The 57,671-nt window shown below is 65.9% G+C and carries 46 protein-coding genes, 2 tRNA genes and 1 pseudogene (1 of these 49 running past the window's edge); 33 read left to right on the forward strand and 16 right to left on the reverse strand.

The genetic code is table 11. The features are described 5' to 3' along the window. The 7 genes from scpB to FB460_RS12585 form a co-directional block, all read left to right on the forward strand. Nucleotides 1-396: SMC-Scp complex subunit ScpB (gene scpB / locus FB460_RS12555; protein ID WP_142094555.1), on the forward strand; the 396-nt coding region annotated here is incomplete at its 5' end. After that, complete coding sequence (locus FB460_RS12560) at nucleotides 389-1,138, forward strand: pseudouridine synthase (protein WP_246044309.1); 750 nt, start codon at nucleotides 389-391, stop codon at nucleotides 1,136-1,138. The genes scpB and FB460_RS12560, both read left to right, overlap by 8 nt. Then, nucleotides 1,135-2,571, forward strand: coding sequence for a Pup--protein ligase (gene pafA / locus FB460_RS12565; RefSeq protein ID WP_246044308.1), 1,437 nt, complete (start codon nucleotides 1,135-1,137; stop codon nucleotides 2,569-2,571). The genes FB460_RS12560 and pafA overlap by 4 nt, the downstream gene beginning before the upstream one ends. A gap of 93 nt (nucleotides 2,572-2,664) precedes the next feature. Beyond that, nucleotides 2,665-3,690, forward strand: a complete 1,026-nt coding sequence (locus FB460_RS12570) for an FKBP-type peptidyl-prolyl cis-trans isomerase (protein ID WP_246044307.1) — start codon at nucleotides 2,665-2,667, stop codon at nucleotides 3,688-3,690. 183 nt (nucleotides 3,691-3,873) lie between these two features. After that, nucleotides 3,874-5,505, forward strand: coding sequence for an NAD(P)-binding protein (locus FB460_RS12575; protein WP_142094556.1), 1,632 nt, complete (start codon nucleotides 3,874-3,876; stop codon nucleotides 5,503-5,505). A 10-nt stretch (nucleotides 5,506-5,515) separates the two neighbouring features. Next, the gene (nifJ, locus tag FB460_RS12580; RefSeq protein ID WP_142094557.1) at nucleotides 5,516-9,136 is read left to right on the forward strand and encodes a pyruvate:ferredoxin (flavodoxin) oxidoreductase; all 3,621 of its coding nucleotides are present in this window, start codon (nucleotides 5,516-5,518) and stop codon (nucleotides 9,134-9,136) included. Next, the gene (locus FB460_RS12585; protein ID WP_211346006.1) at nucleotides 9,136-10,149 is read left to right on the forward strand and encodes a dihydroorotate dehydrogenase-like protein; all 1,014 of its coding nucleotides are present in this window, start codon (nucleotides 9,136-9,138) and stop codon (nucleotides 10,147-10,149) included. Before nifJ ends, FB460_RS12585 begins: the two co-directional genes overlap by 1 nt. Here FB460_RS12585 and gluQRS read toward each other — a convergent pair. Further along, nucleotides 10,134-11,036, reverse strand: a complete 903-nt coding sequence (gluQRS, locus tag FB460_RS12590; protein ID WP_142094559.1) for a tRNA glutamyl-Q(34) synthetase GluQRS — start codon at nucleotides 11,034-11,036, stop codon at nucleotides 10,134-10,136. The two genes, FB460_RS12585 and gluQRS, sit on opposite strands and share 16 nt — an antisense overlap. Nucleotides 11,037-11,209: 173 nt before the next feature. On the opposite strand from gluQRS, the gene FB460_RS12595 reads away from it, so the two are divergent. The 5 genes from FB460_RS12595 (at nucleotide 11,210) to FB460_RS12615 (ending at nucleotide 15,280) form a co-directional block, all read left to right on the forward strand. Next, nucleotides 11,210-12,163, forward strand: a complete 954-nt coding sequence (locus FB460_RS12595; RefSeq protein WP_142094560.1) for a helix-turn-helix transcriptional regulator — start codon at nucleotides 11,210-11,212, stop codon at nucleotides 12,161-12,163. Continuing rightward, on the forward strand, nucleotides 12,160-13,122 hold the full coding sequence (locus FB460_RS12600; protein WP_142094561.1) for a helix-turn-helix transcriptional regulator: 963 nt from the start codon (nucleotides 12,160-12,162) through the stop codon (nucleotides 13,120-13,122). Before FB460_RS12595 ends, FB460_RS12600 begins: the two co-directional genes overlap by 4 nt. A gap of 80 nt (nucleotides 13,123-13,202) precedes the next feature. After that, on the forward strand, nucleotides 13,203-13,526 hold the full coding sequence (tatA, locus tag FB460_RS12605) for a twin-arginine translocase TatA/TatE family subunit (protein WP_246044416.1): 324 nt from the start codon (nucleotides 13,203-13,205) through the stop codon (nucleotides 13,524-13,526). Between the two features lie 24 nt (nucleotides 13,527-13,550). Next, entirely contained in the window at nucleotides 13,551-14,360 is an 810-nt protein-coding gene (tatC, locus tag FB460_RS12610; protein WP_211346003.1) for a twin-arginine translocase subunit TatC, read from the forward strand. After that, complete coding sequence (locus tag FB460_RS12615; RefSeq protein WP_142094563.1) at nucleotides 14,357-15,280, forward strand: diacylglycerol/lipid kinase family protein; 924 nt, start codon at nucleotides 14,357-14,359, stop codon at nucleotides 15,278-15,280. Before tatC ends, FB460_RS12615 begins: the two co-directional genes overlap by 4 nt. An 88-nt stretch (nucleotides 15,281-15,368) precedes the next feature. On the opposite strand, the gene FB460_RS12620 is transcribed toward FB460_RS12615, so the two are convergent. Then, nucleotides 15,369-17,804 carry an ATP-dependent RNA helicase gene (locus tag FB460_RS12620; protein ID WP_142094564.1) on the reverse strand — a complete coding sequence of 812 codons (2,436 nt, stop codon included), beginning with the start codon at nucleotides 17,802-17,804 and terminating at the stop codon, nucleotides 15,369-15,371. A 105-nt stretch (nucleotides 17,805-17,909) separates the two neighbouring features. Here FB460_RS12620 and dcuC point away from each other — a divergent pair, with 105 nt between their 5' ends. Further along, the gene (dcuC, locus tag FB460_RS12625) at nucleotides 17,910-19,304 is read left to right on the forward strand and encodes an anaerobic C4-dicarboxylate transporter DcuC (RefSeq protein WP_142094565.1); all 1,395 of its coding nucleotides are present in this window, start codon (nucleotides 17,910-17,912) and stop codon (nucleotides 19,302-19,304) included. A 212-nt stretch (nucleotides 19,305-19,516) separates the two neighbouring features. Here the strand turns inward: dcuC and FB460_RS12630 are convergent, their stop codons facing one another. Next, a complete protein-coding gene (locus tag FB460_RS12630) occupies nucleotides 19,517-22,354 on the reverse strand; it encodes a DEAD/DEAH box helicase (protein WP_142094615.1) in 2,838 nt (945 codons plus the stop codon). 274 nt (nucleotides 22,355-22,628) lie between these two features. On the opposite strand from FB460_RS12630, the gene FB460_RS12635 reads away from it, so the two are divergent. The 5 genes from FB460_RS12635 (at nucleotide 22,629) to ilvD (ending at nucleotide 31,075) form a co-directional block, all read left to right on the forward strand. Then, entirely contained in the window at nucleotides 22,629-26,315 is a 3,687-nt protein-coding gene (locus FB460_RS12635) for a phosphodiester glycosidase family protein (protein ID WP_170210103.1), read from the forward strand. 53 nt (nucleotides 26,316-26,368) lie between these two features. Next, the gene (gene hisF, locus FB460_RS12640; RefSeq protein ID WP_142094567.1) at nucleotides 26,369-27,148 is read left to right on the forward strand and encodes an imidazole glycerol phosphate synthase subunit HisF; all 780 of its coding nucleotides are present in this window, start codon (nucleotides 26,369-26,371) and stop codon (nucleotides 27,146-27,148) included. Further along, nucleotides 27,145-28,080: an NAD(P)-dependent oxidoreductase gene (locus FB460_RS12645; RefSeq protein ID WP_142094568.1), complete on the forward strand. Its 936-nt coding sequence runs from the start codon at nucleotides 27,145-27,147 to the stop codon at nucleotides 28,078-28,080. Before hisF ends, FB460_RS12645 begins: the two co-directional genes overlap by 4 nt. Next, entirely contained in the window at nucleotides 28,077-29,315 is a 1,239-nt protein-coding gene (locus tag FB460_RS12650) for a glycosyltransferase 87 family protein (RefSeq protein ID WP_142094569.1), read from the forward strand. The genes FB460_RS12645 and FB460_RS12650 overlap by 4 nt, the downstream gene beginning before the upstream one ends. 71 nt (nucleotides 29,316-29,386) lie before the next feature. Further along, nucleotides 29,387-31,075 (forward strand): dihydroxy-acid dehydratase, encoded by a 1,689-nt coding sequence (gene ilvD / locus FB460_RS12655; RefSeq protein ID WP_142094570.1) that lies wholly within the window; start codon nucleotides 29,387-29,389, stop codon nucleotides 31,073-31,075. Nucleotides 31,076-31,261: 186 nt separating this feature from the next. On the opposite strand, the gene FB460_RS12660 is transcribed toward ilvD, so the two are convergent. Continuing rightward, a complete protein-coding gene (locus FB460_RS12660) occupies nucleotides 31,262-31,372 on the reverse strand; it encodes a methionine/alanine import family NSS transporter small subunit (RefSeq protein WP_142094571.1) in 111 nt (36 codons plus the stop codon). After that, entirely contained in the window at nucleotides 31,369-32,955 is a 1,587-nt protein-coding gene (locus tag FB460_RS12665; RefSeq protein ID WP_142094572.1) for a sodium-dependent transporter, read from the reverse strand. Before FB460_RS12665 ends, FB460_RS12660 begins: the two co-directional genes overlap by 4 nt. A gap of 369 nt (nucleotides 32,956-33,324) precedes the next feature. Between FB460_RS12665 and FB460_RS12670 the strand changes: the two genes are divergently transcribed. The 3 genes from FB460_RS12670 (at nucleotide 33,325) to ilvC (ending at nucleotide 36,806) form a co-directional block, all read left to right on the forward strand. Next, on the forward strand, nucleotides 33,325-35,043 hold the full coding sequence (locus FB460_RS12670) for an acetolactate synthase large subunit (protein ID WP_142094616.1): 1,719 nt from the start codon (nucleotides 33,325-33,327) through the stop codon (nucleotides 35,041-35,043). Next, the gene (gene ilvN, locus FB460_RS12675) at nucleotides 35,040-35,567 is read left to right on the forward strand and encodes an acetolactate synthase small subunit (RefSeq protein WP_281281854.1); all 528 of its coding nucleotides are present in this window, start codon (nucleotides 35,040-35,042) and stop codon (nucleotides 35,565-35,567) included. Before FB460_RS12670 ends, ilvN begins: the two co-directional genes overlap by 4 nt. Nucleotides 35,568-35,786: 219 nt before the next feature. After that, the gene (ilvC, locus tag FB460_RS12680) at nucleotides 35,787-36,806 is read left to right on the forward strand and encodes a ketol-acid reductoisomerase (protein ID WP_142094574.1); all 1,020 of its coding nucleotides are present in this window, start codon (nucleotides 35,787-35,789) and stop codon (nucleotides 36,804-36,806) included. A 90-nt stretch (nucleotides 36,807-36,896) separates the two neighbouring features. Here the strand turns inward: ilvC and FB460_RS12685 are convergent, their stop codons facing one another. From FB460_RS12685 to FB460_RS12695, 3 genes are all read right to left on the reverse strand, one after another. Then, nucleotides 36,897-37,454, reverse strand: a complete 558-nt coding sequence (locus FB460_RS12685; RefSeq protein ID WP_142094575.1) for a hypothetical protein — start codon at nucleotides 37,452-37,454, stop codon at nucleotides 36,897-36,899. Between the two features lie 61 nt (nucleotides 37,455-37,515). Continuing rightward, nucleotides 37,516-38,076, reverse strand: coding sequence for an O-methyltransferase (locus tag FB460_RS12690; protein ID WP_142094576.1), 561 nt, complete (start codon nucleotides 38,074-38,076; stop codon nucleotides 37,516-37,518). A gap of 4 nt (nucleotides 38,077-38,080) precedes the next feature. Continuing rightward, complete coding sequence (locus FB460_RS12695; protein ID WP_142094617.1) at nucleotides 38,081-39,121, reverse strand: 3-isopropylmalate dehydrogenase; 1,041 nt, start codon at nucleotides 39,119-39,121, stop codon at nucleotides 38,081-38,083. A gap of 263 nt (nucleotides 39,122-39,384) precedes the next feature. On the opposite strand from FB460_RS12695, the gene FB460_RS12700 reads away from it, so the two are divergent. The 6 genes from FB460_RS12700 to FB460_RS12725 all read left to right on the forward strand — a co-directional run bounded on the left by FB460_RS12700 (nucleotide 39,385) and on the right by FB460_RS12725 (nucleotide 45,394). Next, on the forward strand, nucleotides 39,385-40,470 hold the full coding sequence (locus FB460_RS12700) for a branched-chain amino acid aminotransferase (protein ID WP_142094577.1): 1,086 nt from the start codon (nucleotides 39,385-39,387) through the stop codon (nucleotides 40,468-40,470). Between the two features lie 93 nt (nucleotides 40,471-40,563). After that, complete coding sequence (locus FB460_RS12705) at nucleotides 40,564-41,286, forward strand: DUF1707 SHOCT-like domain-containing protein (protein ID WP_142094578.1); 723 nt, start codon at nucleotides 40,564-40,566, stop codon at nucleotides 41,284-41,286. 16 nt (nucleotides 41,287-41,302) lie between these two features. Beyond that, nucleotides 41,303-42,139 (forward strand): enoyl-CoA hydratase, encoded by an 837-nt coding sequence (locus tag FB460_RS12710; protein WP_142094579.1) that lies wholly within the window; start codon nucleotides 41,303-41,305, stop codon nucleotides 42,137-42,139. A 9-nt stretch (nucleotides 42,140-42,148) separates the two neighbouring features. Then, entirely contained in the window at nucleotides 42,149-42,982 is an 834-nt protein-coding gene (locus tag FB460_RS12715; protein WP_142094580.1) for a fumarylacetoacetate hydrolase family protein, read from the forward strand. Then, a complete protein-coding gene (gene gltX / locus FB460_RS12720; protein WP_142094581.1) occupies nucleotides 42,979-44,475 on the forward strand; it encodes a glutamate--tRNA ligase in 1,497 nt (498 codons plus the stop codon). Before FB460_RS12715 ends, gltX begins: the two co-directional genes overlap by 4 nt. 1 nt (nucleotide 44,476) lies before the next feature. Beyond that, complete coding sequence (locus FB460_RS12725; protein WP_142094582.1) at nucleotides 44,477-45,394, forward strand: CPBP family intramembrane glutamic endopeptidase; 918 nt, start codon at nucleotides 44,477-44,479, stop codon at nucleotides 45,392-45,394. On the opposite strand, the pseudogene FB460_RS12730 reads toward FB460_RS12725, so the two are convergent. The 5 genes and pseudogenes from FB460_RS12730 to FB460_RS12750 form a co-directional block, all read right to left on the reverse strand. Continuing rightward, a pseudogene (locus tag FB460_RS12730) lies at nucleotides 45,369-46,757 on the reverse strand (fatty acyl-CoA synthetase); the annotation flags it as partial. The gene FB460_RS12725 and the pseudogene FB460_RS12730 sit on opposite strands and share 26 nt — an antisense overlap. A 135-nt stretch (nucleotides 46,758-46,892) precedes the next feature. Then, nucleotides 46,893-46,968: transfer RNA gene (locus FB460_RS12735), tRNA-Glu, on the reverse strand. Between the two features lie 48 nt (nucleotides 46,969-47,016). Next, nucleotides 47,017-47,088 (reverse strand) — tRNA-Gln (locus tag FB460_RS12740). Nucleotides 47,089-47,116: 28 nt separating this feature from the next. Further along, the gene (gene mptB, locus FB460_RS12745; protein ID WP_170210104.1) at nucleotides 47,117-48,589 is read right to left on the reverse strand and encodes a polyprenol phosphomannose-dependent alpha 1,6 mannosyltransferase MptB; all 1,473 of its coding nucleotides are present in this window, start codon (nucleotides 48,587-48,589) and stop codon (nucleotides 47,117-47,119) included. 44 nt (nucleotides 48,590-48,633) lie between these two features. After that, nucleotides 48,634-49,359, reverse strand: a complete 726-nt coding sequence (locus FB460_RS12750; protein ID WP_142094585.1) for an IclR family transcriptional regulator — start codon at nucleotides 49,357-49,359, stop codon at nucleotides 48,634-48,636. 235 nt (nucleotides 49,360-49,594) lie between these two features. Here FB460_RS12750 and leuC point away from each other — a divergent pair, with 235 nt between their 5' ends. Then, entirely contained in the window at nucleotides 49,595-51,001 is a 1,407-nt protein-coding gene (gene leuC / locus FB460_RS12755) for a 3-isopropylmalate dehydratase large subunit (protein ID WP_142094586.1), read from the forward strand. A 70-nt stretch (nucleotides 51,002-51,071) separates the two neighbouring features. After that, on the forward strand, nucleotides 51,072-51,683 hold the full coding sequence (gene leuD, locus FB460_RS12760; RefSeq protein ID WP_142094587.1) for a 3-isopropylmalate dehydratase small subunit: 612 nt from the start codon (nucleotides 51,072-51,074) through the stop codon (nucleotides 51,681-51,683). Here leuD and cofC read toward each other — a convergent pair. Continuing rightward, nucleotides 51,649-52,476 carry a 2-phospho-L-lactate guanylyltransferase gene (gene cofC, locus FB460_RS12765; protein WP_170210105.1) on the reverse strand — a complete coding sequence of 276 codons (828 nt, stop codon included), beginning with the start codon at nucleotides 52,474-52,476 and terminating at the stop codon, nucleotides 51,649-51,651. The two genes, leuD and cofC, sit on opposite strands and share 35 nt — an antisense overlap. A gap of 79 nt (nucleotides 52,477-52,555) precedes the next feature. Here cofC and FB460_RS12770 point away from each other — a divergent pair, with 79 nt between their 5' ends. From FB460_RS12770 to FB460_RS12785, 4 genes are all read left to right on the forward strand, one after another. Beyond that, nucleotides 52,556-53,305 (forward strand): lysophospholipid acyltransferase family protein, encoded by a 750-nt coding sequence (locus FB460_RS12770; protein WP_142094589.1) that lies wholly within the window; start codon nucleotides 52,556-52,558, stop codon nucleotides 53,303-53,305. Nucleotides 53,306-53,308: 3 nt separating this feature from the next. After that, complete coding sequence (locus FB460_RS12775; protein WP_246044418.1) at nucleotides 53,309-54,310, forward strand: NAD(P)H-dependent glycerol-3-phosphate dehydrogenase; 1,002 nt, start codon at nucleotides 53,309-53,311, stop codon at nucleotides 54,308-54,310. Nucleotides 54,311-54,532: 222 nt separating this feature from the next. Then, nucleotides 54,533-55,765 (forward strand): Na+/H+ antiporter NhaA, encoded by a 1,233-nt coding sequence (gene nhaA, locus FB460_RS12780; RefSeq protein WP_246044419.1) that lies wholly within the window; start codon nucleotides 54,533-54,535, stop codon nucleotides 55,763-55,765. 55 nt (nucleotides 55,766-55,820) lie between these two features. Then, on the forward strand, nucleotides 55,821-56,978 hold the full coding sequence (locus FB460_RS12785; protein ID WP_142094591.1) for a D-alanine--D-alanine ligase family protein: 1,158 nt from the start codon (nucleotides 55,821-55,823) through the stop codon (nucleotides 56,976-56,978). A 30-nt stretch (nucleotides 56,979-57,008) separates the two neighbouring features. On the opposite strand, the gene FB460_RS12790 is transcribed toward FB460_RS12785, so the two are convergent. Both FB460_RS12790 and FB460_RS12795 read right to left on the reverse strand, forming a co-directional pair. Beyond that, nucleotides 57,009-57,422, reverse strand: a complete 414-nt coding sequence (locus tag FB460_RS12790) for a DUF3515 domain-containing protein (RefSeq protein WP_211346004.1) — start codon at nucleotides 57,420-57,422, stop codon at nucleotides 57,009-57,011. A gap of 42 nt (nucleotides 57,423-57,464) precedes the next feature. Next, nucleotides 57,465-57,671: the 3' portion of an Lrp/AsnC ligand binding domain-containing protein gene (locus FB460_RS12795; protein WP_246044420.1), read on the reverse strand. It continues 156 nt past the right edge of the window; only the last 207 of its 363 coding nucleotides appear in the window; the start codon falls outside the window, past its right edge — the gene reads right to left on this strand; the stop codon is at nucleotides 57,465-57,467.

The raw sequence follows: 57,671 nt of genomic DNA on the forward strand, positions 1-57,671 counted from the left end.
CGCGCGGCGATGGAGACCCTGGCCGTGGTGGCGTACCTGCAGCCGGTCACGCGGACGCGGGTGTCGGCGGTTCGCGGGGTCAAGGTGGATGCGGTGATGCGGACACTCGAATCGCGCGGGCTCGTCGAGCCCGTCGAGTCCGATCAACCCGGCCAGGCCTACGGGACGACCTCCCTTTTCTTGGAGCGCTTGGGGATCGACTCCCTGGACGAGTTGCCCGACCTGGCGCCGCACCTGCCCGACGCCCTGGACCTCGAGGCCGAGCTGGCCCGGCTGGATCCGGTGCACGAGAATGGCCCGGACGGCCCGGACGCGGAGACGACCGACGTCGTGGACACAGCCGAAGCTCTTGACGGAGCCGAAGCTTTTGAAGGGGAAGGGGCTGACGGTGAGTGATGCGAAGGAGGCGACCGAAGGGATTCGGTTGCAGAAGGTCTTGTCGCAGGCGGGTATCGCTTCACGGCGCGCTGCCGAGCAGATGATCGTCGATGGGCGTATCGAGGTGAACGGGCGGTTGGTGACCGAGTTGGGCACCCGCGTCTTCCCGGACCGGGACCAGATCCGCGTCGATGGATCACGGATCCCGCCACCGCGTCGCCACGTGTACCTGGTGGTCAACAAGCCCCGCGGTGTCGTCTCGACGATGGATGACCCACAGGGTCGGGCCACCTTGGAGGAGTTCCAGCCGCGCAACACCCGGTTGTTCCACGTCGGTCGACTCGACACCGAAACCGATGGGCTCATCCTCATGACCAATGACGGCGAGTTCGCAAACCGCATGTCGCATCCCGCGCACGAGGTGCCCAAGACATATCTGGCTGAGGTGGAGGGCATCGTCACCGAGAAGGAAGTTCAGCGGCTCCTGAAGGGGCTCACGCTGGAGGACGGGTTCATCCGCGCCGACGCGGCCAAGGTGGTCAATCGTGTGGACGGGCCGCCCCGCTCGCTGCTGCGGATCACGATCCATTCGGGCCGCAACCGCATCGTGCGCCGGATGTGTGACGCGATCGCGCACCCTGTGCGTGAGCTGTCGCGGATCTCGATCGGCCCCGTCCGCCTGGGCCGTCTGCCGGTGGGGGAGAGCCGGGAGCTGACGCGCGAGGAGCTAGGTGAGCTGTTCGACATGGTGGGGCTGTGATCATTCGACGCATCCGTGGGCTCGAGACCGAGTTCGGCGTCCTGTGCGTGCAGCGCGGCGAGGGTCAGCGACGACGCCTCGGCGCCGATGAGGTCGCCCGGCAGCTGTTCCGCAGCGTCGTGGCATGGGGGAAGTCCAGCAATGTGTTCCTCGACAACGGCGGTCGGCTCTACCTCGATGTCGGATCACATCCCGAGTACGCCACGGCCGAATGTGACACCTTCACCGACCTCATCGCGCAGGATCGCGTGGGCGAGATCCTGGTGCAGGAGCTCGCCGAGCAGGCGCGTGAACGGCTGGCCGACGAGGGTACCGAGGCAGACATCTTCGTCTTCAAGAACAACGTCGATTCCCACGGGAACTCGTATGGCTGCCACGAGAACTACCTGGTCTCCCGGGATCTCGATCTGGCCGATCAGGCCGAGCTGCTCATCCCGTTCCTCGTGACCCGGCAGCTCTACGCCGGGGCAGGGCATCTGGGGCCCGATGGTGGATTCCAGCTCTCGCAGCGGGCCGAGCACATGTGGGATCCGGTGTCGTCGGCCACGACGCGCACCCGCCCCATGATCAACACCCGCGACGAACCCCACGCCGATCCGGCGCGGTTCCGGCGTCTGCACGTGATCGTGGGGGACTCCAACATGTCCGAGACAGTCACGTGGCTCAAGGTGACCACAGCTGATCTGGTGCTCCGGCTCATCGAATCCGGCGCCCTGCTCGGCGACCTCACCCTGGACGTCCCCGGCCGGGCCATCCGTGAGGTGAGCCATGACCTCACCGGACGCGCGGTGCTCACCCTGGCGTCCGGCCGAACGATTTCCGCCCTCGACGTGCAACGCCGGTTCCATGCCGCATGCCAGGCCTTTTTCGAGACCGGCGACGCCGAGGAGATCTCCGCCGCGGACCGGCCCGATCTGGAAGCAGCGCTCGAATTGTGGGGCGATGTCCTCGACGCCTTCGAAAGCGATGACCTGGAGTCGTTCGCCGACCGTCTCGACTGGGTCGCCAAACGTCGCCTGTTGACGCAGTTCGCCGAACGGCATGATCTGCCGTGGACCGACGCCCGGCTGGCCGAACTCGCCCTGCGGTACCACGACATCCACCCCGAACGGGGCATCGTCCCCACGATGGTGCGGCGCGGCGCGATGCGACGTCTCGTCACCGACGCTCAGGTGGAACAGGCCCGCGCCGAGCCACCGGCGACCACGCGCGCCCATCTGCGGTCCCGTTTCCTGGCCGCCGCCCGTGCTGCGGGGGTCGAGCACAGTGTCGACTGGGTGAATCTCCGTATCCTCGAACAACCTGCCCGGCGCTGGGCGGACGCCCCATCGATGTCGCCCCGGCAGGTGCTGCTGACCGACCCGTTCACGACCGAGGATCGACGCGTCGATGACCTCATCGATTCCCTCCAGCAATTCGAGCAGGACCGCTGACCACGCGATCATGTGAGTTGAAGGCGTGCTGCCGTGCGCGCCTCGGGTACATTGGCCCGGCAGAGAAATCACCCACCGACAGAAGGTCCACCTGTGCGCGTGAAATCGCAGATCGCCGCCGCCGCGGCCGCCCTGGTCGCCGTGTTGACATTGGCCGCCTGCGGGTCCGGGGGAGTCGGCGAGGAGCCGACGCCTACGCCGGAGCCGAATGAGTCGTCCTCCGCGACGCCGACTCCGGGGGCGGAGAAGCCTGATGAGAACACCTCCGACAACCTCGATGGCATCAAGGTGAGCAAGGGCAAGGAACCGAAGATCGACTTCGAGGCCCCGTTCGCGATCGACGAGACACGCACCAAGGTGCTCAAGGAGGGCAAGGGATCCAAGCTCTCGGAGAGCTCGACCGCGGTGGTCCATTACAAGGGAGTCAATGGTCGCACCGGCAAGCCTTTCGACGAGTCCTACAGCCGTGGCGAACCAGTGAGCTTCCCGCTGGACCAGGTGGTTCCCGGCTTCAAGAAGGGCCTCACCGACCAGAAGGTCGGCTCACGCGTCCTCATCGCCATGCCCGGTGCCGACGGCTACGACAGCTCTGGTGGTAACCCCCAGGCCGGGATCGAAGTGGGCGACACCCTTGTGTTCGTGGTCGACATCACCGACGGGACGCGCGATCGTGCCTCGGGCAAGGCCGAGGATGCGCCCAAGGGATTGCCGAAGGTCTCGGGCCCAGGGGACGCCGAACCGAAGGTGGAGATCCCCGAGGGCGCCCCGCCGAAGAAACTGGAATCGGCGACGCTGATCAGTGGTGACGGCAAGAAGGTCGCCGAGGGCGACACCGTGACCGCCAACTTCGTCATGTACACGTGGGAGGGCGGTGAGATGGTCGAGACCACCTACCCGCCGAAGCAGCCGGCCACCGGGCCGCTGGGTAACCTCATCGCCGGATGGCAGGAAGGGCTCGTCGGCCAGAAGGTCGGCTCCCGCGTCCTACTGGTGATCCCGCCGGACAAGGCCTACCCGCAGGGCAACAATGTGCCGTCGATCGAACCCCAGCAGACGCTGGTGTACGTGGTCGACATCCTGTGGACCGAACAGACCCAGCAGCAGATGCCCGGAGGCTGAGTCGCCCCCACATCAAGTCCGGCCCCTTGGGTCATGCCACGCCCCGAACTCCGGTTCGGGGCGTGGTGCTGTTCGAGGGGAACGTGATCGGTTGCACGCGCTCGGGGAGCGGGAACGGTCGGCAACTCCTACTACGGGGAGTAGTGTGGTGGGCAGAGTGTTGCCGCCCCGGGAGGTTTGACCATGGATCAGCCGTCACAGCGAAACCTCACGCATCTGCCCGATCTCAGCACCTCGGCCGGACGTGTGGGGCCGGTGCGGACGCGGATGCCCATCTACGTGGATCTGCTGCCGCCGTGCAATCATGCCTGCCCCGCCGGCGAGAACATCCAGGAATGGCTCCGTCTGGTGAAGGCCGGGGATGATCATGCGGCATTCATCGAGCTGACGCGGAACAACCCGTTTCCGGCCATCCATGGCCGGGTCTGCTATCACCCCTGTGAGAGCGCCTGCAACCGCATCGAGCTTGATGGCGCGGTGTCGATCCACTCCGTCGAGCGATACCTCGGCGACCTCGCCATCGAATCGGGCTGGCGGTTCGAGGCTCCGCCGCACCGGTCGGGACGCCGTGTTCTCATCGTCGGCTCCGGGCCCTCGGGATTGTCGGCCGCGTATCACCTGGCGATGCTCGGGCATGAGGTCGAGGTGCACGACTCATCCGAACAGCCCGGCGGAATGATGCGTTACGGCATTCCCGAGTATCGACTTCCGCGCGCCGTGCTCGATGCCGAGATCGACCGTCTGCGTGATCTCGGGGTCCGCTTCGTGCAGAACCACAAGGTGGAGGACCTCCTGACCGAACAGCAGGAAGGTGAGTTCGATGCGGTCTTCGTGGCCATCGGTGCTCACCTCTCCAAGCGCGTCGACATCCCGACCCGCGATGCCGGACGCATCGTCGACGCCGTCTCGTTCCTGCGTGGCGTCGCATCGGGGGAGCGCCCGGTCATCGGCCGCCGCGTCGCGGTCTACGGCGGTGGCAACACCGCCATGGACGCCGCCCGCACGGCTCGGCGGCTCGGAGCCGAGGAATCCATCGTGGTCTACCGACGTACCGAGGAGCACATGCCGGCCCACGCCATCGAGCGTGAGGAAGCGGTGCGCGAGGGCGTCCAGATGAACTGGTTGCGCACGATCAACGAGGTCGACGAGGGGCAGATGCGCGTCGAGATCATGGAGATCGGAGACGACGGGAAACCTCACGGCACCGGACGCTTCGAGACGCTCGAGGCCGACACCGTGATCCTCGCACTCGGGCAGGAGGCCGACACCGGTTTTCTGACGTCGATTCCGGGTATGCGATTCGACCGCGATGTGGTCAAGGTCGACCCCACAACGCTCATGACCGATGTTCCCGGGATCTTCGCCGGAGGTGACGCCGTCCCGTCCGAACGCACCGTGACCGTCGGCGTCGGCCACGGCAAGAAAGCAGCCCGCATGATCGACCTGTGGTTGGCGAATGTCGCCCACGAACCCGCTGAGAAGCACCCGCTGGCGACATTCGACAAGCTGCATCCGTGGTACTGGGGCGACAACAGGCGCACGACACAGCCCGAGCTCGCCGTGGAACACCGCAGCAATTTCGATGAGATCGTCGGAGGGCTGGAACCAGACCAGGCCTGGACGGAGGCTGCCCGGTGCCTGAGCTGCGGGAACTGCTTCGAATGCGATGGGTGCCTGGGCAGCTGTCCCGAGGATGCGGTGATCAAGCTCGGAAAGGGGCAGCGTTACCGCTTCGATTACACCAAATGCACCGGATGCGGCACCTGCTACGAACAGTGCCCGGTGCATGCCATCGAGATGATCCCGGAACGGTGAGGTGAACCCGATGTCCAGAACTCCCGAGCAGCGCATCATCGACGGTAACGAAGCAGCGGCCTCGGTCGCCTACCGACTCAACGAACTGTGCTCGATCTATCCGATCACACCGAGTTCGACGATGGCCGAACTTGCCGACGACTGGTCGGCGAAAGGGCACGCGAACGTGTTCGGCGCCGTGCCCCATGTGATCGAGATGCAGTCCGAAGGTGGTGCGGCCGGCACCTTGCACGGCGCGTTGCAGGGCGGGGCGATGTCGACGACGTTCACCGCCTCCCAGGGACTGCTGTTGATGGTCCCCAACATGTACAAGATCGCCGGTGAGCTGACCTCCACTGTGATGCACGTGGCGGCACGGTCCCTGGCGGCCCAGGGCCTGTCGATCTTCGGCGACCACCAGGATGTCATGGCGGTGCGGCAGACCGGATTCGCGTTGCTCGGGTCGGCGTCGGTGCAGGAGGCTCATGATCTTGCGGCTGTCGCACAGCTCGTGACCCTGCGTTCACGCGTACCCTTCGTCCACTTCTTCGACGGGTTCCGCACCTCGCACGAGCTCAACACCGTGGAGATGCTCAGCGACGACGACCTCCGTTCCTATGTTCCCGAGGAACTGGTGATCGCACACCGCAACCGGGCGCTCTCGCCCGAACACCCCTACATCCGCGGCACTGCGCAGAATCCGGACACCTACTTCCAGTCACGGGAGACTGTGAACCGCTTCTACGACGCCGTTCCGGGCCTCGTGCAGCAGGCGATGGACGAGTTCGCCGACCTCACCGGACGCTCGTACCGACTCGTCGACTACCACGGTGCCGCCGATGCCGATCGCGTGATCGTGATCATGGGATCGGGCGTCGAGACAGCCATCGAGGCCGTCGATCACTTGAATGCGCAGGGGGCCCGCGTCGGTGTGGTACACATCCGGCTCTACCGGCCCTTCCCGGTGCAGGAACTCCTGGCGGCGCTTCCGGAATCGGCGACACGCATCGCCGTGCTGGATCGCACCAAAGAACCCGGAGCCGGCGGCGAACCCTTGTTCCTCGATGTGAGCAGCGCGCTCGCCGAGGCCGTCGGTGATGGGCGTCGCGGTGAACTCCCGCGACTGATCGGTGGACGCTACGGACTCTCCAGCAAGGAGTTCACCCCCGCGATGGCGGTGGGCGTCTTCGACGAACTCGCAGCCGGTGAACCGCGTCCACGGTTCACCGTGGGCATCCACGATGACGTGACCGGGCTCAGCCTCGATTATCCCGAGGACCTCGACGTCGAATCACCCGAGACGCTGCGCGCGGTGTTCTACGGCATCGGTTCGGACGGAACAGTGGGGGCCAACAAGAACACCGTCAAGATCCTCGGCGATCAGGACGGAACCTTCGCTCAGGCGTACTTCGTGTACGACTCGAAGAAATCGGGGTCCCGCACGGTCTCGCATCTGCGTTTCGGCCCCAAGCCCATCGCAGCGCCGTACCTGGTGCGGGAGTCCGGGTTCATCGGCGTCCACCACTGGTCGATCCTGGAACGCGTCGACGTGCTGCGCACCGCACGCCGCGGCACGGTGGTGCTGGTCAATTCCCCGCATGATCCGACCGAGGTGTTCGCCCGACTTCCACGGCAGATGCAGGAACGACTCATCGAGCTCGAATGCGATCTGTGGACGATCGACGCCTCCGCGGTGGCGCGGCGCGCGGGGATGGGCAACCGCACCAACACCGTGCTCCAGACCTGTTTCTTCGCGATCAGCGATGTGATGCCCCGCGAGGAGGCCATCGCTGCGGTCAAGGAATCGATCGAGAAGACCTACGGGCGGCGCGGCCCCGATGTGGTTCGCAAGAACAAGGACGCGGTCGATGCCGCGGTGCAGTATCTGCACCGGGCGGAGGTCCCTCGGGCCCCGGTCTCGGATGTGGAACGGATCGCTGCGGTGCCCGCGACGGCACCGACGTTCGTGCGCGAGGTCACCGCGGCCATGCTCCGTGACGAGGGCGATGGTCTGCCGGTCTCGGCCCTGCCGATCGACGGCACCTATCCCTCGGGGACCACCCAGTACGAGAAGCGGAACATCTCCGAGATCGTGGCGGTCTGGGACGCCGAGAACTGCATCCAGTGCGGAAACTGCTCGTTCGTGTGTCCGCATTCGGTTCTCCGGGCCAAGTACTACCCGGAGAAGGCCTTGGAGGGCGCCCCCGAATCCTTCGAGAGCGCCGAGCTCAACGCGGCCGGGCTGCCCGGCGGACGCTACACCCTGCAGGTGTATGCCGAGGACTGCACCGGTTGTGGGCTGTGCGTGGAGGCCTGCCCGATCGATGTCATCGGGATCCAGCGCGATGGATCGGTGGGGACGGGCGTGGGCACCGGCGTCGGAACCCGCAAGGCCATCAACCTCGAGCCCGTCGACGACCGTGAACCTGTACGGCGCAACATCGAGTTCTTCGAGGAGCTCCCGGTGAATCGGCGCAACCGTGTCGACTTCGCGACCGTTCGTGGTGTGCAGTTCCTCGAGCCGCTGTTCGAGTTCTCGGGAGCCTGCAGTGGCTGCGGCGAGACGCCCTATCTGAAGTTGCTGTCGCAGCTGTTCGGCGGACGTGCCTCCATCGCGAATGCCACTGGCTGTTCTTCGATCTACGGCGGCAACCTGCCGACGACACCGTGGGCCCGCAACGAGGACGGGCGTGGCCCGGCATGGTCGAATTCCCTGTTCGAGGACAATGCGGAGTTCGGTCTGGGGCTGCGGCTGGCCGCCGACCTGCAGACCGGGCTGGCCCGGACCCGGCTCGAGCAGCTGCGTGACGAGATCGGCGACGATGAGCTCGTCGATGCGATCCTCACCGCTGAGCAGCAGTACGAATCCGATCTGAGCGACCAACGGCTGCGGGTGGAGCGCCTCAAGGAGATCCTCGAGGGCCTGGACGGTCCACGTGCGAAGGATCTGCGCTCGGTGGCCGATCATCTGCTGCGTCGTTCGGTGTGGATCGTCGGCGGCGACGGCTGGGCGTACGACATCGGTTCGGGCGGGCTGGACCATGTGCTGGCCTCCGGACGCGACGTCAACGTCCTGGTGCTCGATACGGAGGTGTACTCCAACACCGGCGGGCAGGCATCGAAGGCGACCCCGCTGGGGGCGGTGGCCAAGTTCGCCTCCGGCGGCAAGGACAACAACGGCAAGGACCTCGCACTGCAGGCCATCTCCTACGGCAACGTCTACGTGGCCCGCGTCGCCATGGGCGCCGACCCCGAACAGACGCTTCGCGCGTTCCGTGAGGCCGAGGCCTACCCGGGCCCTTCGCTGATCCTGGCCTACAGCCATTGCATCGCCCACGGCATCGACATGACCAAGGGCCTCGACCAGCAGTATCTCGCTGTCAATTCGGGGCACTGGCCGCTCATGCGTTACAACCCGGTGCTGCGGGCCCAGGGCAAGTCCCCCTTTCTGCTCGATGCCGCCCGGCCCCGCTTCCCACTGGCGAAATACCGTGAAGGTGAGCTGCGATTCCGCATGCTGCGGGCGGCTGACCCGGAGATGGCCGAGACCGTGCTCGAGCTCGGCCAACAGCAGGTGGATCGACGCTGGCATGAGTACGAGATGATGTCGGCCCGGACGGCGGCGGAGTTCGCCGAGGACGCCAAGGAGTGATCATGGACCTCAGCACCACCTATCTCGGACTGCAGTTGGCGCACCCTGTGGTGTCATCGGCAGGCCCGTTGACCGCCACGGTTGACGGGGTGCGGGCACTGGCCGACGGGGGAGCGTCGGCGGTCGTGCTGCACTCTCTGTTCGAGGAGGAACTGCGCACCCGTGCAGCCCGTGATGCGGCAATCATGGACCGCAACTCCGATGCGTTCGCCGAGTCCCTGGACTACTTCCCCGACGTGCAGGTCTCGACGCAGGCCGAGGCCCGCTCTTACCTGTCACTGGTGGAACGCGCATCGGCCGCGGTGGACGTGCCTGTCATCGCCTCACTCAACGGCTCCGACATCGGTGGCTGGACCGGTTTCGCCCGACAGCTCCAGGATGCCGGTGCTGCGGCAGTGGAACTCAACATCTATCTGGTGCCCGGTGATGTTTTCACCGATGGCTCGGAGGTGGTCCTGCGGCATCGGGAGATCGTCCGTGCGGTGTGCGATGCGGTTGACATCCCAGTGTCGGTGAAACTGTCCCCGCACTTCACCTCCCCGGGCCACATGGCATTGACATTGCTTGCTGACGGCGCCGCCGGATTGGTGCTGTTCAACCGTTTCCTACAGCCGGACGTGAACGTGGATGACCTCTCCACCGACGTGGGGTTCGATCTGTCCGCGCCGCACGAGGGGCGTCTGCCACGCACCTGGATCGCTGCTCTGCGGGAGCACACACGTGCGTCTCTCGCGGGCTCGACGGGTGTGGAGACCGCCGACGATGTGGTGCGCTACGTGCTAGCGGGGGCTGACGTGGTCATGACGACCAGTTCCCTCGTGCGGAACGGGCCCGCCCATGCGGGCACCCTGGTCGCCGGCCTGGAGGAATGGCTCGTCCGCAAGGGCTTCGACTCGCTGGGCGCGGCGCGGGGCATGCTTGCGGTGCCGGGGAACGTGGATGCCGATGCCCATGAACGGGGCGGCTACGTGCAGGCGATCCAGCGGGCCAAGGAGCGCTACGGGGCGCTGTGATCGCTGCGGGCCCCGGGCCACACCCAGGGCTCGGTCGGGATCGTGGTGGGGTCGAACCGTTCGAGCAGGTCATCCATCGACACCTCGGCGTCAGCGTCGCACAGCCCGAGTGAGGCGCCGAGGCGAGCACGCACCCGGCCAGCGTCCTCCCCGCCGGCTGCCAGGTCGGGGAGGGTGACCGCGCCGTGACGCTTGGCCAGACGCGTCCCCTCGTCATCGACCACCAGCCCCACGTGCACGTACGTGGGGGGCTCGGCACCGAGGCGTTCGGTCAGCCACGCCTGACGCGGCGCCGACCCCAACAGATCGTCACCGCGCACCACCTCGTCGACCCCCTGTGCGATGTCGTCCACCACCACTGCCAGGTTGTAGGCCCAGGCGCCATCGGCGCGGCGGAGCACGAAGTCATCGACGACTCCGGTCACCTCACCGTGCAGCCGGTCGTACACGGTGCAGGTGGTGCCGTCAGCGCGCACACGCAGTGAAGCGGGCCGCTCCCGAGCGCGTTCGGCACGTTCTGCATCGGTGAGATCGCGGCACGTCCCCGGATATCGGCGAACGCCGTCATGCGGTGCCGATGAGGCCTCGGCGATCTCTCTACGGGTGCAGAAGCAGGGGTAGGTCTGAAGACTTGCGAGTGCTTCGTGGTAGGCGTCGGCGCGTTCGGACTGGATCATGGCCGGTCCGTCGAACGTGATTCCCAGAGCGTCAAGATCAGCCAGTTGCCGTTCGGCGATACCGGGCCGGACACGACCGGTGTCGAGATCTTCGATACGCAGCCGCAACGGTTCACCGGCTGCTCGGGCGCACAACCACGCGACCATGGCGGTGCGGAGGTTCCCCACATGAAGATCGGAGGTGGGGCTCGGGGCGTAGCGTCCGGTCATCACCTCGAGAGTAGTCCCGACACGGGGAACCCAACATTTCGGCCCTCTCACAGGAACGTTGAGGGAGTATTTCCCTTTGCGTCTCCTCACAGGTGAGGTTGTGCATGGATCCACACCTCGAAGAACCTGTGGCGCTCCTGTGCAGATGACGAATCGTCGCTAACCTGAGTCCCGTGGCACCGAGGGCAAGTGAACGCATCCTGAATCTGGCGATGTATCTGCTGTCCGCGCCCGGCCCGCGTCTGCACAGCGACATCCGCGAGAACCTCGAGGCCTACCAACAGATGAACGATGGCGCCTACTTGCGCGCGTTCGAACGTGACAAGCGCCTGCTGCGTGAACTCGGCGTGCCCCTGCGCACGGTCGAGGTGCCGGAGACCGATGCAGGTGTCGGGTACGTCATCGATGCCGGGGATTTCGAACTTCCCCCGGTGGAGTTCGACGCCGAGGAAGCCATGCTCATCGAGTTGGCCGCCCGTATGTGGCGGGCTGAAAGCGTCGGCGCAGAGGCGGTCGGCGGGTTGATGAAACTTCAGGCCGCCGGAGCCAGACCGACCGACCGGCCTGACGCCTTCGTGCCGCGTCTCACCCTGCCCGAGCCGGGGTTCGACATCGTGTGGGATGCACTGCTGGAGAGCCGACGTCTGGGGTTCACCTATCGCGGAATCGACCGGGTCGTGCAGCCGTGGCGTCTGGTCACCCGGCACGGCAGCAGTTATCTGGTTGGTTTCGACGAGGTACGGGAGGCTCCGCGGGTATTCAAACTGGCACGCATCACGCAGGGGCCGGAGCCGGTGGGGGAACCGGGAGATGCCCCGGCACCCGACCCGGACGATGTCGATGCGGCCGTCGCTCGGCTCATGGATCCGGATCCGGCCCGGCGTCACGCGATCGTGGCCGTGCGCCGCGACCGGCAGGGCATGCTCACCCGCAGAGGGGAACGGATCGAGGAAGCACCCCCATGGAACGGGGCGGTGCCGGAGAGCTTCGACCTGTGGCGGGTGCCGTTCGGATCGACGCAGCGGTTCGCCGCCGACCTCGCCGCAGCCGCCGATGACGTGATCGTGATGGATCCATCCGATCTGCGGGACGCGGTCATCGACCATCTCCAAGGGGTGCTGCGATGAGCACGACCGCGAAGCAGGTGGTCCGCATCCTGCGGCTGGCACCGTATCTGCAGGCACATCCCGATGTGACGGTGGCCGAGGTGGCCCGCTCCCTGGGGGTACGTCCCGCGCAGGTCGTCAAGGATCTGCAGGTGCTGATGATGTGTGGCACCGGGCCCTACGGGGGACAGATGATCGACGTCGATCTGGATGCCTTGGAGGACGACGGACGTATCCGGATCTCGAACGCCGAGGTTCTCGCACATCCGATGCGCTTCACTCCGGCCGAGGTGGTGCCGTTGATGGTGGGGCTGCGACTCCTTGCCGATGTGACCGGCCCCGGGCAGCATGTGGTCATCGAGCGCACCTTGGAGAAGTTGCGGTCGATCGCCGGCCCGGACGCCGAGGCCGCCGGTCGCGTCGAGGTGCGGACGGTGTCGGCGTCACAGGAGATCCGGGACGCGATCGACACCGCGAAGGAACGGGCCGTGCGGCTGCGCATCACCTACGCCGGGCATGCGACGACGCAGCGGCTGGTGGATGTGGACCAGATCATCCTGCGAGATGGGCTGACCTATCTGCAGGCGTGGAGCGACGCCGTCGCCGAGGGGGACGCGCCCGGTTGGCGCACCTTTCGGCTGGACCGCATCCTCGACGCCGAGGTGACAGACGAACCATCGCTGCGACGCCCCGATCCGCCGCACACCGACACCTGGACGTCCACGCTCGCCCGTGCGGATACGGTCGTGCTGGATGTCGATCCGCGTGGGGAGTGGGTCGCTGAGGCCCATCCGGTCCAGGGACGCGAACCGCGGCCCGACGGAAAGGCCGGCTCACGTCTGCACCTTCGCGTGGCCGATCGCCAGTGGTTCATCTCACTGATGCTGCGACTGGGCGACAGCGCCACGGTGATCTCGCCGGATGACGCGGCGCAGGCCGCGCAAGAAGCGGCAGCGGCAGCACTGCGGGCGTACTCCTGAGGCGTACCGCTGAAGGATGCTGCAACAGGCGGCACCCTGTAGGCTGAGCCGCGGCCGCAGACCAAGCGCAGGAGTATCCCATGGAATCCACGTTCGTCCCCCTCGTCCTCGGGCTCGGGATGCAGGAACTAGTCATCATCTTGCTGATCGCTTTGCTGTTGTTCGGCGGCAGCCGGTTGGCCGGCATCGGCAAGAGCAGTGGACGAGCCATCCGTGAGTTCAAGGAAGAGACACGCGGGTTGCGAGAGGATGAGCGCAGGGCCAACTCCGAATCGAGCTCGGACAAGCGTGACGCCACCGCTGGGGATGTGAACCGGGGGATCGAAGCCAAGTCCACCGATGGATCGGTCGACGCCGAGGTCGTGGAGTCCGAGACCGAGAAGAACTCCGACGAACTGCGCTGATCCATGGCCGTGATCCCTTCTTGGATGCGGCCTCCCACGATGCCGGCCGACGGCAACATGTCGCTGGCCGATCATCTGCGGGAGCTGCGATATCGCGTCGTTGTGGCGCTGATCGCGGTGACCGTGATGACGATCGTCGCCGCCTTCTTCTACCAGGACCTGCTCTCATTACTGATGCTTCCCTGGCATCAGGCGCAGGAGGCGCTGCTCGCTGAACGCCCGGGCCAAGAACTGCAGGTGGCCAATATCGGGGTCACCGCGCCCCTGACGCTGGCGATCAAGATCTGCGCCGTCGCTGGTGTTGTGGTCTCGTCCCCGCTGTGGATCTACCAGCTGTGGGCGTTCATCGCTCCGGGACTGTTGGCCAAGGAGAAGAAGTGGGCGCTGGCGTTCGTCGGGTCGGCGACGCCGTTGTTCCTGGCCGGTGTGGCCGCCGGCTACTTCGTGCTTCCCAAGGGCATCCAGGTGATGTTGGGGTTCACCCCAGAATCCCAACAGATCACCAACCTGTTGGACCTTTCCACGTTCCTGAACTTCATGCTGCGCCTGATGCTGGTGTTCGGCATCGGCTTCCTGCTGCCCGTCGCGGTGGTCGCGTTGAATCTCATGGGTGTGGTCACGTGGGAGCAGCTTGCCAAGGCCCGGGTGTACGTGGTGTTCGGCACGTTCGTGTTCGGCGCGGTGGCCACCCCATCGACCGACCCGTTCTCGATGCTGGTGTTGGCCATTCCGATGGCGGTTCTCTACCTGATCGCCGAGTTCCTGTGCTGGATCAATGATCGGCGCAAGCGCAAACGTGGTGCCCAGACTTCCGACCTCGAGGTGACCACGTGAGCGGGCTCGAGCGTCTCACCCTCGTCTCCAATCCATATGCGGGCAAGGGGAAGGGTGGACGCGTGCTGCCCGAGGTGGTGCGACGACTCACCCGACAACTGCCCGGCACCCAACTCGACATCCATGAGACCCGCACCTTCGCCGAGGCCCGACGGCAGATCCGGTATGCCGTCGAGCGAGCGGCCGATGCTCCTGAACTCGAAGCGCTCATGGTGATGGGCGGAGACGGCATGATGACGCTCGGCGTCGACGCCTGCGCCGGAACCGATGTTCCCCTGGGCATGATTCCGGCCGGTACGGGCAACGACATGAGCCGGGGCTTCGGCCTCCACGGGGTCGACCCCCTGTTCGCACTCCGCCGGGTCATCGCCGGTCATACTCGGCATGTCGACGCCCTGCGCGTTCGTGGGGATCTCAGCGACGGTGAGAGCGAGCGTCATGTGGGCACGATCGTCGCCACCGGGTTCGACGCCGATGTGAACCGCCGGGCCAACGAAATGACGCTGCCCATCGGCAACCTGCGGTATCTGGCGTCGGTGGGAACCGAGATTCGCCACTTCCGGCCCATGGAGTACCGGCTGACGATCGATGGTCAGGTCCGTGAGCTGGAAGCCATCCTCGTCTCGGTGGGGAACACCAAGTACTTCGGTGGCGGGATCAAGATCTGCCCTGACGCCGATCCGACCGATGGGCTCCTCGACGTCACGATCGTCCACCCCGTGCCACGTGCGGTGCTGGTGGCGATGTTTCCGTCGATCCTGCCGGGCTGGTTCATCCACCTGCCGGTGGTGGAGACGTTCCGGGCGCGGTCCGTCCGCGTCGAGGGCCCTGAGGTGATCGCGATGGGTGACGGGGAGCTGCTCGGCCACGGGCCGATCGACATCGACGTGCGCCCCCGCGCGCTGCGTATCTTCGGTTGAGACTGTGACCGGTGGTGTCTTGGCCGTCGGGCTGTGGTGGTATGCACCGTCTGTGGTGCGGTTCGCCACAGGTGGCGTGAGTGTGGGGTCAGCGTCCTGACTTCTTCGTGCCCCGTTGGGGTGGCGCGGTGAGGGGATCTTCCGGCCATGGGTGCTTGCTGTAACGGCCACGATTCTCTGCGCGCACGTGAACATAGGCGCCCGCCCAGAACGACGCCAGATCATCGGTCACGGCCAGGGGACGCTGAGCCGGTGAGAGCAGATGGAACACCACCGGTGCCCGGCCGTCGGCGAGTCGGGGCGTCTCGGTGAGGCCGAAACACTCCTGGAGTTTCACAGCCACCACCGGTGCCTGCTCCGGATCGTCGGGGTAGTCGACCCGGATACGCGAACCGCTGGGGACCTCGAGACGCTCGGGGGCCAACTCGTCCAGGCGTCCGGCCTCGGGCCAGGGGAGGGCACGCCGCAGGGCAGCGGTGGCGTCGAGGTCCCGCGCGGGGGTTCCGGCGGCCAACTGTTGCAGTTCGGGGGCGAGCCAGTGGTCCGCGGTGGCGATGAGATGGTCGGTGTCCATCACGGGCCAAGGATCACCGAGATGATGGTGCAGGAAGGCCAGCCGGGTCCGTAGGGCTTCGGCGCGGTCATCCCATCCGACCACCTGCAGACCGTCGCGGCGCAGGGCCTCATGCACCGCGGCCGCTGCGGTGGCGGGGTCAGGGGAGGTCGGCGTCGAGGTGAGTTCGATGGCCCCCAACCGTTCGACACGACGCCCCTGGACGCGTCGCTGCCGCGGATGGAAGGTGGCCTCGGTCCGGCTGTTGTGCAGTGCTGCCGCGGCGTGAAGCGCCAGGTCCTCCTCGATGGGCAGCGCACTGCGGATACGTGCGCCCCGTGGGCCGCGGTCGATGTCGGCCACGGCGACCCACTCGGGTGGGTCTCCCCAAGCACGCGGTGCCTCCGCGCCGGTCCCACCGGTGAGCAGGTACTCACGGGAGTCTGGTTCACGCAGGCGTCCGATGCGATCGGGGAAGGCATGGGCCACGATGTGGGCCAGGGCCCGTCGGTCCAGTCCGGTGCGTCCCAGATCATCGGGGAGACGCCGGGCATCGGTGAGTTCGTCCACGACGCGACGTGCCCGGGCCGCGTCGATCCCGTCCTCGACCGCGCGGATCTGGGCATGCGCCAGCCGTGGATCGGCCGGGATCGCGGCCAGACGACGACCATGAGCGGTGGCGTGACCGTCGGCGTCGATGGCATCGAGGGCCTGCAACGTGTGTTCGGCACGCTCGAATGCGGCATCGGGAAACGGGTCAGGTAGGGCGAGACCGCGGCCACGCGGAGCGCCCCACACCGCCAGGTCGAGGGCCGCCTGCGTCAGATCAGCGGTGCGGACCTCGGGGGTCGGTTCGGCGGGGAGCCGTGCCCAGTCGTGTTCGGCCAAGCAGCGGATCACGATGCCGGGCCCGAGCCGTGCGGCTCGGCCTGCCCGCTGGGTGGCCGCAGCGCGTGACGCCGTCACCGTGACAAGTCCGGTGATTCCGCGGATCGAATCGAACCGAGGCTCGCGTGCAAGCCCCGAATCGACCACGAGCCGGACGCCGGCGACGGTCACCGAGGATTCGGCCACCGCGGTGGAGACCACGATGCGCGGCTCGGGCCCCTGGATTGCGGCGTCCTGCTCGGACGCGTCGAGCTGTCCGTGGAGGGGAAGCACCGGGCGGGTGGTCCGGCCGCGCAGTCGTGAGCACACCTGATCGACTTCCCATGCGCCGGGCAGGAATACCAGCGCCGAGGCGTCCGGGGCGATGCCGGATGCGGCGTCTGCGGTGCAGTCGGCCACATGGTCCAGGAATGCGTGGTCGACGCCCCGAGTGGTGATCGGCGTCGACGCAGGAGGCTGCCAGCGCACCTCCAACGGATGCAAGGTCGAGGGAACCCTGACGACCTGGGCATCGCCGAGCAATCGCGCGAACCGATCGGAGTCCAGGGTCGCCGACATCGCGATCAGACGCAGATCCGGACGCAGCTCGCGCAGTTCTACGAGCATGCCGAGCGCCAGGTCGTCCTCGAGGTGCCGCTCATGGACCTCGTCGAGGATGACGGTGTGGATCCCCGGGAGCTCGGGGTCGGTCAGGAGGCGTCGCAGCAGGACTCCGGTGGTGCAGAACTCCACCCGCGTGCGATCGGAGACACGGGCGTCCCGGCGCACGACGTGACCGACAAGGCCGCCCACCTGTGTGCCGGTGAGCTGCGCCAATCGTGCCGCGGCGGCACGGGCCGCGACGCGCCGGGGTTGAGTCACCACCACACGCGAGATGGAGGCACTGGCGACCAGAGGATCGACACTTGAAGCGACCAGAGGCGGAACGAACGTCGTTTTTCCGGTGCCGGGCGGAGCTTCCACCACGGCGCATCCGTTCTGGACCGCCGTCCGCAGTTCCTCCGCGTGGGCGGCGATGGGGAGACCGCATCCGATGGCTTCCAGATCCCATTCGTCTGCGTGGGACTCGGCTCCTCGACTCAAAGTTCTCCTCCGATGGGGTGGGGATTCGGCTCATGTACTACGTTGGTAGTAACATGATCTTGTCGGTCGGCTGGCCGGCAGTGAGAATCGCTCAAGGGAGCTGCGATGGTATCGATTCTTATCGGCCTGGCGGTCATGGCAGGTGCTGGTTACCTCATCTTCAAGAAGATGTCGCCGACCGGCATCCTGCTTCTGGCCGGCCTGTTGTTACTGGCGATCTCGCTCCTCATGGGGCGGGACATCCTGGGTGAGGACATGGAGAGCACCGGCTGGGGCTGGCTGGATTCCATCGACTTCATCCGATACATGATGACCGACCGCATCGCCGGTCTCGGACTCATGATCATGATCCTCGTCGGTTTCGCCGGATACATGTCGCACATCGGCGCCAATGACGCCGTGGTGCGCCTGTTGATCCGGCCATTGTCGATGTTCAAATCGCCCTACCTCGTGATGTGCGTGGCGTTCCTCCTCGGCTGCGCCATGACGCTCGCCGTGGGATCGGCCACCGGCCTGGGTGTGCTGCTCATGGCCACCTTCTTCCCGATCATGACGCGGGTCGGTGTCTCCAAGTACGCGGCCACGACGATCTGCGCCTCCACCGCGTCGGTGATCATCTCCCCGGTCACCGCCGATGTGGTGTTGGCCGCCGAGAAGGCCAAGGAGCCCCTCATCGACTTCGGTTTCAAGCAGACGCTGCCCGTCTCGCTCATCACACTCGCGGTGCTGACCGTTCTGCACTTCTTCTGGCAGCGCTTCCTGGACCGCCGGGCCTTGGCCAAGGAGGGCAAGGAACAGCTCGATATCGACGAGCAGCTCGCCCAGAGCCAGGAGGACGGCAAGATCACCAAGACTGCCCCCCTGTGGTACGCGATCCTTCCGTTCCTGCCGATCATCCTGGTGTTCGTCTTCAACGGGAACCTCGCGCCCAAACTCGAACTGGTGACGCTCATCATCATCGCGATCATGATCGCCGCGATCATCGAGTTCATTCGGCAGAAGGCGCGTCTGCGCAAGGTGCTCGATGGTCTGGAGGTCGGCTACAAGGGGATGGGCGATGCCTTCAGCAGCGTCGTCATGCTCGTGATCGCCGCGAGCATCTTCGCGCACGGTCTGGCCACGGTCGGGTTCGTGGACGCCCTCATCGGCGGTGTCCAGAACGCAGGCGGAGCCGGCGTTCTGGTGATGATCGCGCTGACCGTCATCACCATCGTGGTGACCATCACCACCGGTTCGGGCAACTCGGCCTTCTATGCCTTCGTGGAGCTGGCGCCGAAACTGGCCTCGGAGCTGGGCGTTCGGGGCGCCTACCTCATCATCCCGATGCTGGAGGCCTCCAACATGGCGCGTCCGCTCTCGCCGGTCTCCGGCGTGGTCGTGGCCTGTGCCGGTATCGCGAAGATCAACCCGCTCGAGATCGTCAAGCGAGCCAGCGTCCCGTCGTTGGGTGCCGCAGTGGTCATGGTCATCACCTCGATGATCCTGGTGCCGCTGCACTGACGCGCGGCCCGCATCAGCGGGGAAAGCGTTCTCAGCTCATCGAGGCGATCGTGCAATGCGCGCAGGGCAGAAGTGGTGTACCGGCGCCGGTTGTGCGGATCGCAGGCTCATGGCAGATATGGAACAGCCCTGACGCAATGTCAGGGGAACTGGTGGACGTGTCCTGTCATCAACAGCCAGCATCCCGGGTCAGCGTCAGAACGGGCCCAGCGTCAGAACGCGACCACCCCGCGTCGCATCGTGTCGCTCACCTCGCGGCAGGTGCGTCGCAGGGCGGGATCCTCGGCGAGGGCTGCGGCCTTGCCGATCTGGTCGGCGAAGTCGATGACCTGACGCACCCAGCGCACGAAGTCACCCGCGGACAGCGCCGTGTCGGCCAACACCGCGGCCAGGGGCCGGCCTCCGCACCAGTCATGGGCGGCTTCGGCGAACCCGAGGTCGAGGTCCCGGCCACGGTCGATGCGGAAGTCACGCTCGGCGAGCCCGACCTCGCGGTGGATGGAGCGCAGCTGGTCGTACCGGGCCTGCGATTCGGCATCGGGCATGCGCGGTGGCCGCTGACGTGAATCGGTGCGACGGCTCTCGTAGACGAGCGTGGAGAGCACCGCGGCCAGTCGGGGTGCGGTCAAACCGCTGAAAACCCCTCGCCGCAGTGCCTCGGCGGCGACGAGGTCGAGCTCGTTGTAGATCCGGGACAGGGCTCGGCCCGGCGCGGTGACGGTCAGCTCCTTGGCGGTGGCCCCCTCGTCCTGGGAGGTTTCGTCGAGCGGCGCGAGGTACCCGAGTGATTCGAGCACCAGGCAGATCCGGTCGAACGAGGCCGCGATCGTGTTGGTGCGTCGCTCCATGCGCGCGGTCAGTTTCTCGTTCTCCCGTTCCAGCGCCATGGCCTTCTCCCCCCAGCGGGCATGGGTCTCACGCTCGGGGCAGGCATGACAGGGGTGGGCCCGCATCTGATCGCGCAGATCGGCGATCTCGGCAGACACGGCCTCGTCCATCGCGCCGGGACGCCAGCGTTCGGGGCGCAGATCGATGGTCTCCATGCGGTGCTGGAACGCGGCGAAGAGGCTGCGTCGGGCATGGGCGTCCTTGGGATGGAAACGCTTGGGGATGCGCACCCGGCCCACCGGCGAGACCGGCGTCGGGAAATCGTTCATGGTCAGACGCTTGACGTGACGCTCACCGGTGAGCACCTGCGGATGGGGCTCCTCGCGAGAACCACGGACGCCGGTGTCGATGACGACCGCCCAGCCCTGGTGGCGTCCAGTGGGCACGTGGATGATGTCTCCCGGACGCAGGTCGATCACCGACCGGAGCGCCTCGGCACGCTTGTCGGCCTTGCGTGCCCGCGCAGCGTCGGCCTCCAGCTCGCCGATCTTCGAACGCAACCGGGCGTACTCGGTGAAATCACCGTTCTCGCAGGCGGCCTTGGCCAGCAGTTCCTCGATACGGCGTCGGTTCTTCTCGACGGTGCGTACTCCACCGACCACCGACCGGTCCGACTGGTACTGCGCGAACGACTGCTCCAGCAAAGTGCGGGCGCGGCCCCGCCCCACGGTCCCGACGAGGTTGACCGCCATGTTGTAGGTGGGTGCGAACGACGAGCGCAGGGGATAGGTGCGTCGGCTCGCGAGGCCGGCCACCGCCCGCGGATCGAGCCCCGGCTGCCACAGGACCACCGCGTGGCCTTCGGTGTCGATGCCGCGACGCCCCGCGCGTCCGGTCAACTGGGTGTACTCGCCGGGGGTGATGTCGGCATGGATGTCACCGTTGAACTTGACGAGTTTCTCCAGCACCACCGATCGCGCGGGCATGTTGATGCCCAGCGCAAGCGTCTCGGTGGCGAACACGACCTTGATCAGGTTCTTGGTGAAGCACTCCTCGACGCATTCCTTGAACGCCGGCAGCATCCCGGCATGGTGTGACGCCACCCCGCGCAGCAGCGCTTCGGTGAAGGTGTCGGCGTCGAGGGCCGCAAGGTCGGCGGGGGATAGGCCGGAGGTGTGGGCGTCGACGATCTCGATGATCGCGGCGCGCTCGGCCGCATCGGTCAGCTCGACGCCGGACCCGAGTACCTGTTTCACCGCGGCGTCACAGCCCTGCCGGGAGAAGATGAACACGATCGCGGGCAGCAGGTCGGCTCGATCGAGGGATCGGATCATGTCGCCGCGCGACGGTGGACGGAAATGCGACTTCTCCCGGTGGGAGCGATGGGCGGCGCCGCCGTAGGAGCCCGAGCCGTGCCCGTGCGCCCGCTTGCCGCGGCCGCGTTTGCCACGGGGACGACGCGAGTCGTCGCGCACGGTGCGGGCTTCCTGCTTGGCGACCTGCACCAGAGCGGGATTCACATCGTGGTGCGCGGCCACCTTGCTTGCGTCGGTGGTGGCGGTGGGTGCTTCACCGGCGAACAGATCGTGGATCTTCCGGCCGACGAGCACGTGCTGGTACAGCGGCACCGGACGCCGCTCGGAGACCACGAGGTCCACCTGGCCGCGCACCTCGCTGAGCCACTCACCGAACTCCTCGGCATTGGACACCGTTGCCGAGAGCGCCACCAACTGCACCGAATCGGCCAGGCCGATGATGACTTCCTCCCAGACCGCGCCCCGGAACCGGTCGGCCAGATAGTGCACCTCGTCCATGACAACGAAGCCCAGACCGGTCAGCGTCGGCGATTGTGCGTAGATCATGTTGCGCAGGACCTCGGTGGTCATCACCACCACCGGCGCCTCGGAGTTGATGGAGGTGTCACCGGTCAACAGGCCGACGTGCTCGAGGCCGTACCGGTCCACGAGGTCGTTGTACTTCTGGTTCGACAGGGCCTTGATCGGGGTCGTGTAGAAAGCTTTCTTCCCGGTGGCGGTGGCCAGATGCACCGCGAATTCACCGGCGATCGTCTTGCCCGCTCCCGTGGGAGCCGCCACCAGGACACCGTGGCCGTCTTCGATGTGTTCACAGGCCTGACGCTGGAAGTCATCGAACGTGAATGAATGCTCCGACATGAAGGCCTGCGTGTGGGGATAACGCTGCTTCCACCGGAACAACGCCATCCGTTCGGCCGGGCCGAGTTCGGCGTCGGGATCGTGCGTGACGGCGACGGGGCGGGGCGCATCGCCGCCGAACTGGCGTGCATCGGACATGACTCCAACCTACTTGCCCGATCGATGACATCGTCTGGGTGTTGTTCGAGTGTTCGTGATGTCTGTGTCACTTGATGTTTCCCATCGTTAACGCACGTGACACCGACCCTCATTAGCGTCCGGGGCGTTTTCCCGCTCACCCCACCCCCGGAACGCGAGAGGCATGATCGCTGTGACCCCACCCATGACCCGAACACCGCTTCACCTTGGCACCCTGCAACGTGCCGGAAAGCTGTTCTTGGCACTGATGCTCACCCTCGGCATCTGTCTGGGAACCGCTGGAATCGGGGCAGGTCAGGCCGCAGCGGAACTCCCCGGTCCGACCGACGGCGGACGCGCCATCATCACCGAATCCACCACCGAGGAAGTGGCTGCAGGGATCACACAGTCGCACTACGAACGGATCGATCCCGAGGGCCGGAACCGTATCGACGTTCTCGAAGTGGACCTGTCCCGCAACACTCCGAACTACCTCGACACCGGAAAGGTCGCCGGCGTCGGCACCGTCTCATCCATGGTCGAGGCCGAGGACGCGGACTTCGCCGTGAACGGTGACTTCTTCGACATCAACAACTCCGGGGCGCCACTCGGTAACGGAGTCGATGCGGGGCAGGCCCGCACATCGGCCAACTCCGAGTACGCCCCGAAATCGGTCATGATCGACAATGACCGTCTCGGGACGATCGCCGACCTGATCCTCGATGGCACCGTCTCCTTCGGCGGCGATGATCATGAACTGCTTGGGCTCAATGTCCAGAAGATGGCTGATGGGATGGTCGTCTACGACGAGAACTGGGGCACCTTCCCGTTGGGACGCTCCTTGGACGGGGCGGAGGGCTTCGCCGTCGCACTGGGGCCGAACGGTGAGGTCACACGAACAGAGGTGGATCTGGCTGGTGAAGCGGCCATCGGTGCGGGGGAGCGAGTGGTGATGGCCCGCGGCACCGAAGCCATCGAGGCACTGCAGACGCTCGCGGTGGGGGACCGCGTCGACATCGAGATCGGTGCCTCCGCCGAGGACCTGCAGGTCGCGGTCGGCGGTCACTACCAGGTGGCCCAGGACGGCCGGCCCATCGAAGAGGCCGAGGATCCCCTGATCACCACCATGCATCCGCGTACCGCCGTCGGTTTCAGCGCCGATGGCTCCACCATGTATCTGGTGGCCGTCGAGGGCCGCACCGACGCGAGCCGCGGCATGACCCTGCCCGAACTAGGCCGGCTCATGATCGAACTGGGCGCGGAGAACGCCATGAACCTCGATGGAGGAGGTTCCACCACGATGGTGGGGCGTGACCCCGGTGACGAGGATCCCGGCGTCATCAACGATCCTTCCGACGGGCAGGAACGGGAAGTGGCCAACGGTCTGGGCATCACGAGCGACGCCAGCGATGGTGAACTGGCCGGGATCGACCTGGAGCTCCCCGCGGGCGAGCGGACCGATGCGGTGTTCCCCGGGCTGCATCGCACGATCACTCCACAACCCCACGACGCCGGGGGACGACCTGTCGAAGCAGGCATCGACGCCTGGGGCAGCAGCGACGACGGTGTGTTGAAGGTGTCCGACGGCACCGTGACGGGCGTCGCCCCGGGCGCGGCGGAGGTGAGCGCCACCAGCGGGGATGTGGAGGCCACCACCGGAATGCGAGTGCTCGGCGAACTGGTGCGCGTCGAGGCGTCGGCCCAGACGCTGCAGATGCCCAAGAAGGGCGACACCGCCGAGTTCACCCTCACCGGCTATGACGCCGAAGGCTATGCGGCACCGATCGATCCGGCCGACATCGAGATCGAGGGAGCCGACGGCATGATCGACATCGTGCCTGGGGAGAAGGAGGCATTGGCCGCCAAGGCCCTGGTCGATGAGGGCGCCGGGCGGCTGAAGCTCACGGTGCAGGGCCATACCGCCGAGGTCGCCTTCGCCGTGGGCCAGGACACCGAGCTGGTCACGACCTTCGAGGAGGGTGCGGCGGCCTACGACACCGACGGCGCTCGTTCGACCGTCAGCGCCGAGGACGCGCCGGGACGCGAGGACGACTCCGGCGTCGCATTGACCATGGATTTCAGTCAGGACACGGCCACGCGCACCTCGAACCTGTGGACCAAGGACCCCATGGGTGGCTTCGAACTGCCGGGGCAGCCGTTGACGCTGACCGCGTGGGTCAAGGGCGATGGCGAGAACCAGCCCATGATCTACGCCGAGGTCAACAACGGCGCGGAGGAGATGGGCACCATCTACGGATCGCGCATCGAGAAGACGACCGAGTGGCAACAGGTCACCTTCGAGGTCCCCGCCGGATATGCGACACCGCAGGCTTGGTACAAGATCGGCTTCTATGAGACCGACGCGTCCTTGAAGTACAAGACGACCGTCGTGTTCGACGACATCGAGGTGACATACTCCCCGCCGGTCGAAGCGCCGGCCGAAGCTCGCTGGAAGGATTCGGCGGTCGCCGACGGATGCTCGACCGGCGAGCGTCCGCAACGGATCGCGGTCATGTCCGATGCACAGTTCGTCGGACGTGAGCCCGACAGTCCGTTGGTCGAAGGTGCTCGCCGCACACTGAGGGAAATCGCTGCGGAGAGCCCCGACGGGGTCTACATCGTCGGTGACCTGGTGGACGAGGGTCGTGATGAGGACTTCGAACTGGCTCGCCGCGTCCTCGACGAGGAACTGGGCGACATCCCCTGGACATATGTGCCGGGCAACCACGAGGTCATGGGCGAGCCCATCGAGAACTTCCGCGAGCATTTCGGCGACAGCCACACGCACACGGATCTCGATGGGACCCGGATCATCACCCTCGACAGTTCCTCGGGGCGCATCGGCGATGACTTCGAACAGGTGAGGATGTTGCGTGAGCAACTCGATGCGGCTGCCGAGGACCCCGAGGTGTCCGGCGTTCTGGTCATGTTCCACCACCCCACCGAGGACTTCCTGCCGACCAAGGCGAGCCAGCTGTCGGACCGCCACGAGGCAGCCATGCTCGAGCAGTGGTTCGCCGATTTCCGTGCGGGTGGGAAGCACATCGGAGTGATCAACGGCCACGTCGGCGCGTTCCACACGCGTCAGACCGAAGGTGTCATCCATCACACGAACGGCAACTCGGGCAAGAACCCGCACTCGACGCCGGATTGGGGCGGTTGGCTCGGCTGGACGATGCTGGGGATTGACCCCTCGGCGCCTGGTGAGGCTCCGGCCACCGATTGGCTCCAGGTGCAGACCCGCCCCTACATCGACGCGGACACACTGGCCATCACCGCACCGGACACAGCGTCGGTGGGGGACACCCTCGACCTCTCCGCCGCATTCACCCAGGACGGCGAGAAGATGCCCGTCTCCTGGCCGATGTCGATGTGTTGGGGAGGCGCAGGAGTCCACGTGGGTGCCATTGACGACGCACCCGAAGGCACGAAGGCTGTGATCGACCCGACCACCCACGCCATCACCTTCCTGCCACAGGAATCAGGCGAGGTCACCGTGGAACTGACCGTCAACGGGCACACTGCCACCCACACCTTCACGGTCGCTGGATCGACGCCAACGCCTGAACCCACCGGAACGCCTGAACCTTCTGAAACGCCCGAGCCTTCTGAAACGCCCGCGCCTTCTGAAACACCAGAGCCCTCCGACACGCCCAGCCAGGACCCGACGCCCGAGCCGTCCGAGGACCCAGCACCGTCCGAGGACCCAGTGCCGTCTGAGGACCCCGCCCCCAGTGAGGATCCGGTCCCGACAGGGGCTCCTGCACCGGGAGCTGATCGCGGAGGTGGTCGCACGCTGCCGTCGACAGGTTCGACACCCGGACTGGCGGGTGCGGGCATGGCTGCCATGGCACTGCTGACACTCGGAGGCGTCTGCATCCGCCGCAGGTGAGGCTCGACCCGGTACCGTGACCGCAAAGTCAACCCGGCGGTCAGGGGAACGAGATGAGTGTGGCGATTCGTGTGATCGCGTGCCTGGATGTGCACGACGGCCGAGTGGTGAAGGGCGTCAACTTCACCAATCTGCGGGACGCCGGTGACCCGGTGGAACTCGCCGCGGCCTACGGGAATGCGGGCGTCGACGAACTGACGTTCCTCGACATCTCGGCCTCGTCGCAGGGACGCGCCACCACGCGTGCAGTCGTTGCCCGAACTGCCGAGACCGTCTTCGTTCCGCTGACCGTGGGGGGTGGTGTGCGGAGTGTCGATGATGTGGACGCGTTGCTGCGCACCGGCGCCGACAAGGTCTCGATCAACACCGCTGCGATCAGGCGTCCCGAGTTGATCTCGGAGATAGCCGAGCGATTCGGCAACCAGGTGTTGGTGCTGTCGGTCGACGCACGTCGTGAGGCGGGGCAGCCGTCCGGCTATGGCGTCACCACCCATGGAGGTACCGAGAGCGCAGGCCTCGATGCAATCGCGTGGGCCAGGCAGGCCTGCGAACTCGGCGTCGGTGAGGTCCTGCTGAACTCCATGGACGCCGATGGCACCACCAATGGCTTCGACCTGGAGATGCTCGCCGATGTCCGCGCCGCAGTGGATGTTCCCCTCATCGCCTCCGGCGGTGCCGGTGCGGTGGAGCACTTCGTGCAGGCCGCACAGGCTGGGGCTGATGCGATCCTGGCCGCCAGCGTCTTCCACTTCGGGAAGGTGGCGGTCGCCGACGTGAAGTCGGCCCTGGCTGACGCCGGATTCCCCGTTCGATTGGAAGGAGCCAGCACATGACCCGCACCGCATGGGTGCCCCACGAGTCGGTCGACGCCGCAGCCGCCGCATTGGGTGGCATCCCCGAAGGGCTCCGCGTCGTTCCGTTCCCCGACGCCGACCAGCTGCCGGAGGATCCGGCCTTGGTCGAGTTCCTCGTGCAGCCGTATTTCTCCGGGGCGCGGGCTCTGGCACGTGTCGACGAGATGGTGAACCTCGAGGTCGTGCAGCTGCAGTCCGCCGGCTATGAGGACGTGTTGCCCGCGGTCCCCGAGGGGGTGCGGTTGGCGAACGGCCGTGGCGTCCATGACACCGCCACGGCTGAGATCGCGCTCGGCCTCATGATCGCCCATGGCCGCAATATCGACGTGGCCGCCCGGAACCAGAGTGCCGGACGCTGGGAGCCGATGCCCGGACGCAGCATCGCCGACAAGCACATCCTGCTCGTCGGGCCCGGCAATATCGGACGTGCCATCCAGCAACGGCTCGAGGTCTTCGAGCCTGCGAGCATCACGCTGGTGGCCCGCACCGCACGCGACGGTATCCATGCCTTCACCGATCTCGACGATCTGCTGCCGAAGGCCGACATCGTCGTTCTCGCTTGCCCACTGACCGATGACACCCGGCATCTCCTCGACGCCGAGAGGCTCGCGTTGTTGCACGATGACGCGCTCGTGGTGAATGTTGCCCGGGGACCGGTCGTCGACACCGAGGCCCTCATCGCCGAGAACGGGCGGATCGGGGCGGCCATGGATGTGGTCGATCCCGAGCCCCTGCCGCCGGAGCACCCGTTGTGGACCACGCCCCGGGTGCTCATCAGCCCCCACGTGGGTGGCATGGCCGACTGCTTCGAACGGCGGCGTGACAAGCTCCTCGCCGCTTCACTGCGTGCCTGGCTCGCGGGGGAGCGCCTGCCCGCGGAGATCGACCTCGCAGGTTCTGCACGTCGATGAGTATGACGCGGGCGTATGCCGCCCGATGGGCGTTGGAGTTCCTGCCGGCCGGCATCGTCGCATTCGCGTTGTTGCCGTGGATCATCGCCAGCGGTGATGCTGTGCCGTGGCGTCCGGCGATGCTCGATCTCGAGGTCTATCGGGTCACCGTGGCTGACCTGCTCGGCGGTGGCGACATCTATGAAACGCGCGCCTCCATCGCCCATCTTCCCTTCATCTATCCGCCCATCGCGGCCATTGTGATGGTGCCGTTCGGTGTGTTGCCCTCGGCGGTACTGCAGGTGGTGTGGACCCTCGGTGGGTTGTTCGCGCAATGGGTCGTGCTGAAACGATGCGGTGTTGGACGCGGGGTTCCCATGGCGTGGGCAATGGTGACCCTCGTTCTCGCGGTCGAACCGATCCGTACAACGCTCGGCTACGGCCAGATCAACACCATGTTGATGGCGCTCGTCGTGGCCGATCTGCTCCCGCATCCACAGCGTCGGCGCTGGTTTCCCGCTGGTACCTGGATCGGGCTGGCCGCTGCGGTGAAGCTCACCCCGTTGCTGTTCGTCGTGCTGCTGTTCGCCGTTCGGCGCTGGCGTCACGCCTGGGGTGCACTGGCTTCCTTCGGTTTCCTCACAGGATTCGGCGCGCTCATCCTGCCCCATGAAAGTCTCGCGTTCGTGCGCAAGGTCGTGACCGGTGACATGTATGGCGACCCGGTCTATTCGGGGAATCAGTCCTTGGCCGCATTCGCCGATCGGGAGTTCGGTTCGGTGTGGGCCGGTCTTGCCTTCCTCGGGCTCGCGGGGCTGTTGGCCCTTGGCGCGGTGTACATCGGTGCGGTGTTGTGGGATCGCTCGACGGACCCCGGAACTCGCTGGGCCCACCGCGTCTGGGTGGTCGGTCTGGTGGGGCTGACCACATGCCTGGTCTCACCGATCTCCTGGACCCATCATCATGTGTGGCTCGTGCCATTGGCGCTGGGCGCTCTGGCTGGGGGACTGCCGCTGGTGATCCGCGTGGCGTCGTTGCTGTGGTCGGGGTGGGTGGCTCTGTGCATCCCTCTCACGTTCCTTCCTTACGGTGAGGGACGCGAGCTCGAGTTCACCTGGTATCAACGCATCGCTGTGGAGGTGACACCGGTGCTCGGAGTCGGCATCCTGCTGCTCTCCCTGGTGTGGACGTTCCGGGGCGCACGAGGGGGCGTCCGGTCGGCGGTGTCTCCGGTGGGGCGTCGCATCGCGCTGTGATGCGCTGTGGGTTCTGGGTCCGGGCTGTGGGCGTGCTCGTCGTGGTCGGTTCGCGGGGATAGATTGTGGCCATGGTCGATCACCCGGATATCAAGCCCCGTTCCCGCGCCGTCACCGATGGTCTCGAATCCACTGCTGCTCGCGGCATGCTGCGTGCGGTGGGCATGGGCGATGACGATTTCGCGAAGCCGCAGATCGGTGTCGCCTCGAGCTGGAATGAGATCACCCCGTGCAACCTTTCCTTGGATCGGCTCGCGAAGGCGGTCAAGGACGGCGTCCATGCCGGTGGTGGCTATCCGTTGGAGTTCGGGACCATCTCGGTCTCCGATGGCATCTCCATGGGGCATGAGGGCATGCATTATTCGCTGGTCTCGCGTGAGGTCATTGCCGATTCGGTCGAGACGGTGATGTCGGCCGAGCGTCTGGACGGATCGGTGCTGCTGGCCGGATGCGACAAATCCCTGCCCGGCATGCTGATGGCCGCTGCTCGGCTGGACCTGGCGTCGGTCTTCCTCTATGCCGGTTCGACCCTGCCCGGCAAGGTCGGTGACAAGGATGTCACGATCATCGATGCCTTTGAGGCTGTGGGTGCCTGCGTGAAGGGACTTATCAGTCGTGAGGAGGTGACCGAGGTCGAGAAGGCCATCTGTCCCGGTGAAGGTGCCTGCGGCGGCATGTACACCGCGAACACCATGGCCTCGGCCGCTGAGGCGCTGGGCATGTCCCTGCCCGGTTCTGCGGCACCGCCGGCTGTGGATCGGCGTCGCGACGGCTTCGCCCGGCGCTCCGGCGAGGCGGTGGTGGAGATGTTGCGCCGCGGCATCACCGCGCGTGACATCCTCACCAAGGAGGCCTTCGAGAATGCGATCGCCGTGGTCATGGCCTTCGGTGGTTCCACAAATGCGGTGCTGCACCTGCTCGCGATCGCCAATGAGGCCGAAGTCGCACTCACTCTGGACGACTTCTCCCGCATCGGCGCGAAGGTTCCCCATCTGGGCGACCTCAAGCCTTTCGGCCGCTATGTGATGAGCGACGTGGACCGCGTGGGCGGTGTGCCGGTCATCATGAAGGCCTTGCTCGAGGCCGGTCTCATGCACGGTGACGTGCTCACCGTCACTGGCAGGACCATGGCCGAGAATCTCGCCGACATCACCCCACCGGCGCTGGACGGTGACATCCTGCGTCCGATCGACGAACCCATTCACCCCTCGGGCGGTATCACGATCCTGCACGGCAATCTTGCCCCCGAGGGTGCGGTGGTCAAGAGCGCTGGCTTCGACACCGATGTCATCACCGGCACTGCCCGGGTCTTCGACGGTGAGCGTGCTGCCATGGATGCGCTCGAGGATGGCGGCATCGATCATGGCGATGTCGTCGTCATCCGTTACGAGGGCCCGCGTGGCGGCCCTGGTATGCGAGAGATGCTTGCGATCACTGGTGCCATCAAGGGGGCGGGTCTGGGCAAGGACGTCATGCTCATCACTGACGGTCGCTTCTCTGGTGGAACGACGGGCCTGTGTGTCGGCCACATCGCCCCCGAAGCCACCGATGGTGGCCCCATTGCCCTGGTGGAGGACGGCGACCAGATCACCTTGGATGTCGCGAAGGGAAGCCTGACGGTGGATCTCTCCGACGAGGAGCTCGCCGCCCGCCGGGAACGTTGGACCGCGCCCGAGCCGCCGGCCCGCGCCCGTCGAGGCGTCCTGGCCAAGTACGCCGCGACCGTGCAGTCCGCGGCGGTGGGAGCCGTCTGTAGCTGAGCGGTTGGTGCTGACTGCAACGGCCCGGGACCTGTTGGGGTCCCGGGCCGTTGCATGTTCAGGGCCGTTGCATGTTCAGGGCCGTTGTGCAGCATCTGAGGGCCTGCCACGCTCGGTGATGTGTCGATCATGGATCAGATGCTGCATTGCGACAGCTGTCATGGCCGTATCAGGGTTGGGGGATGATCAATCGTCCTCGGGGTCGGGGTTCCTCATGAGGTTGGCGAGTGCCACGGCGAGGCCGCCCCAGACGATCAGCATGGTGATGAGCATCATCGAGATGGCGATGGGAGTCATGCCTGAACCTCCGATTCGTCGTTGCTGGAGTTGGTTTCGGTGCCGTCACCGTCGTCGGGGGCGACGTCCTCGTGAGTGTGCTGGGTGTGTAGCGCCGAGCGCCCATGCCAAGGGATGAAACTCAGGAGCACCGCTCCCACGATGAGGGAGGCGCTCATACCCCAGCCGAACACGCCGAGGAACCAGCCGGGGTAGCCCTCGTAGCCCTCGGTGGCGAACTCGATGAGCTTCTGCGCCACGAGCACCGCGAGCACCACCGGGGTGACGCCACCGAGAAGGAACCGGAACAGGCCACCGACCTTGATGTTGGAGATCGCGTTCACGTGGTCGGACATCGGGCGGAGACGGCGCAGGACCCAGCCCACGACGACCAACGCCACGACGGCGGCGCCGGCGATACCGATCGCGTTGACGAATGCGTCAGTGGTGTCGAGGAGGGACAGGCCGGTCGTGGTGGAGAAGAACAGGATCGACAAGGTCGCCAAAGCGCCACCGACCACCAAGGTGCTCGGAACACGGCTCCAGCCGGTCTTGTCGGCCACGGCGGCGATGACGACCTCGGAAAGGGAGACGACCGAGGTGAAGCCAGCGATCACCAGGCTGCCGAAGAACAGCACACCGAGCAGGTTCCCCATCGGGGCTGCGTTGAGGATCGTGGGGAACACCACGAAGGCCAGGCCGATGCCCTGAGTGGCCACCTCGTCGACGCCGACGCCGAGATTGCTGGCCATGAAGCCGAGGGTTGCAAACACACCGATGCCACACAGGATCTCGAAGCTCGAGTTGGCGAATCCCACGGTGAAGGCCGAACCGGTCAGATTGGTGCGGCGTTTCATGTAGGAGGCGTAGGTGACCATGATGCCGAACCCGATCGACAACGAGAAGAAGATCTGGGTGTAGGCGGCGATCCACACGCTGGCGTCGAGCAGTGCCGAGAAGTCGGGGGTGAAGAAGGCGTTGAGGCCAGTCGCGGCGCCCGGCAGCGTCAAGGCGATGATCACGAGCGCGCCGAAGGCCAGCAACAGGATCGGGATGAAGATCTGTGAGACACGGCCCAGACCCTTCTGGACGCCGGTGGCGAGGATCGCGAGCACGATGACCCAGATCAGGATCATCGGGAACAGGACGCCGGGAACAAAGTCGAGTCCGGGCGCCACTGTGTCCGACACCTGGAGGTAATCGCTCATCATGAAGGTTTCGGGGTCATCACCCCAGGCTTTGGTGAACGCGAAGAAGGTGTAGCTGAGCGACCACCCGATGATCGCGGCGTAGTAGATGGTGATGACCGCAGCGACGCCGACCTGCCACCAGCCGATGGGTTCGGCGGCGCGGTGGATGCGTCGATATGAGACCGGGGCCGATCCGCGGAATCGGTGTCCGATCGCGAATTCGTAGATCAGGTAGGGGATGCCCGCGGTCAGCAGGGCCACCAGATAGGGGATCAGGAAGGCCCCACCGCCGTTCTCATAGGCCTGGTAGGGGAAGCGCCAGATGTTTCCCAACCCCACTGCGCTTCCGACGGCGGCGAAGATGAAGGCACTACGTCCTCCGAAACTCTGACGTTTTCTGGTGTCGGCTGCCATGCAGAGACCTCCTCAGGTACGGCGCGGTCAACGTTGACCACATGTGCGGCCTCATTGTTGCTGATTTTCGGGGTGATGTGCGTCACGTCCCGTGACCGATGTCAAAACGTGACACAGCCTGGACACGAATCCATCGTGCGGCATACTGCTTGCCATGAGTACGGCAATTCTCGTAATCATGCAGCGTGTCGGCTGAGTCAACAGCTCCGTCGACGCGCTCCCTCGCCTACCCGATCGGTAGCGAGGGTTTTTTGTTATGGGAGAGCCCCATGACAAACCGGTGTGAAAGGGACAACCGTGAGTATCACCGAAACCGATCCGGTGGGATCCGGGGGTGCGACGCTTCCAGCGCCGCGGCAACGGGTGACCATGCCGGGTGCCCACATCTTGGTGAACGCCCTTGAGCGGGCCGGGGCCGAGGTCATCTTCGGCATTCCCGGTGGGGCGATTCTCCCCGCCTATGATCCGCTCTATGACGCCGAAGGCGTCCGGCACATCCTCGTCCGACACGAGCAGGGTGCGGGGCACGCCGCCGAGGGCTACGCGATGGCGTCCGGACGCGTTGGTGTCTGCATGGCGACATCGGGACCCGGAGCCACGAATCTGGTGACGCCCTTGGCCGATGCCCACATGGACTCGGTGCCGATCGTGGCGATCACCGGTCAGGTGGGGAGCGGGTCCATCGGGACTGACGCCTTCCAGGAGGCCGACATCCGCGGCATCACCATGCCGATCACCAAACACAACTTCCTGGTGCACCGTCCCGAGGACATCGCGCAGGCGGTGGCCGAGGCATTCCACATCGCCTCGACCGGTCGCCCCGGCCCGGTGTTGGTCGACATCACCAAGGACGCGCTGGTGGCAGAAGGCGAGTTCATCTGGCCCGAGACCATCGACATCCCCGGCTACAAACCGACGCGACGGCCGCATCGGCGTCAGGTGCGTGAGGCGGCGCGGGAGATCTGTGAGGCGACACGTCCGGTGTTCTATCTGGGCGGTGGCGTCATCAAGGCAGACGCCGTCGACGAAATCCAAGGACTGGTGGAGCAGACGCAGATCCCCGTCGTCACCACTCTCATGGCCCGGGGCGCGTATCCCGATTCGTCGGATCTGCACATGGGCATGCCCGGAATGCACGGGACCGTCGCGGCGGTGGGGGCGCTGCAGCGTGCCGATCTGTTGATCGCGCTCGGCACACGGTTCGATGACCGGGTGACCGGCAAGCTCGACACCTTCGCGCCCAACGCCCGCGTCATCCATGCTGACGTCGACCCTGCGGAGATCTCGAAGAACCGTAACGCCGAGGTGCCGATCGTCGGTGACTGCCGGGAGGTCATCACCGCACTGCGTGAGCACCTCGACGAGGTCGACACCTCGCGGTGGGATCCGTGGCGGCGAACACTGGCGACCATGAAGGCCAAATTCCCGACCAGCTGGGAGGCGTGGGAGGACGGCAGCCTGTCGCCGCAGTACGTGATCAAGCGCATCGGTGAGCTCAGCGGTCCGGACGCGTGGTTCGCCTCGGGTGTGGGCCAGCATCAGATGTGGTGTGCGCACTTTCTTCCGCATGAGAAACCGCGATGGATGAACTCCGGTGGCCTGGGCACGATGGGGTACTGCGTGCCGGCGGCCATGGGGGCCAAGGTCGCCCAGCCCGACGCCATCGTGTGGGGCATCGACGGCGACGGATGCTTCCAGATGACCAACCAGGAGCTGGTCACCTGTGCTCTGGAAGGCATCCCGGTCAAGATCGCGGTCATCAACAACGAGTCATTGGGCATGGTCCGCCAGTGGCAGACGCTGTTCTACGAGGGCAGGTACTCCAACACCAACCTGCAGTCGACTCGGATCCCCGACTTCCCGAAGCTCGCCGAGGCGATGGGGTGCGTCGGACTCCGTGCCACACATATCGATGAGGTGGATGCCGTCATCGAGCAGGCCCTGGCCATTGACGACCGTCCTGTGGTGGTGGAGTTCGTCGTGCACAAGGACGCCATGGTGTGGCCGATGGTTGCCGCTGGCACGAGCAATGACGACATCCAGGTGGCCAAGGACATGGCGCCGGAATGGGAAGAGGAGGAGCTGTGACCGCTGAACGCCACACCCTCGCCGTGCAGGTGATGAACCGCCCCGGCGTGCTGACGCGCGTCGCCGCGTTGTTCTCGCGGCGTGGGTTCAATATCGAGTCCTTGGCCGTGGGGCCCACCGAGCGTCCCGAGATATCGCGCATCACCCTGGTCGCCATCGTCGATGATGTGATCCTCGAGCAGCTCAACAAACAGCTCAACAAGCTCGTGGAGGTGCTCAAGGTCGTCGAACTCGACGAGAGCGCCGTGCGTCGTCGGCTCGCGCTGATCAAGGTGCGGGCCACCATCGACACCCGGCAACAGGTGCTCGAGGTCGTGCAGATGTTCCGCTGCAAGGTGGTGGACGTGGCCACCGATTCGGTCATCATCGAGGCCACCGGAAGCCGGCAGAAGCTCGAGGCCCTCCTCGACATGCTGGAACCGTTCGGTGTCAAGGAGATCGCGCAGTCCGGTCAGGTGGCGCTCTCGCGTGGCAACCGGTCGATCTCCGACAAACCCCGCCATCCCCACAAGTTGATCGTCTGATGCCACTTGGCATGAGTGGTCTGAGGACAGGAGTGGTCTGAGGACAGGAGTGGTCTGAGGGATGGTACCGGCTCCGTGGCCGGTGCAGACCCTCAATACTGACTCGTACAGATCAACGAATTCTTCCGAAGAACCAAAGCAATCAAGAACGCACCAAAGCAATCAAGAACGCACCAAAGCAATCAAGAACGCAAAGGAAACGTGATCACAGTGGCCAATATGTTCCACGACGCAGACGCAGATCTGTCCATCATCCAGAATCGTTCGGTCGCCATCATCGGCTATGGCTCGCAGGGCCATGCGCATGCTCTCTCGCTGCGTGACTCGGGTGTGGATGTCCGTGTGGGTCTGCGGGAGGGATCCAAGAGCCGTGAACGCGCCGAGGCCGAGGGCCTGCGGGTCGTGACCCCGGCCGAGGCGGCTGCCGAGGCCGACCTCATTGCGATCCTCGCCCCCGACCAGGTGCAGGCCGATCTCTATGCTGAGGCCGTCGAGCCGCATCTCACCGAGGGCAAGGCCCTGTTCTTCTCGCACGGATTCAACATCCGCTACGGATTCATCCAGCCGCCGGCGAACGTCGATGTGTGCATGGTCGCCCCCAAGGGGCCCGGCCATCTCGTGCGCCGCGAGTACGTCGACGGTCGTGGCGTCCCGGTGCTTGTCGCTGTGGAACAGGACGCCTCCGGTGGCGCCAAGGACCTCGCACTGTCGTACGCCAAGGCCATTGGCGGCCTGCGTGCCGGGGGTATCGAGACCACGTTCACCGAGGAGACCGAGACGGATCTGTTCGGTGAGCAGGCCGTTCTCTGTGGTGGTGCCTCGGCTCTGATCCAGGCCGGTTTCGAGACACTCGTCGAGGCCGGCTACCAGCCCGAGGTCGCCTACTTCGAGTGTCTCCACGAGTTGAAGCTGATCGTCGACCTCATGTACGAGGGCGGTATCGCCAAGCAGCGTTGGTCGTGCTCCGACACCGCGGAGTTCGGCGACTACGTCTCCGGCCCGCGCGTGATCGATGACCACGTGCGCGCCACCATGAAGGATGTCTTGGGCGATATCCAGAACGGGACCTTCGCACAGCGTTTCATGGACGATCAGCGGGCCGGGGCCCCGGAGTTCAAGAAGTTCCGTGAGGAGAGCGAGAAGCACCCCATCGAGAAGACAGGCAAGGAGCTCCGCTCGATGATGGCCTGGATCAAGTCCGGTGACGATGACTACGTCGAGGGGACTGCCCAGCGCTGATGCACTGAGGCCGACGCATGAGAAGGAGGCACTCGCCCATCACGGGCGGGTGCCTCCTTCTCATGCGGTGTCCCGTGTCGCGCCGTGGCTTCAGCGTTCGCTCACATCGAGCTGGATGATGGTGTCGCCACTTTCGGCGCGGGCTGTGGTGACGGTCCACGCCTTGTCGGGGGACTGTTTCTCAGGAGCGTTCTCGTCGGTCATGACGCAGAAACGAGAAAGTCCCGGTTCGGTTTTCAACGTGCTCGGCGCATGCTCGACGCAGCCGCCGAAGTCTTCCTTGAGCTGTTTGACCGTGTCCTTCGCAACGGACTTGGGGAGCCGGAAGCGTGCGCTCATCGACCACTTGCCCGATTCGGTGTAATGCCCGCCCAGGAGTTCTGCCTCCGGAGGCAGGTCCGTCCCGGCCACCGCGGTCACGTTCTCCTGCGTGATCGGATCACACACATAGCCGGTGAGGTCATTGGTGCAGGTGGAGCCGTACTCGTTGCGGAAGGAGAAACCCGGCACACCCCAGCGCCCAGCGAGGTTCAGGACGACTGCGATGGTCACGATCACGATGGCCACGATGATGGCTGTGCCGATCGCGACACGCTTGCGGCGGGCCTTGCGCTCCTTGATGCGGGCGTCGAGATGTGGGGTTGTCATGATGCTCCATCCTGCCCCGTCCACACTCCCGGTTCCGAATGAAGCCGATGCTTGTTACCAATCAGATACGCGCATCGCGGGACTTCGTTGCCACGATGGCGCAGGCGTCGCTGCTGACTGGAACCTCGGCCGCCACCAGGCGTGGATCATCGAGCCAGCAGTGGCGCACCGGATCGTAGCTGGAGGTGAAGCCACGCGGAGCCAGATCGTCGATCACCGCGATACCACCCGGGCGCAGGAGGTCGATCATGGCGCCGCTGACGTCCTGACGTGCGACGGCTTCCCCCGCACTGAGCAGGGCGAAGGGCCCATGTTCGGCCAGGTCGCTCCAGTCTCCGTGCAACACGGTGATCGCGTCGGATCCGAAGACGTCCAGAGCCCGCCGGGCGAGACCGGCGTCGGATTCGACGGTGAAAACCTCGAGGTCGGAGGGGGCGCCCCACCGAAGCCATGCCGCGCCGACCCCGCAGCCGGTGCCGAAATCGGCGATGGGGCCATCGGCACTGGCTGCGAGTGTGGCGAGCAGGCGTCCGGTCTCGGTGCGGGTCGTGTCCACGAACCCGGCCTCGAGACTGGCACGCAACGCACGTGTGACGATGCCGGGGAGCCTCTCTGTGGTCATGAGATCAACCGAGGCGGTCGGCGATGGCGTCGCCGATCTGGCTGGTGGTGAGCGATCCCGGTCCGGACGCCAGGTGTGCAGCCACGGCGTCGCGGATCTGTGATGCCGCATCGCCGAGCCGGAGGTGTTCGGCGAGCAGGGCTGCTGAGAGGATCGCCGCCGTCGGGTCGGCGAGACCTCGGCCTGCGATGTCGGGGGCCGATCCGTGCACGGGCTCGAACATCGACGGGAAGGCGCCGGTCGGGTTGATGTTGCCGCTGGCGGCCAGACCGATGCCGCCGGTCACGGCTCCGGCGAGGTCGGTCACGATGTCGCCGAACAGGTTGTCGGTGACGATGACGTCGAAGCGGGCGGGGTCGGTGACCAGGTGGATCATGGCCGCGTCGATGTGTGCGTAGTCGACGGTGACGTCGGGATACTCCGCCCCGACCTCGGCCACCACGCGGCGCCAGAGGCCGCCGGCGTTCACCAGCACGTTGTGCTTGTGCAGCAGGGTGAGATGCCCGTTTCGGGCGGCGGCGCGGGCGAAGGCGTCGCGCACGACGCGTTCGACACCGAAGGCGGTGTTGACGCTGACCTCGGTGGCGATCTCATGGGGCGTGCCGGCACGTACGACGCCACCGTTGCCGCAGTACAAGCCCTCGGTACCCTCACGGACGACGACGAGGTCGATCGGGGCTTCGTTGGTGATGCTCTCGGAGAGCACTCCGTCGACGCCGGGGAACAGCCGCGCCGGGCGCAGATTCACGTAGTGGTCGAAGGCGAAGCGCAGCCTCAGCAGGAAGCCACGTTCGACGAGACCGCTCGGCACATCGGTGGCTCCGGGTTCGGCACCGACCGCGCCGAGCAGGATGGCGTCGGCCTTTGCGAGTTCGGCGATGTCATCTGCGGGGTAGATCTCCCCGTCGCGGCGGTAGCGATCCGCACCCAGATCGAACTCCGTGGTGGTGAATGCATCGGTGCCGACGGCCGCGCCGAGCACCTTCACAGCCTCACGCGTCACCTCGGGGCCGATGCCGTCGCCGCCGATCACGGCGATGTTCACCGATCGGGTACCGCTGTCGCCCGCTCCGATACTGGCTGCGTCGGTGTCGTGATCGTTCGTCACGGACTCGTTCTCGTTCACGGCTTCACACTCTCATCGTGTTCTGCATGGCTGCTTGTGGTTCACAAGCACGATAGGCGGCTGTTGGCGGATCATCTGATCGTGTCTCAGAGGTCGGGAGGCTGCGATAGCGTGGCGAGCAGTACTTGAGGCGCCCCTTGTACTTGAGGAATCCCTGTCACCTGAGTGGATCGAGGAGAACGATGAAGTTTGACGACAAGGGCCTGGCTGAGCGATGCGCCGATGCCGAGCGGGAGGCCATCCTGGCCGATCCGGGTTTCGGGCTGCATTTCACCGACCACATGGCGCACGCGCGCTGGACGCCGGACAAGGGGTGGCATGACGACGCGATCGTGCCCCATGCTCCCCTGACGCTGTCGCCCGCTTCCGCCGTGCTGCACTATGCCCAGGAAGTTTTCGAAGGGCTCAAGGCGTACCGGCGCGCTGACGGCTCGGTTTGGCTCTTCCGCCCCGAGAAGAACGGGGAGCGGTTCCAGCGTTCGGCGCAGCGGTTGGGATTGCCCGAGCTGGACGTGGATGACTTCATCGCGAGCATCGAGGCATTGATCCGGGCCGATGCAGCCTGGGTTCCCACACCGCATGATGGAGGTGAGGAGAGCCTCTACATCCGGCCGTTCATGTTCGCCTCAGAACCTTTCCTCGGCGTGCGAGCCGCCCATGAGGTGGACTACTACGTCATCGGATCGCCGGCCGGCGCCTACTTCGCATCCGGTGTGGCACCGGTGTCGATCTGGATCACCAAGACCTATTCCCGCGCCGGAGCCGGTGGTACGGGTGCGGCCAAGTGTGGCGGCAACTACGCTTCCTCTCTCATCGCGCAGCAGGAGGCCGCGGAGAACGGGTGTTCGCAGGTTCTGTTCGCCGATGCCGGGTCAAAACAGCATGCGGAGGAACTCGGCGGCATGAATGTGTTCTTCCTCGACGCCGATGACCGATTGGTCACCCCGCCGCTGAGTGATTCGATCCTGCATGGTGTGACCCGTTCGTCGGTCCTGCAGGTGGCTGCCGACCTCGGTATGGAGACGGTGGAGCGTCCCATCGTGCTCGATGAGGTGTTGCAGGAGATCCGTGACGGCCGGATCCGTGAGGCCTTCGCGTGCGGCACCGCTGCGGTGATCACACCGATCGGGGTGTTCAAGTCCGATGCCGGTGAGTTCCATGTGGGTGATGACGCCGGTGAACGCACCTTGCAGCTGCGTAACCACCTTCTGGACATTCAGTACGGTAGGGCCGAAGATACCCACGGGTGGACACGTCAGGTCTGCTGAGACTGCCATGATGCGGCCCACGTGTGTTGCGTGGGCAGACGTGTGCTGTGTGGGCAGACGCGTGTGGTGACGACCAGAACGGGGAACCGAACCATGTTGGATCCTGCTATGCGGGCCTCTGACTCCGATCGCGACGCCGTGTCCGGCGTCCTGCGCAATGCCGAGGCCGATGGCCGTCTCGACGCCGCCGAACTGGCCGACCGGCTGGATGCTCTGGGGCGAGCGCGCACGTACAGCGATCTTGATGACGTGGTCCGTGATCTGACCTCGACGTTGCCCAGTGAGTTCCTCGATCCTTCGCCGACCGACCCGGAGCCGGCACGTGTCGGATCGGTCCCGGAGCATCTGATCGGTTCTCCGGGGTTCACGCCGGAGGATCCGTTGATCTTCGACGCAGGCTGGGGAACGCAACGCCGCGTGGGCGGATGGACCTTGCCCCCTTTCATCTCGGTGCGGGGCGGTGCCGGAACGGTCTTCCTGGACTGTTGCTCGGCGCAGACGGTGAGTGAGGTCATCAGCGTCGACGTCGCCGGCGGGATGGGGGACATCAAGTTCGTCATTCCCGTGGGCTGGGGCGTCGACACCTTGCGTGTCGGCAGGGGCATGGGCACGGTGTCGGAGAAGACCGCGGGCCACACTCCGGGCATGCCGACGCTGGCGTTCTTCGGGCACATGACACTTGGTTCCCTGACGATCCGGACGCCCAACTGGTTCGACCGCAGGCGTCATCGCAAAATCCAGAAGCAGAACCCGATGCTCACCGCGTCCTCGTCCCCGTCCGAACTACCGAGCGTTTCCCCCAACGACCTGCGTTGACCCACCGGAGGCTGTCATGCCCGAAGTCCGTCTCGAAGCCAGCGGTACGATCCGCGAACTGATCCTCGATGCCCCTCACCGACGCAATGCGCTCAACCGCAGCATGCTCGCCCAATTGCGCAGTGCCATCGGCGATGTGGCCGCCGACACCTCTGCTCGAGCGCTGATCATCCGCGGGGAGGGGAAGTCCTTCTGCGCGGGCGCCGATCTGACCTCGTTGTTCGGAGACACCACACGCCCGGTCTCGGTGCTGCGTGGTGAACTCAGCGAGGTCTACGCGTCCTTCCTCGCTATCGGTGACCTCGACATCCCGACGATCTCGGTCGTGCAGGGCGCGGCGGTCGGCGCAGGCGCCAACATCGCCTTCGCCAGTGACTTCATCGTCTGTGGAGCCAGGGGCAAGTTCGGCATCACGTTCGCCGACATCGGCCTGCATCCCGGTGGTGGTGCCACGTGGTTCCTGACGCGGGCACTCGGCCCACAGCGTGCCAAGGCCGCCATCCTGGGTGGTGAGGTGATCGACGCCGAATCGGCCGTGCGGCTGGGGCTTGCCCTCGAAGTGGCCGAGGACCCGCTGGCCCGGGCCCACGAACTCGCCGAGGTCTATGCGGCCAGGCCACCGGAGCTTGTGGCGTCGATGCTCCACTGTGTGGAGGTGGCGACCCACTCCGATCTGGACACCGTGTTGGCATTGGAGTCCTGGGCGCAGGCGTCGTCGGTGACCAAACCCGAGTTCCAGGAGTTCCAGGAGTCGTTCAAGACTCGGCCCAAGGGCTCAGGGCGCGGGGATGCGGCATCTGCCCCCGGCGGGCCCGCGTATGTCGCCGACGCATCCCCCCACGACCGGCGATAGGGTGGCGAAATGCGTGTTGCGAGGTTCACTGCCGGGTCCGACCCGGCCTACGGTCTGGTCGAGCTCGAAGCCGACGGGGGCAAGCACCCCGACACGATCGCCGTCATCAGCGGTGACCCCATGGCCATGGCGGTGCAGTACACCGGTGAACGACATGATCTGGCCGATGTGCGTCTCCTGGCGCCGGTGATCCCGCGCTCGAAGGTGGTGTGCGTCGGACGGAACTACGCCAAGCACGCCGCCGAGATGGGCAGCCAGGTCCCTGCGACGCCGTTGACCTTCTTCAAACCCAACACGTCGGTCATCGGGCCGGACGCCCCCGTGCTCTGGCCCAGGGGAGCGGAGGAGATCTCCTTCGAAGGAGAGCTCGCCGTGGTGATCGGACGTATCTGCAAGGACGTCCCCGCCGACAAGGCGCAGGACGTCATCTTCGGTTACACCATCGCCAACGACTTCACCGCTCGTGACTGGCAGCGCAATGACGGACAATGGAGCCGCGCCAAGGGCTTCGACACCAGCTGCCCCATCGGGCCCTGGATCACATCGCACTACTCGATCACCGATGCGCAGAATCTGCGGCTCGTGACGAAGGTTGACGGCGAGGTGCGTCAGGACGGAACCACTGCGGACATGGTGCGCTCGATCGGTGAGCTGGTGGAACACGTGAGTTCCTACACCACGCTCCTGCCCGGGGATCTGATCTGCACCGGCACACCCGAGGGTGTCGGCCTGGTGGAGCCTGGTCAGCGCATCAGCGTCGAGATCGAGGGCATGGGAACGCTGGAGAACACGATCATGGACCAACAGGGTCAACAACAGGAGAAAGCGGAGGAGATTCGATGACGGACGCGGCTCACCGTGACGTACTGGGCGGGCTCGACCCCAGCGAGGTGCGGGTGCGGTTCCCACCGTCGCCGACCGGGAACCTTCACGTGGGCAATGTGCGCAGTGCCCTGTTCAACTGGGCCTTCGCCCGGCACTTCGGCGGCAAGCTCGTGTTGCGTCTCGAGGACACCGACGCTGCTCGCAGCACCGCGGAGTCACGTCAGAACGTCCTGGATTCGCTGCGCTGGCTGGGCTTGGACTGGGATGAGGGCCCCGAGGTCGGTGGCCCCCATGGGCCCTATGAGCAGTCGCAGCGCCGTGAGATCTACGACGAGGTCGTGCCGCAGCTGATCGACGGTGGCTTCGCCTACCGCGATGTGTACACCAAGGAGGAGGTCGAGGAGCTCGGCAAGTCGGCTCAGCATCGTGATCCGGCCAACCCCTGCCCGACACTGCCTGCCGAGGAGGTGCAGCGTCGTATCGATGCCGGTGAGTTCGTCGTGCGCATGCACATCCCCGAACGCGAGATCGTGTTCGACGATCTCGTCCGCGGCGAGGTGCGCTTCGACTCGGCCAACGTGCCCGACTACGTCATCGTGCGTGCCAACGGCGATCCGCTCTACACCCTGGTGAACCCGGTGGATGACGCCCTGATGGGTATCACCCACGTCCTGCGTGGTGAGGACCTGCTCTCGTCGACGCCGCGTCAGATCGTCCTCTACGAAGCACTCGCCGCCCTTGGTATCGGTTCGGGTAGGACGCCACGTTTTGGTCATCTTCCGATCGTGATGGGCAACGGCAACAAGCGTCTGTCGAAGCGGGACGAGGGATCGGGCCTGGCCGAGTATCAGGAGCGGGGCTTCCTGCCCGAGGGTCTGCTCAACTATCTGGCACTGCTGGGCTGGGCGATTGCCGAGGACCGCGATGTGTTCACCATGGCCGAGATGGTCGAAGCCTTCGACATCCTGCGGGTGAATGCCAACCCGGCACGCTTCGACCCGAAGAAGGCCGAGGCCATCAACGCCGAACACATCCGCATGTTGTCGGAGGATGAGCTGCGTCCCCGGCTCGTGCCGTTCCTGCAGGCGGCCGGCCTCGTGGCTGACCCGCCGTCACCGGATCAGGAACGTCTGATCGCCGGCATGACGCCGCTGGTCTCGACACGGATGAACACTCTGAGCGAGGTCGTACCGTTGGCTGGGTTCCTGTTCAAGACCGACGATGAGATCGAGATCGAGGAGAAGGCCCGTCCGAAGGAGACCGACGCGGCAACCCTCGACGCCGGTGTCGCTGCGCTGGAGGCCGTTGAGCCCTTCACCACCGAGGCCATCGAAGCCGCGCTGCGTGCAGCACTGGTGGAGGGCCTGGAACTGAAGCCACGGCACGCATTCGGTCCGTTGCGCAGCGCGATCAGCGGGGCCAAGGTCTCACCACCGCTCTTCGAGTCGATGGAGTTGCTGGGACGCGAATCGTCCCTTGCGCGGCTCCGTGCAGCACGCGCCGCACTCTGACGTGTCGATCACCCAGCCCGAACCGGGAGTTGCGTATCCGCAGTTGCTGCGCAGGCCCGGTCGCTCGCCGTTGCCCGGTCTGGTGGGTGTGCTGGGCGGCCTCATCGGCTATCTGGTGATTGCCGGTCTGTTCGTGGAGGCGCTGCTGGGGGCCTGGTGGGTCGTGGCGGACGCCGGCCCGTGGACGGCGTTTCGTTCCGCTGCCATCGGGTTCGAGAATCCTGCGGGCATGTTGGCGGGGAACCTGTCGATCGCACTGCTCATCCCGATCGCGGCCCTCATCGTGCGCGGCGTGCACGGGGCGTCGGCCCGGTGCCTGATCTCGGTGGAGCAACGTGTTCGTTGGCGGTGGCTGGCGGTCAGCACGGCCGTGGCGCTGGTGGCCTTCGGCGTCCACCTGGTGTTCATCGGACCTTCGTCGTGGTCTGCGCAGGAAGGCTTCGTGGGGTTTCTCGTGGTCATCGTGCTCACCACGCCCCTGCAGGCGATGGCCGAGGAAGTGTTCTTCCGCGGCTATCTGATGCAGGCGGTCGGCGGTTTCGCCGCGTCGCCCTGGTGGGGGATTCTTGGTTCGGCCACGTTGTTCGCGCTGTTCCACGGAGGTCAGAGCCCGGCGTTGTTCTTCAGTCGCTTCGCCTTCGGGATCGTCGCCGGATGGCTCGTGGTGCGCACCGGTGGTCTCGAGACCGCCGTGGCTGCGCATATCGTCAACAACGTGCTCGCGTGGTTGTTGGCGGCCGGAACCACTTCGATCGCTGAGGTCCGTGCCATCACCCACGTCACGTGGGCTGATGCGTTCAGCGACGTGGCGGTGTTCGCCGGCATCACGCTGGTGTCGGTGGTCCTGGTCCGGGGCATGCACGTGCGAGCGCGTACGCCCCGGACCACCGTGGTCATGAGCGACGCAGCTGACGCTTGAGGATCTTCCCCGACGCGTTTCGGGGGAGTGACCGGGCCAGCTCGATGCTCTTGGGCACCTTGAACGGGGCGAGCCGTTCACGCACATGCTCGATGAGTTCGTCGGGGTCTGGTCTGGCATCCTCCTTGGGCACCACGACAGCGTGTACCGCTTCGACCCACTTCTCGTGGGGGACGCCGACGACGGCGACCTCGGCCACCTGCTCGTGGGTGTAGAGGGCGTCCTCGACCTCACGGGAGGCCACGAGCACGCCGCCTGTGTTGATGACATCGCGGATCCGGTCGACGACCTCGATGTATCCCGCATCGTCGATGCGCACGAGGTCTCCTGAGTGGAACCAGCCGTCGCGGAAAGCCTCGGCGGTTGCTTCGGGGTTGTTCCAGTAGCCCTCGCAGAGCTGGGGTGAGCGATAGACGACCTCGCCGGTGCCACCCGGTTCCACTTCGTTTCCCTCGGGGTCGACCACCTTCATCTCCACCATCAGCACGGGGCGGCCGGCTGAATTGGGGCGCTCGTCATGCTCCTCAGGCCGCAGGACACAGGCGAGGGGAGCGATCTCGGACTGGCCGAAGCAGTTGTAGAAGCCGGCGTTCGGCATACGTTCGGTGAGGCGTTCCAGGATGGGCCCGGGCATGACCGACGCCCCGTAGTAACACGTGCGGATGTGGGGCAGGTCGGCGTCGGCGAAACCGGGAAGATTCGCGATGGCCACCCAGAGCGTCGGTGCGGCGAAGAACGACCGGTGCCCATCATGGGTCAGACGCTGCAACACATCGGTGGGATCGGGGGTCTCGATCAACGTGTTGGTGGCACCGATCATGAGCTGGGGCATGATGAAGACATGCATCTGAGCTGAGTGATACAGCGGCATGACATGCAGAGGGTCGTCGTCAGCGGTGAAGTCGAGCGCGGTGATGCTCGACACGTATTCGTGGACGAGTGCCCTGTGCGTCATCATCGCGCCCTTGGGGCGAGAGGTGGTCCCCGAGGTGTACAGCAGCTGGGCGAGATCGGTGTCGGAGACGTCGACGTCCAGCGTGGGCGGGGGCTCGGGGGAGCGTGCCGCGTCGAGAAGGGACCGCTCACCATCGCGCAGGAGAACGGCTTCAGGGGAGTTCACCGCTTCGATGTGAGGCATGAGGCTTGGGTCGACCATCACCAGAGAGGCCCCGGAGTCATCGAAGAAGTGTTGGAGCTCATCACCGGTCAGGGCGAAGTTGATGGGAACATGCACCAACCCGGCGCGGGCGCAGGCGAGGAAGGCGATCAGGTAGGCATCGGAGTTCTTGCCGTAGGTCGCGACGCGGTCACCCTTGGTGAGCCCCCGCTGCAGCAACCAGGCTGCTGCGCGTGTCACCGCGTCGTCGAGTTCACGTCGTGGACGCGAAGCATGTTCTCACCCCTACGTTGTGCCGTGACTGTCCGGCACAACGTAGAGGTGAGAAAGGAATTCTGGTCTGGAAATGCGAAAACCCCCGGCGAACCGGGGGTTTTCGGGTGGTAGCCCCGACGGGATTCGAACCCGCGCTACCGCCTTGAGAGGGCGGCGTGCTAGGCCGCTACACAACGGGGCCGCGGCTGGAAAAGATTAGCAGCAGCGAGCCACGTCGTCCATTCCATCGCTGGGCTATAAGGACTCGAACCTTAACTAACTGAACCAGAATCAGTCGTGCTGCCAATTACACCATAGCCCATGGGTGCCCTCCGGCACGAGGAATAATGTTACTCGACGCGGGCCGCCTGTGCAACATCAGCGGGGTGGGATGTCGGCGCTGGGGCTCCGAAGAAGGTTCCGCGCGACTTCCACCACCATGCGGCTGCCGCCAGGGCGCACAGCGGAACGGTGACTGCCGGGGACCAGAACTCCTGGAGGATCGCAGAAACCGAGAGTCCGCCGGTGGCTGCGATGATGATGAGGCCCCATTCGCGGCGCACGTGCACCCAAGCCAGCAGGATTCCGCCCCAGAGGGGATACCAGGGTTGGAGTGCTGCTCCGAGCAGGCCGAAGGCGAGCAGGGTTCCGGCGGTGAAGGCCACTGTGCGCTCGGGCAGGTGGCGCTTGCCCACCCAGACGATGGCGGCGATGGTGGTGATCGTGGTGAGGACCGAGCCGACGGCCCCCACCGGTTCGGCGGGGACCCCGAAGCCGCGGATCAGTAGCTGGCTGACCCAGCTCACGGGGGTGTGGCTTATCACGAGGGTGGGGGAGCCTCCCGTGTCGTTGGCCCACCCCATGCCCAGGTCTGATGCATAGGAGATGGCCAGGAACAGGCCGCCACCGACAGCTCCTGCTGCTGCGACCCGCAGCGTCAGGCCGAGCCAGCGTCGCTGCAGATGCTGGACGCGGGGCCATGCCGCGTGCAGAGCGACGCCGAGGCCGGCGAGCACAGCGGGTTGCTTGACGCCGGCGGCGAGCCCGATGGCCAGGGCCGACCACCACAGGCCGCCGGGGCGACGGGCCAGCCAGATCGCCAGAACGATCAGGGCGCTCATCAGTGAGTCGTTGTGGGCGCCGCCGAGATACTGCGAGATGACCAATGGGTTGAGCAGGGCGATCCACACCGCCACGTCCGGATCGATGCCCATGTCTCGGGCGAGTGGACGTGCGACGCACGCGATGATGATGAATGCCAGCACCGGGATGGCCCGCATGGCGACGACCGACCAGTATGGATGTTCCTGCGTGATGGCCACGAGGATGCCCTGAATATAGAGGGAGATCGGAGGGTAGACCGTCGTCGTGCTCAGCCATGAGTCGAAGATGCCCGAGCTGAACGGGCTCGGTATGCCCATGGGAACGTCGTAGGGGTTCCGACCCTGATTCAGGATCCAACCCTGGGCTGCGTAGGCCCAGGGGTCGGCAGTCTGCAGAGGTGGTGCCAGAAGGGTGGGGGCTCCCCAAAGGCACAGCAGGCCCCACTGCAGACGCGGGCGTCCGCGGCCCACGCGTGATGGGTGGACAGCGGTCCAGGCCCAGAACAGCATGATCGCGCCCGCGACGCCGAGGGCGCGGGCAATATGACGACCCGATGGGCTGCGAAGGTGGGGGAAGGTCTCCGAAAGAGGGTTCTCGACGATCCCGGGGAGGAAGCCGACCGCGAACGGGAGGAGCGACATCAATGTCGTCCCGAGCAGTCCGATGGCGGCGATCGTGATGAGTCGGCCAGCTGCTGTGCGAGAGGCGGGCCGAAACATGCGCGACATCCTAGCCGGTCATGCTGCGCATCTGTTGACCTGCGTCACTCCGAGGATCCGGTCTGACGCAGGACCTCCGAGAGTCGATCGGCTGCTGCGACGACGGCGCGGGCATGCATGCGGCCGGGCTGTTGCGTCATGCGTTCAATGGGGCCCGAGCAGCTCAACGCCGCGATGACTTTGCCGGAGGGTGCTTGCACCGGCGAGGAGACCGAGGCCACGCCGGGCTCGCGTTCACCGACCGACTGTGCCCAGCCGCGACGGCGCACGGTGGCGAGGTCGACGGCGTTGAAGCTGGCTCCCTGGAGGCCTCGCTGCATCCTCTCGGGTTCCTCCCAGGCAAGCAGGATCTGAGCGGCCGAGCCGGCGCTCATGGTCAGTTGGGCCCCGATGGGCACGGTGTCACGAAGTCCTGCGGTGAGCTCGGCTGCGGCGACGCACACGCGCAGGTCACCTTGACGGCGGAACAGCTGTGCCGATTCGCCAGTGATGTCGCGGAGTCGGGCCAAGATCGGCCCGGCGGTCGCCAGCAGGCGGTCCTCACCGGCTGCGGCAGCCAGCTCGCCCAGGCGGGGTCCCAGGACGAAACGGCCTTGGAGGTCACGTGCCACGAGACGGTGATGCTCGAGCGCCACGGCCAGGCGATGGGCGGTGGGGCGCGCCAAGCCGGTGCTGTTGACCAAACCCGCCAGAGTTGTCGGCCCGGTCTCGAGTGCAGACAGGACCAGTGCGGCCTTGTCGAGAACGCCGACTCCACTGGGTGTGTCCATATTCTGGTACCTCATCTTGCATTTTGGGAATTGGGCACGATCATAGGAGCAGTGCCGTTCGGAGGGCCGCAAGGGCCTGTGGTCATTGAGATGTTCTCACGCGGGCAAGTGTCACGCATGGGAAAGATATTGCCAGCGTCAGGCCGGATGGGCCCAGCGTCAGGCCGGATGGGCATGGGGTATCGCCGGGACTGTTGCGGGGTCGGCAGCGTGAATACGCGTACGGGAGGAGAATATGAGCACACCGAGGACACTGCTCGACAAGGTCTGGGATGCGCACGTCGTGCGCAGGGCGGAGGGGGAGCCCGACCTCCTCTACATCGACCTCCACCTCGTCCATGAGGTGACCAGCCCTCAGGCGTTCGACGGATTGCGGCTGGCGGGACGCCCGGTGCGGCGTCCGGACCTGACCATCGCCACCGAGGATCACAACACGCCCACCATCGCCATCGATCAGCCGATCGCCGACCCGGTCTCGAAGGCGCAGGTGGACGCACTGCGCAGCAATGCGGCGGAATTCGGCATCCGGCTGCACAGTCTTGGCGACCGGGAACAGGGCATCGTGCACATCATCGGGCCCCAGCTGGGGCTCACCCAGCCCGGCATGACGATCGTGTGTGGAGATTCCCACACCGCGACCCATGGAGCTTTCGGGGCATTGGCGTTCGGCATCGGTACCTCGGAGGTCGAGCATGTCTTGGCCACCCAGACGCTTCCGCAGACGCGTCCACGGACGATGGCGGTGAACATCGAGGGAGAACTTCCCGAAGGGACGACTCCGAAGGATGTGATTCTCGCGCTCATCGCCAAGGTCGGCACCGGGGGTGGCCAGGGGCATCTGGTGGAGTATCGCGGTGCGGCGGTCGAGGCGATGTCGATGGAGGGGCGCATGACGCTGTGCAATATGTCCATCGAATGGGGTGCCCGCGCTGGTCTGGTGGCTCCTGACGAGACGACCTTCACCTACCTGCGGGGCCGTGATCATGCGCCCACCGGCGAACAATGGGACGCCGCCGTCGAGGCCTGGCGCGACCTGCGCACCGACGAGGGAGCCACCTTCGACACCGAGATCACATTGGACGCCGGTGAGATCACTCCGTTCGTCACGTGGGGCACCAACCCCGGGCAGGGGGTTCCGCTCGGTTCGACGGTTCCCGAACCGGCTTCGTTCGATGACCCCAATGAGCGTCGCGCCGCCGAGCGCGCGCTGCAGTACATGGGTCTGGAGCCCGGAACTTTCATGCGGGAGGTTTCCGTGGACACGGTTTTCCTGGGGTCCTGCACCAATGGGCGTATGGAGGATCTCCGAGCCGCCGCGGACGTGCTCCGTGGGCGGAGGATCGCCGATGGGGTGCGCATGATGGTCGTCCCCGGTTCGGCACGTGTCCGTCTGGAGGCCGAATCCGAGGGGCTCGACAAGATCTTTCTCGACGCTGGAGCCGAGTGGCGGGCAGCGGGCTGTTCGATGTGTCTGGGTATGAACCCCGACAGGCTGAGTCCGGGGGAACGCTGCGCATCGACCTCCAACCGAAACTTCGAAGGGCGTCAGGGCACCGGTGGCCGGACGCACCTGGTGTCGCCGGCCACGGCAGCGGCCACGGCCGTCGCCGGACGGTTCGCGTCACCTGCGGATCTCGGCTGACCCCGTTCGCCTCCAGCGCACCCAGCCAGTCATTCCTCGGCCCGAGCGCCGCGAGTCACAGGAGCACATCATGCAGGCATTCACCACCCACGTCGGAGTCGCCGCGCCATTGAAGCGCAGCAACGTCGACACCGACCAGATCATTCCCGCCGAGTACCTCAAACGGGTCACTCGAGCCGGGTTCGCTGACGGACTGTTCTCGCGTCTCCGCGCCGAGAGCGACTTCGAGCTCAACCAACCCGCCTGGCGTGAGGCCACCATCCTCGTCCCCGGTCCCGACTTCGGCACCGGATCCTCACGTGAGCACGCCGTCTGGGCGCTGATGGATGCGGGCTTCCGCGTCGTCATCGGCTCCACGTTCGGGGACATCTTCCGCAACAATTCGGCGAAGGCCGGGCTTCTCGTTGCTGTCATCACACCGACCGAGGTGGACGCTCTGTGGGGCCTTCTGACCGAACAGCCGGGCACCGAGGTCTCGGTCGACCTGCGCACCCGCACCATCACGGCGCCGGGCTTCGAGGCGACTTTCGAGATCGACGACTACACCCGTTGGCGTCTCCTGGAAGGGCTGGATGACATCAGCCTCACGCTGCGTCACGAGAACGACATCACGGCTTTCGAAGCCGAGCGTCCAGTCTTCGCGCCGGTCACCACCATGCGGAGTGCACACGGGCCCCGGTGACCGTGGCATGCAGGCGTTGCCCGGCGGCCAGACGTGGGGCGGGCGCGACGTCGGCGGGCAACATCAGGCGTCGGCCCGCGTCGTCGATGACCGACCACCCTTCGTCGGTCGCCTCGGCCACGGTGATGGGGCGGGCGTCGATCACGAGGTCGGTGCCGTTGAACAGCGATCGTGTGTGCTGGCCGAGCCCGAGGCGGTGCGCTTCGGCCAGGTCGGTGAGATCGTCGACATCGCAGCGGGCGGGGTCGGGGGCGTCGATCTGCTGAACGCCGTTCTCCAGGTGGCGTGCAGCCGAGCCGTGCTCGAACAGTGGATCCAACAGACAGTCGTCGGCCACCAGGATCGTGGTGCCTTCGCCGGACTGATCCGATGCCATCCACCGGGATCCGGGTGTTCCGGCGGACAGAACATCGATGGCGGCCGCTGGCGTCATTGCTGGTAGGTCGGCGACGCAGGCGGCCATGCGCTGGATGTGCGGCTCATCGGTCATCAGCCATTCGACGCCGACGGTGAGGGCCGCGTTGATGTCGGTGCCGGGGTCGGGTAGGAGCGTGACGTTCAGCCCCGCCCTGCGCAGTGCAGCCCCCAGAAGGGGGGACCCACTGACCACCACGACATGGTCGACCACCGGCTCCCACGCCGCGACGGTGTCGAGGAGCATGAGTGTCACCAGCCGCCGACGAAGTGCCGGGGCCAGTTCGGTCATCCGGCTCTTGGCGCGCTCGATCTCCTTGATCGCAAGAACGACTCCGGTGGCGGGCAGTGTGCTGCGCTGCTGGTCCAGCGTGGGCATATGGGTCATTCTGGCACGCATTAGAGTGAAGGTCTCAGATGGTCGCGACCGATGGAGGTTCCCCATGCCCCGTGCCCCCATGTCCAGCACATTGGCCTCGCGGCCGTTGAAGGAAGTCAATACCGAGGACATCGAACCGGTGCTGCGTCACGTCGCCGGCACTCTTGGACGTCTTGTGCGGGTGTTGACACATCAACGTTGGGCCGGATCGGAGAAGGTGCCGAAAAGCGGCCCCGCGATCTTCGCGGTGAACCACATCTCCAATTTCGACCCTCTGGCGTACGGTCATTTCCTCATCTGGTCGGGGCGCTACCCGCGCTTCCTCGCCAAGGACGAGATCTTCGAGACCCCGGTGCTCGGCTGGGTCGCCCGCGCATGTGGTCAGATTCGCGTCGACCGTGGGACCGACCGTGCGATCGAGGCGGTCCACGCCGCCAATGCCGCCCTGTCGGAAGGCAAGACGGTGTCGGTGTATCCGGAGGGGACGATCACGGCCGACCCCGATGGCTGGCCCATGCAGCCGCGGACCGGGGCCGCTCGCATCGCCCTGGCGACACGAGCCCCGGTGATCCCTGTGGGGCAGTGGGGGGCCAACCACGTGATGCCCGGAAAGAAACTCACCTATCCGCGGCTGTTCCCCCGCAAGACCATGTATGTGAAGGCGGGCGACCCGGTGGACCTGTCCGACCTGTACGGGCGCGACGACAAGGAAGCCCTTCGTGAGGCCAGCCGCCGCATCATCATGGCCATCACCGACATCGTCGCCGAAATCCGTGACGAGACCGCGCCGGAGGGTCGCTGGGACATGCGCCACGGCGCCCGGGTCTGAGCCATGGTTCCCGTGATCGATCACGTGGCCGTTCTCGGCGCTGGAGGCTGGGGCACGGCGTTCGCGCTTCTCCTCGCCGACGCCGGGCGCAACGTGACCCTGTGGGCACGAGACCCCCGGGTGGCCGACGCGATCAACACCGAGCGCCGCAATGAGCGGCGCCTTCCCGGAATCGAACTCCCGGTGCAGGTGCGGGCGACATCGGACCGTTCGGCGGCCGTGGCTGACGCCGACGCCGTGGTGATCGCGTTGCCGTCGCAGACCGTCCGGGCCAACATGACGGGCTGGGCGCTGCCGAGGGGCGTCCCCGTGGTGAGCTTGGCCAAAGGCCTCGAGGAGGGCACCGGCCTGCGGATGAGCCGGGTTCTGGCCGAGTGCGGTGTCGCGCCAGATCAGATCGCGGTGCTGAGCGGGCCGAACCTGGCAGATGAGATCGGCCGCCGTGAGCCGGCGTCGGCAGTGGTCGCGGCCGCCGAGCATGATCTGGCGGTGGACATCCAGCGCGCGTGCCATGGTCCGAATTTCCGCGCCTACACCAGTACCGATGTCACCGGGGTCGAGGTGGGCGGCGTCACGAAGAATTCCATCGCCATCGCTGTCGGCATGGCCATCGGGCTGGGGCTGGGTGCCAATGCGGTCGCAGCTCTCACCACGCGCGGGCTCGCCGAGAGCACACGGCTCGGGGAGGCGATGGGCGCTGACCCGCTCACGTTCCAGGGAATGGCAGGTATGGGTGACCTGGTGGCAACCTGTTTCTCGCCGCTTTCGCGGAACCGAAGCTTCGGCGTGGAGCTGGGGCGTGGAGTGGCGGTGGAGGCCGCGCTCGCACACGGGCGGGGCGTCGTGGAGGGGGCCCGGTCCACTCCTGTGGTGGCCCAAGTGGCAGGTGGTATCGGTGTCGACATGCCGGTGGTCTCGACCGTCTGTGATGTTCTGGCGGGGCTGCTCACTCCCGCAGAGGCGCTCGACCGTGCCATGGCGCGAGAGCTGAAACCCGAGCGCTGACCGGAGCGGAGGTGCCTCGGGCCGCGACTCTCACCGCGCTGTGTGGGGAGAACGGGCCAGGTGGGCGCGATCGGTGACAGGCGTGATCTGACCAAGCGATTGTTGCAGACCCGCCTGTGTCAAGGCTGCAGGAGGGGCAATGGTTCCTGCTAGGCTCCCCGCACTGGGTGAGCCGGGAAGTCTGGTCGGCGACGAATTTTGCCTACCCCGAGGAGAATGCCCATGCGCCACATGGCCGGGCGAATCACTGAGTCACTGCGAACCGAGACAGTCGGCGGGTTGCTGCTCGTCGGAGCCGCGATCCTGGCGTTGGTCTGGGCCAACTCGCCGTGGCAAGACACTTATCACCAGATCCGCGAGACCAGTTTCGGCCCCGCCGCGCTGCATCTGGATCTGAGTGTCGCCCACTGGACGGCCGACGGGTTGTTGGCGATCTTCTTCTTCCTCGTCGGCATGGAGCTCAAACACGAGTTCGTGGCCGGTGACCTCCGCAGCCCCAAGAAGGCGCTTGTCCCGGTTGCTGCGGCGGCCGGCGGGGTCATCGTTCCCGCCCTGGTCTATCTGGCGTTCAATGCGGGCAAGGACACCGTGGGTGGGTGGGCCATTCCTGCCGCCACCGACATCGCCTTCGCATTGGCGGTGCTCGCGATCATCTCATCGCATCTCCCGTCTGCCCTGCGCGTCTTCCTCCTGACGTTGGCCGTGGTCGATGACCTCATGGCGATCCTCATCATCGCCGTGGTCTACACCAGCGAGATCCGTATCCTGCCGCTCCTGCTGGCTCTGATCCCCATCGGCCTCTACTGGGTTCTGGTTCACCGCTGCTCGAAATGGTTCGCGGCCCGCACGTGGAGCCTGTGGCTCATCCTGCTGCCGATCGGCATCGTCACCTGGGCACTTGTCCATGCCTCCGGGGTCCATGCGACGCTCGCCGGCGTGGCTCTTGGCATGTGCATTCCGGTGATCGCACACTCGGCGAACACCGCTGGCGATGAGGAGCACGAGACGTCCCTCGAGCATGCTCTTGAACACACCCTGCGGCCCGTTTCCGCCGGACTGGTCGTGCCCCTGTTCGCTTTGGGTGCTGCCGGTGTCACGGTGGAGGGGTCGGAGTTCCTCGGCTCACTGTCGAGCCCGGTCGTTCTCGGCATCGCCTTGGGTCTCCTGCTCGGAAAGCCGGTCGGGATCATGCTGACCACCGTCATCGTCTCCAGGCTCACCCCCGACGAGTCGGATGACTCCATGTACTGGCTCGATCTCGTCGGGATCGGCATGCTCGGCGGCATCGGTTTCACCGTGTCGCTGTTGGTGAGTGAACTCAGCTTCGCCGGGACGGATCATCTCGACAACGCCAAGATTGGTGTGCTCACCGGCACGCTTCTCTCGGCCCTGTGCGCCACCGTGGTGCTGGCACTGCGCAACCGGCATTACAAGCGAATGGAGGCGAGTCGGTGAGGGGCCACGCCGTGGCGGTTCCGCCAATCGCCGAAACCGCTTGTAGCCTGTGGGAATGACCGCAGCAGGGAATCAGTCTGCCCACCACGAGTCGCGTTCAGAACAGGAGCGCGCCCGGGTGGCCCTCGTCTTCGGCGGGGCCTCGACCGAACATGGTGTCTCGTGCCTCACGGCAGCCAGCATCGCTGCGGCGATCGACCCCGATCGATATGAGGTCGTCGGGATCGGCATCACGACCGAGGGCCTGTGGGTACATGTCCCCGTCGACGAGATCACTGCACTTGGCGCCGAGGGCGATGAGCTTCCGTCGGTGTCGCCGCATCACCCCGAATGCCATCTGTTGCGCCGTGCCGATGGGCCGCGTCTGGTCACGGTCGACGCCGGCACGATACGCGATGAGACGCCCATCGACGTCGCCTTCTCGCTCCTGCACGGACCATTCGGTGAGGACGGCACCATCCAGGGGATGTTCGAGATGCTCGGGGTGCGCTATGTGGGGTCGGGCGTCGCGGCCAGCGCCAACGGGATGGACAAGCACCTGATGAAGACCGCTTTCGCCGACGCCGGTCTTCCGGTCGGGCCGTACACCGTCATCACTCCAGCCGACTGGGAGAACCATCCCGATGAGGCTCGTGGACGGGTGGAGGCTCTGGGTTTCCCCGTCTTCGTCAAGCCCGCTCGCGGTGGTTCGAGTGTCGGCATCAGCCGCGTGACACGGCGGGAGGAACTCGATGACGCCTTGATCGAGGCCCGGCGTCACGACCCCAAGATCGTCGTCGAAGCAGGATTCGTGGGAGCCCGCGAGCTCGAATGTGCCGTACTGGGCTCCTTCGAGGGGCCGCCGCGGGCGTCGGCCATCTCCGAGATCGTCATGCACACCAATGATGGTTTCTACGACTTCGAATCGAAGTACAACCCGGCCGAGGGGGCCATGGAACTGGTGGTTCCGGCGCATCTGTCGGAGGAGACCACCGAGGCCCTGCGCCGTCTCGCGGTATGGGCATTCACCGCGATGGGTTGTGAGGGATTGGCACGAGTCGACTGTTTCCTCACCGCCGAGAACGAACTGTTCGTCAACGAGATCAACACCATGCCCGGCATGACCGAATTCTCCGGATACCCGAAGATGTGGCAAGCCGCAGGCATGCCCTACCGCGAGCTCGTCACCGAACTCATCGAACTCGGACTCCGCCGTCCGCTCGGGCTGCGCTGACCCGGCGAGCGTTCTCACACACAGGAGCGCTCACACGCAGGGTGTGTGCTGGGGCACATTCCTGTCGATCGCGTCGGCGACGAACGTGAGGGCACCCGCCTCGGGTGCATGATCCGATGGTACGGCGACCTCCACGAACACGTCCCGGCCCAGGGTGGTGAACACCCGGCCACCGGTACCCGGTTGATCGAACCAGCCGACGCCGTTGACCTCAAGACACTCCGATGTCGGAGTCATCTGCTGCGGTTCGGGGACGCCACAGCGCAACGTGATGGGCGGGCGACCCCACGCCGCCGAGTGACGCCCCGGTTCGGTGGGGCGACGTTCCTGATCCAACACCGTCTCGGGGAGATCGGCCATGAGCGCAGCGCACGTTTCGGCTTCGGTCCCGGAGAGTTCGGGCTCATCGAGCCGCACGCTCGAACCACACGCTGTGATCAGCATCAGGAGAGCCCCCGTCAGTGCCAGATGAGCACGATGCATCACTCAGAGGTTGACCACGGAGCAGGTCACGGTGCGGGTGATGCCCTCGGACTGCTGGATCTTCGAGACGATCATGGCGCCCAGCTCGTCGACCGAATCGGCCTCGGCGTGGACGATGATGTCGTAGGGCCCGATGACGTCTTCAGCACGGGTCACACCCGGGATCTGGCGAAGGTTCTCGGCCACCTCGGCGGCTTGGCCGACGAGGGT

The organism is Propioniferax innocua (genome assembly GCF_006716235.1).
GTDB classification, from domain to species: domain Bacteria; phylum Actinomycetota; class Actinomycetes; order Propionibacteriales; family Propionibacteriaceae; genus Propioniferax; species Propioniferax innocua.

Coding starts and splice junctions, on each gene's coding strand:
- FB460_RS12690 (WP_142094576.1), bottom strand. CDS start 38,076: ATGACCACAGAGAGGCTCCCCGGCATCGTCACACGTGCGTTGCGTGCC.
- leuD (WP_142094587.1), top strand. CDS start 51,072: ATGCAGGCATTCACCACCCACGTCGGAGTCGCCGCGCCATTGAAGCGC.
- FB460_RS12715 (WP_142094580.1), top strand. CDS start 42,149: ATGCGTGTTGCGAGGTTCACTGCCGGGTCCGACCCGGCCTACGGTCTG.
- FB460_RS12635 (WP_170210103.1), top strand. CDS start 22,629: ATGACCCGAACACCGCTTCACCTTGGCACCCTGCAACGTGCCGGAAAG.
- FB460_RS12770 (WP_142094589.1), top strand. CDS start 52,556: ATGTCCAGCACATTGGCCTCGCGGCCGTTGAAGGAAGTCAATACCGAG.
- FB460_RS12705 (WP_142094578.1), top strand. CDS start 40,564: ATGTTGGATCCTGCTATGCGGGCCTCTGACTCCGATCGCGACGCCGTG.
- nifJ (WP_142094557.1), top strand. CDS start 5,516: ATGTCCAGAACTCCCGAGCAGCGCATCATCGACGGTAACGAAGCAGCG.
- FB460_RS12775 (WP_246044418.1), top strand. CDS start 53,309: ATGGTTCCCGTGATCGATCACGTGGCCGTTCTCGGCGCTGGAGGCTGG.
- FB460_RS12710 (WP_142094579.1), top strand. CDS start 41,303: ATGCCCGAAGTCCGTCTCGAAGCCAGCGGTACGATCCGCGAACTGATC.
- FB460_RS12670 (WP_142094616.1), top strand. CDS start 33,325: ATGCCGGGTGCCCACATCTTGGTGAACGCCCTTGAGCGGGCCGGGGCC.
- ilvC (WP_142094574.1), top strand. CDS start 35,787: ATGTTCCACGACGCAGACGCAGATCTGTCCATCATCCAGAATCGTTCG.
- FB460_RS12790 (WP_211346004.1), bottom strand. CDS start 57,422: ATGCTGATCACAGCGTGTGGTTCGAGCGTGCGGCTCGATGAGCCCGAA.
- FB460_RS12685 (WP_142094575.1), bottom strand. CDS start 37,454: ATGACAACCCCACATCTCGACGCCCGCATCAAGGAGCGCAAGGCCCGC.
- FB460_RS12665 (WP_142094572.1), bottom strand. CDS start 32,955: ATGGCAGCCGACACCAGAAAACGTCAGAGTTTCGGAGGACGTAGTGCC.
- FB460_RS12645 (WP_142094568.1), top strand. CDS start 27,145: ATGACCCGCACCGCATGGGTGCCCCACGAGTCGGTCGACGCCGCAGCC.
- FB460_RS12575 (WP_142094556.1), top strand. CDS start 3,874: ATGGATCAGCCGTCACAGCGAAACCTCACGCATCTGCCCGATCTCAGC.
- FB460_RS12630 (WP_142094615.1), bottom strand. CDS start 22,354: ATGGCGTTGTTCCGGTGGAAGCAGCGTTATCCCCACACGCAGGCCTTC.
- tatC (WP_211346003.1), top strand. CDS start 13,551: ATGCGGCCTCCCACGATGCCGGCCGACGGCAACATGTCGCTGGCCGAT.
- FB460_RS12650 (WP_142094569.1), top strand. CDS start 28,077: ATGAGTATGACGCGGGCGTATGCCGCCCGATGGGCGTTGGAGTTCCTG.
- FB460_RS12785 (WP_142094591.1), top strand. CDS start 55,821: ATGACCGCAGCAGGGAATCAGTCTGCCCACCACGAGTCGCGTTCAGAA.
- gltX (WP_142094581.1), top strand. CDS start 42,979: ATGACGGACGCGGCTCACCGTGACGTACTGGGCGGGCTCGACCCCAGC.
- FB460_RS12600 (WP_142094561.1), top strand. CDS start 12,160: ATGAGCACGACCGCGAAGCAGGTGGTCCGCATCCTGCGGCTGGCACCG.
- ilvD (WP_142094570.1), top strand. CDS start 29,387: ATGGTCGATCACCCGGATATCAAGCCCCGTTCCCGCGCCGTCACCGAT.
- FB460_RS12660 (WP_142094571.1), bottom strand. CDS start 31,372: ATGACTCCCATCGCCATCTCGATGATGCTCATCACCATGCTGATCGTC.
- hisF (WP_142094567.1), top strand. CDS start 26,369: ATGAGTGTGGCGATTCGTGTGATCGCGTGCCTGGATGTGCACGACGGC.
- tatA (WP_246044416.1), top strand. CDS start 13,203: ATGGAATCCACGTTCGTCCCCCTCGTCCTCGGGCTCGGGATGCAGGAA.
- FB460_RS12700 (WP_142094577.1), top strand. CDS start 39,385: ATGAAGTTTGACGACAAGGGCCTGGCTGAGCGATGCGCCGATGCCGAG.
- nhaA (WP_246044419.1), top strand. CDS start 54,533: ATGCGCCACATGGCCGGGCGAATCACTGAGTCACTGCGAACCGAGACA.
- dcuC (WP_142094565.1), top strand. CDS start 17,910: ATGGTATCGATTCTTATCGGCCTGGCGGTCATGGCAGGTGCTGGTTAC.
- gluQRS (WP_142094559.1), bottom strand. CDS start 11,036: ATGACCGGACGCTACGCCCCGAGCCCCACCTCCGATCTTCATGTGGGG.
- FB460_RS12750 (WP_142094585.1), bottom strand. CDS start 49,359: ATGGACACACCCAGTGGAGTCGGCGTTCTCGACAAGGCCGCACTGGTC.
- mptB (WP_170210104.1), bottom strand. CDS start 48,589: ATGTTTCGGCCCGCCTCTCGCACAGCAGCTGGCCGACTCATCACGATC.
- leuC (WP_142094586.1), top strand. CDS start 49,595: ATGAGCACACCGAGGACACTGCTCGACAAGGTCTGGGATGCGCACGTC.
- cofC (WP_170210105.1), bottom strand. CDS start 52,476: ATGCCCACGCTGGACCAGCAGCGCAGCACACTGCCCGCCACCGGAGTC.